We start from the raw sequence: 56,882 nt of genomic DNA on the forward strand, positions 1-56,882 counted from the left end.
GTCAGCCCAAGAATCGTCCGCGTCGAGGCGGTGCGCCAAGGGTCGCTGCAGCAAAGCGCGATGCAAGCGGGCGCGCCGACGCCGGCGATTCTCGATTTCATCCGCGCGCTCTCCTACGACGTCGACTTCCAGCGTGAACTGAAACAAGGCCAACGTTTCACCCTGCTGCTCGAACAGCAGGTCACAAGCGACGGTCGAGTCACCGATCCCGGCAGGCTGCTGGCCGGCGAGCTTCGGCTCACCGATCGCACGATCATCGTCGTTCGCTTCCGCCCTCAGAACGGTGCCGATGGTTTCTACAATCCGAAGGGTGAGAGCGTGGTGCGTTCCTTTTTGCGCACGCCCATGGACGCCTCGCACATCACCTCGCGCTTCGGCATGCGCGAGCATCCGATACTTGGCTTCAGCGCCATGCATACGGGCGTCGATTTCGGGGCTCCGACCGGCACGCCGATCTTCGCCGCCGGCGCGGGCAAGGTCGTGACGGCGGGGCCCAACGGAGGTTACGGCATCTTCGTGAAGCTTCAGCATACGACCCAGATCGGCACCGGCTACGGCCACATGTCGAGACTCGGGCCCGGCATCAAACCCGGCGTGCTGGTGCGCCAGGGCCAGGTGATCGGTTTCGTCGGCTCGACGGGCCTCTCGACCGGCCCACACTTGCATTACGAGTTCTACCGCGACGGGCATCCCGTCAATCCGCTGGCGCAGAAGTTCGCCATGCGCGCCGGCCTGTCCGGCAAGGACATGAACCGGTTCAAGGCGCTCTCGCGCGAGTATCTGAATCAGCTCAAGAATGCTCCTCATATCGCCGAGGCAAGTCCGCCCCCGGCCAGGCAGAAGGAAAGCGCGGCGGCGGACGGAGCACGAGGCGGGTAATCACCGGGTCAAGCACGCAACGCGAAAAGGCCGTCCATTTCCATGGACGGCCTTTCTCTTGTCGGTTGTATGCCCGGATCAGTCGGCGGCTTCGCTCAGGACCCGCTCGCCATCGACGGTGAGCTCGCCATTCTCGACGCCGATCTCGACGGTCTCGCCCTCGACGATCTTGCCCTCGAGGATCAGCGAGGCCAGCGGGTTCTGCAGGCTCCGCTGAATGACTCGCTTCAGCGGCCGCGCCCCATAGATCGGGTCGTAGCCACGGTTGGCCAGCCACTGCAGCGCCTTGCCGTCGACCTTGAGGTCGATCTTGCGATCGGCCAGCAGCTTGCGCAGCCGGTCGAGCTGGATCTCGACGATGTCCGCCATGTTGGCGCGGCTCAACCGGCTGAACAGCAGGATCTCGTCGAGGCGATTGAGGAACTCGGGCCGGAATGCCCTCCGGACCTCCTCCATCACCTGCTCGCGGACCGTGTCGGTCGGTTCACCATCCTTCAAGGAGGCGAGATACGAGCTGCCGAGGTTGGACGTCAGCACGATCAACGTGTTCTTGAAGTCGACCGTACGGCCCTGGCCGTCGGTCAGACGGCCGTCGTCCAGCACCTGCAACAGGACGTTGAACACGTCCGGATGCGCCTTCTCGACCTCGTCGAACAGGATGACCTGATATGGCCGGCGCCGCACCGCTTCGGTCAGCACACCGCCCTCGTCGTAGCCAACATAGCCCGGAGGCGCGCCGATCAGTCGGCTGACGGCGTGCTTCTCCATGAACTCGCTCATGTCGATGCGCACCATGGCCTGGTCGTCGTCGAACAGGAACTGGGCGATCGCCTTGGTCAGCTCGGTCTTGCCGACACCTGTGGGGCCCAGGAACAGGAACGAGCCGATCGGGCGGTTCGGATCCTGCAGGCCGGCCCGGGCACGCCGGACGGCATTGGACACGGCACGAACGGCCTCTTCCTGGCCGATGACGCGCTTGCCGAGCTCCTCCTCCATGCGCAGGAGCTTGGCCCGCTCGCCTTCGAGCATCTTGTCGACCGGCACGCCCGTCCACCGCGACACCACGGCCGCGATGTCCTCAGGCGTGACTTCCTCCTTCACGCCCTTGCCGCCCTGAACGTCCTGGCCTTCGGCATCCTTGAGCTTCTTCTCGAGCTCGGGGATGACGCCGTAAGCCAGTTCGCCGGCGCGGCCGAGTTCACCCTTGCGTTGGGCGATCTCCAGTTCGGAGCGCGCCTTGTCGAGCTGCTCCTTGATCTTCTGCGAGTCGGCCAGCTTGTCCTTGGCCGACTTCCACTGGGCCGTCAGCGCCGCGGACTTCTGCTCGAGCTCGGCCAGATCCTTCTCCAGCCGTTCCAGCCTGTCCCGTGACGCCTGGTCGCTCTCCTTCTTCAGCGCCTCCCGCTCGATCTTGAGCTGGATAATGCGCCGGTCGAGTTCATCCAGTTCCTCCGGCTTGCTGTCGACCTGCATGCGGATGCGGCTCGCCGCCTCGTCCATGAGGTCAATCGCCTTGTCCGGCAGGAAGCGGTCGGAGATATAGCGGTTCGACAGCGTCGCGGCGGCCACGATGGCCCCGTCGGCGATACGAACGCCGTGATGGAGTTCGTACTTCTCCTTGAGGCCGCGCAGGATCGAGATCGTGTCCTCGACCGTCGGTTCGGCGACAAACACCGGCTGGAAGCGCCGCGCCAGCGCCGCGTCCTTTTCGATGTGCTTGCGGTATTCGTCGAGGGTCGTGGCGCCCACGCAATGCAGTTCGCCACGCGCGAGGGCGGGCTTCAGCATGTTGGAGGCGTCCATCGCACCATCCGCCTTGCCGGCGCCGATCAAGGTGTGGAGTTCGTCGATGAAGACGATGATGTCGCCTTCAGCCGACGAAATTTCCGACAGAACGGCCTTCAGCCGCTCCTCGAACTCGCCGCGATATTTGGCACCCGCCACCATGGCGCCGAGGTCGAGCGCCAGAAGCTTCTTGCCCTTCAGGGATTCAGGGACGTCGTCGTTGACGATGCGCAACGCCAGTCCCTCGGCGATGGCGGTCTTGCCGACGCCGGGTTCGCCAATCAGGACAGGGTTGTTCTTGGTGCGGCGGCTCAGGACCTGGATGGTGCGGCGAATTTCGTCGTCGCGACCGATCACCGGGTCGAGCTTGCCGTCGCGCGCTGCCTGGGTCAGGTCGCGAGCGTACTTCTTCAGGGCGTCGTAGCTACCTTCGGCGGATGCCGAATCGGCCGTCCGGCCCTTGCGCAGTTCGGCAATCGCCTTTTCCAGCGCTTGCGGCTTCACACCGCCCTTGGCCAGCGCATCGGCTGCCTCGGTGCCCTTGGCAAGCACCAGCGCCATCAACATGCGCTCGACCGTCACGAACGAATCGCCGGCCTTTTCCGCAATCGACTCGGCCTGATCGAACAGGCGGGCGGTTTCCGGCGCCATATAGATCTGGCCGGCGCCCTGGCCTTCCACCTTCGGCTGCTTGCCGAGGGCGGTTTCGACCGCCTTGAGGACCACGCGGGAATCGCCGCCGGCGGAGTTGATCAGGTTGGCCGCCAGGCCTTCCGGATCATCAAGAAGCACCTTCAGCAGATGGTCTGGAAGGAAGCGCTGATGGCCGGACCGCAGAGCCAGCATCTGGGCACTCTGCAGGAAGCCGCGCATACGCTCGGTGTATTTCTCTTGGTTCATCTCACTCTACCCTTTCATTTCGCGCCCCCGTCCAGCGGCGGGCGAAAGAGTGGACCCCTTTCCGGGCATCCTGCGCTCGATATGGGAGGCGCCGGCGCCGGTACAAGACCAAGCCGTGTGTACGGCCTTTCGAAACTAGGCTAGCGGTCCATCGACCGGGATCGACACGATCCAGATCAATAACGAGGGAGAATTTGATGCCCGATCTCGACGTCGAGGATCGGGACGACCCGGCCATGGCCCTGCGCCAGACATCACGGCCGTCGATCGGCAGATCGGCGTCCCGAGGCTTCAGTCGATAGGGTCTTTTCCAGGTGAGAACGCGACGGCGCGTTCAGGGGCGCCATCCATGCGTGCGCCTCAGCTGCCCCCGGTGTTTGCACCGCGCCAAATGGGGACAGCGACGGCCGGCCTCCAGGGCCGACCTTGTCCGTTCCGGAAGAATGCCGCCGTGCGCCGTGAGCGCGCGGCGAACAGGCTAGCCGCGCCGGCCGGTCGCCGGGGTAAAGGCCGGGACGTCCGGCTGCTCTTCGACGGCCGGATCGCTGCTTGCGGCAGTACCGCGACCGTTTTGCAGAAAAGCGACGCCACCCAGTCCAGGTTCGGCTTCCGCCTGCTCCTCGCCGCGATTGCCCTGCCGGTCTTCCGGGCCGTAACCGGCACCGTTACCGTTGGTCGCCTGCGGCGGAGGATTGGGCTGGCCTTGAGGATTGGCCTGCTGGCCTTCCTCACCCTCGCCCCAACCCTGGTTGTTGCGATGGGTAAAGCCGCCCATGGTCTGGATGACGCGGAAATAATGATCCGCATACTGCCAGTAGGCTTCGGCCATGATGCGGTCGCCGGAGGCAGCCGCTTCCCGAGCCAACGCCTGGTACTTGTCGAATACCTGGTGCGCATTGCCGCGCACCCGTACATCCGGACCGCTGCTATCGAAAATCTGGTTTCGATTCGGCGGTCTGTTGGGATTGTGGCTGTGCTGCTGCTTGTGATGACCGTGGCCGCCGCCGCCACCACTGCGGCCGCCGCGCGACCGCTGACGATTGTTTGGTCTCATTAACCTAAGGCCAGTTGCATGCCGGACGGTGTTGTTGTTAGCGAGCCCTTTGCCCTTTCCGGGCGCCGTCGCAGCTCAATGTCTAGGGACCGATGCCCACCGACACCTGTCGGCTTGGGCCAAGCCTCCCTAAAGGGCAGAGGGAACGTAGTCGCAAAGCCTTGCCTTGCCAACCATTTAATGGTGGGCGCCCACCACTCTTTCAACGCCCCCGAGATCCTTCCAGAAGGGCATGACGCTCATACCGCATGACGAAAAGATGCCTGAAATATCAGGGGCTTGGCCGGCTCCGCCTTCAACGAGAAGGAATCCGCCCGGTGTGACCAATTTGCGCCCGGCCGCCGCGATAGCCCGGTAGGCCTCCAATCCGTCCGGTCCACCGTCGAGGGCCGCCCGGGGTTCGTAGCGCCCGACTTCCGGCATGAGGCGATCAATGGTCGAGGTTTCGATATAGGGGGGATTCGAAACGACCAGATCGAATGGCCCGGGCAAGCCTTGAGCCCATCCCTCTAGGCGCCAATCGCCCAATCGAAAGGTTGCCCGACCTGCCACCCCGAGAGCCTCCGCATTGGATTTGGCGACCGTCAATGCCTCGGCCGAGATATCGACGCCCCATCCGAGGGCGTTCGGATATTCGCGCAGCAGGGTCAGCAGCAGGCAGCCCGAGCCGACGCCGAGATCGAGGATACGCCACGCGCGCTGCCGGTCCGGCATCAGCCCGAGCGTCGCCTCGATCAGCGTCTCGCTATCGGGCCGCGGCACCAGCACGGCCGGGGAGACCTTGAACGGCAGGCCCCAGAACTCGCGCTCGCCGAGGATGTAGGCCATCGGCTCGCGCTGAACGCGCCGCGCCGTCAGCGTGCGCAATGCCGAGACGATGGCGGGCGGCGCCGCGTCCCGTCCATGGGCGATCAACTGTTCCACCGAAAGGCCGGCGGCGTAGCTCAGCAGCAGGCGCGCCTCGAAGCGGGCATTGTCGATACCCGCCGCGGTCAAGGCGACGGCGGTGTCCCGCAACAGCGAGTCGTAGGTCGCGGTCAGCTCGCCAGCTCCGCCAGCCGGCTCGCCTCGTCATCGGCGATCAGGGCGTCGATGATCTCGTCCAGGCCGCGCCCCTCCATCACCTCGTCGAGCTTGTAGAGCGTCAGGTTGATGCGGTGATCGGTGACGCGGCTCTGCGGAAAGTTGTAGGTGCGGATGCGTTCGCTGCGATCGCCGCTGCCGACCTGGCCCTTGCGATCCGCCGCGCGGGCATCGTCGCGGCGCTGGCGCTCGGCCTCGTAGAGGCGCGCGCGCAGGATCTTCATCGCCTTGGCCTTGTTCTTGTGCTGGCTCTTCTCGTCCTGCTGGCTGACCACCAGACCGGTCGGCAGATGGGTGATGCGCACGGCGGAGTCGGTCGTGTTCACCGACTGGCCGCCCGGGCCCGAGGCGCGAAACACATCGATCCGCAAATCCTTCTCGTCGATCTTGACGTCGAATTCCTCGGCTTCCGGCAGGACCGCCACGGTTGCGGCAGAGGTGTGGATGCGCCCCGAGGCTTCTGTTGCCGGCACGCGCTGCACGCGGTGGACGCCGGATTCGAACTTCAGGCGCGCGAACACCCCCTTGCCGCTGACGGTCGCGATCGCCTCCTTGTAGCCGCCGATGCCGGTATCGGAGAGCTCCATGATCTCGAACTTCCAGCCGTGCTCGGCAGCGTAGCGCTGGTACATGCGAAACAGGTCAGCGGCGAACAAGGCCGCCTCATCGCCTCCAGTGCCGGCGCGAATTTCCAGGATGGCGTTCTTCTCGTCGGCGGCATCCTTGGGCAGCAACATCCGCTTCACGTTGCGCTCGAGCTCGGGCAGGCGCTTCCTGAGTTCGGCGGCCTCTTCCTCGGCCATCGCCCTCATGTCGGGATCGGCCGCCAAGGCCTCGGCATCCTTGAGTTCCTGCTGCGCCTTCCGCCAAAGGTTCACCGCGTCGACCAGCGGCCCGAGATCGGCATATTCCTTCGACGCCGCGACGAACTTCTGGGAATCGAGGGTGCCCGCGGACAAGGCCGCCTGCAGTTCGGCATGCCTCGCCACCACCTGGTCGAGCTTGTGCAACAGAGACATGGATCAGCGACCCAGCGCCTGCGTCAGCGTGTCGAGCGCCACTTCCTGTTGCTCGCCAGTGTCGAGGTCCTTCACCTGCGCCACGCCCTTGGCGAGTTCGTCATCGCCGATGATGACGGCCGCGCGCGCGTTATGCTTGTTGGCGCGCTGCATGCGCCGTTTCATGTTGCCGCGATAATCCTGCTCGACCGCGATACCGACGCGACGCAGCGTTCGCGCGATGCCGATCGCCCTGGTTTCGGCAGCAGCTCCCAATGGAACCATCACCACGGGGCGTGGCAGCGGCGCAGGTTCGTTGGCGAGCATCATCAGACGCTCGATACCACCGGCCCAGCCGATGCCGGCGGTGGGCGGACCACCAAGCTCGGCAATCAGGCCGTCGTAGCGACCGCCGCCGAGCACGGTTCCCTGGGCGCCGATATGCGTGGTCACGAACTCGAAGGCGGTATGGGTGTAATAGTCGAGGCCACGCACCAGGCCGGGATCGACCTCGAACGCAATGCCCGCTGCCATGAGGCCATCCTTCACGGCCGCGAAAAAATCGCGACTGGTTTCGTTCAGATGATCGGCAAAGCTCGGTGCGCCGGCGTTGATCTCCTTGTCGCCCTCATCCTTGCTGTCGAGGATGCGTAACGGGTTGCGCACCAGCCGGTTGCGCGAATCCTCCGACAGCCGGCTTTCATGCGCCACGTAGTAGTCGTAGAGGACGCTGCGATAGGCAAGCCGGCTCTCGGGATCTCCAAGTGAATTGACCTTGAGGACGCAGCGGTCGAGGATTCCCAGCCGATCGAGGATGTCCGCCGCAAGCGAGATCACTTCGATGTCGGCAGCCGGTTCCGGCGCGCCCAGGACTTCGACATCGATCTGGTGGAATTGGCGCTGACGGCCCTTCTGCGGCCGCTCGTAACGGAACATGGGACCGGCGGCGAAGATCTTGAGCGGCAGTTGCTGCGCAAGTTCACCGTTGGAGATGAAGGCCCGACAGATGCCGGCGGTATATTCCGGCCGCAGGGTCAGCGACTCGTTGCCCCGATCCAGGAACGTGTACATCTCCTTGGACACGACATCGGTCGTCTCGCCGATGCCGCGCGCGAACAGCTCGGTGAACTCGAAGATCGGCGTCGCCATCTCCCGGTATCCGTACAGACGCGCCACATCGCGCGCCGACCCGACGACGTGGGCGAAACGACGGTATTCATCGGGAAGAAGATCGTGCGTGCCGCGTACCGGCTGAAGTTTGCTCACGGGGAATCGCCTCGGGAATCGTCCGAAATTTCAAGCGGCCGACGCTACTCGGCCGCAGCGCTATGGAGAGCGGCGGAGGGCGCCTTGGCGGCTTCGATCTCGGCCGCCTTCTTCTCGATCAACTGCGCCAGATGCTCGACGATGCTCTCGTCCTTCAGGCGATGGTGCGGCACACCGGCGATGTAGACCTGGTGTGTTCCATTGCCGCCGCCGGTGAAGCCGATGTCGGTCTCACGCGCCTCGCCGGGACCGTTCACGACGCAGCCGATCACCGACACCGTCATGGGAGTGGTGATGTGAGCCACCCGCTTTTCCAGCGCCTCGACCGTGCGGATCACGTCGTATTGCTGACGCGCGCAGGACGGGCAGGAAACGATGTTCACGCCGCGATGGCGCAGATTGAGCGCCTTCAGCATCTCGAAGCCGACGCGCACTTCCTCCTCGGGCTCCGCCGAGAGCGAGACGCGGATCGTGTCGCCGATGCCGGCCCACAGCAAGGCACCGAGCCCAATCGACGACTTCACGGTGCCGGTCCTCAGGCCCCCGGCTTCGGTGACGCCGATATGCAGGGGATAGTCGCAAGCGTCGGCCAGTTGCTGATAGGCCGCGACCGCCAGGAAGACGTCCGAGGCTTTCACGCTGATTTTGAAATTGTGGAAATCGTGATCCTGCAGGATGCGCGCATGATCGAGGGCGCTCTCGACCATCGCCTCCGGGCAGGGCTCGCCGTATTTCTCCAGCAGATCCTTCTCCAGCGAGCCGGCATTCACGCCGATCCGCATCGAGCAGCCGTGATCGCGGGCCGCCTTGACCACCTCGCGAACCCGATCGGCGCTGCCGATATTGCCCGGATTGATGCGTAGACAGGCCGCGCCGGCATCGGCCGCCTCGATCGCGCGCCGATAGTGGAAATGGATATCGGCGACGATCGGAACCCGCACCGCCTTGACGATGGCCGGCAGGGCCTTGGTCGAGTCCTCATCGGGACAGGAAACCCGAATGATATCGACCCCGGCCTCCTCGCAGCGCCGTATCTGCGCGATCGTCGCTTCGGCGTCAGCGGTCAACGTGTTGGTCATGGTCTGCACCGTGATCGGCGCTCCGCCCCCGACCGGCACGGACCCAACCATCACCTGCCGCGATTTGCGGCGCACGATATCGCGATAGGGCCTGATGCTCATGCCGGCAATGTAGCGATGGACGCCCGGCTTATCCAGCCGCAGCTAGCCCTGAAAATGCGCTTCCGGCAGCGCTCGCCGCTGCCGTTTCGATCCTAGTGGTTCGGTCCTAGTGGGCGTCGATGACGCGGTACGAAATACCGGCGGGCACGACGTAGCTCTCACCGGCACGAACATAGGTCTGCGCCAGAACGTCACCGTTTGGTGAACGCAGCTCGACCCAGCTGTTGGACCGCACCACCACCTTGGTATCGGACTTGGTGGGCGTCGCAACCACGACGGCGGTATCGGCATTGGCCGGCGGCGCCGGACGGGCCACCGCCTCCTGCGTCGCTGCGTCGGCTGGGGCCTCCCGCGGCGTATCGGCGCCGGGCGGTTGCGCCGCCAAAGCCTGACCGGCCGACGGGACCGACATCATCACCGGCGGTGGTGCGGCCGGAACCGCGATCACGGCCGGAGGAGGAGCAACCGGAGGAGGCGGCGCAGTGGCGACGTCCTGCCGCGGCGGCCGCGGCAAGCCTGGTCCCTGAGCCGGCTGCTGAGGTTGCACCGCCGGTGCAGTCGGCGCAGCGGCCGACTTCTGACTGTCCGTCTTGCTTGCCGCCGGACCGGGCGTGACGACAGCCGGAGCCGTCGCCAAGCGGGCCGTCTCACTGGTGGAGGGCTGAGACGCCAGGAGCCGATCCGGTACAGGAGGCACCTTCTCTACAACCACCGGCTGCTGCCGCGGCAAATAGTGCCACACGCCATAGCCGGCCGCGATCACGAGCAGGACCGTCAGCACAGCGAGGCCGATCGGCGCGCGCCTTTCCGGTTGCGGAAAATCGCCCGGCATGGAGACCGGACGCTCGATCGGCACCGATCCCGAAAGCTGATAGGCCGTCAGAACCTTTTGGGCATCGAGACCGAGATGGCGTGCATAAGCACGAAGGAAGGCCGGAACATAAGCAGCACCCGGCAACTTCTCGAACCGCCCCTGCTCGATCGCTTCCAGATAAGACGGCCGAATGCAAAGATTCTTGGCGACGTCTGCAATCGACAAACCACGCGCCTCGCGTTCGTCACGCAGCAGTCGACCGACAGCATGTCCCGTTGTGTCGTGCCCCATGGCCTGCCAATCGACTTGATCCGGCATGAATCGTCCCCGCCGCCCTGCCTTCGGCGGACTCTTAGCAGACGACCTTTACGAGGGCAAAAGCGATTCGCCCTGCGAGGTCAAATTTCGACAGCATGATCCGCGGCAAACAGACGAAGCGTCTCACGCAAGGGGCGATCCGGCTGCGTCAGCGCTGAAGATACAAAGGCACTCGCTTCAGTGAGATCGAGCGAACGAATCATCGCCTTCACTGGACCGATCGCTCCAGGCGACATCGACAAGGTCCGAACGCCAATGGCAAGCAAGGCAAGCGCCTCGACGGGCCGACCGGCCATCTCGCCGCAGACGGTGATCTCCACGCCGGCGGGCCGAACCTTTTCCACAACAAAATGTAGAAGCCGAAGCAGCGCCGGGGACAAGGTATCGTATCGGGCGGAGACACGCGCATTGCCGCGATCAGCTGCGAACAGGAATTGCATCAAATCGTTCGTACCGACCGAAACAAAATCGACATGAGGCAGAAGACTGTCGAGCTGCCATGCCAGCGCCGGCACTTCGAACATAATGCCAACACGCAGCCGCTCCGGTTCGGGAAGCCCACGCCGACGGGCACGGTCGAGTTCGAGTTCGAGCAGACGACGCGCGGCCAGCAATTCGGAAACGTCGGCGATCATCGGGAACATGATCGACAGAGGACGGCCATTGGCAGCCTGGAGCATGGCGCGCAACTGACGCCGCAGCATGGCCGGGCGATCGAGCCCGATCCGGATCGCGCGCCAGCCCATGGCTGGGTTTTCGTCGCCGAAGGCGTCGACATAGGGCAGCACCTTGTCGCCGCCGACATCGAGCGTCCGGAACGTCACCGGGCGGCCATCGGCAATGTCGAGCACCCGGCTGTAGAGCCACGCCTGCGCTTCGACATCCGGAAACTCCGAACGCACCATGAACGGAATTTCGGTTCGATAGAGACCAATGCCGTCGGCACCCGTCTCTTCGAGATGCTGCATGTCGATCAGCAAACCGGCGTTCATATACAGACCGACCCGCGCCTGATCGCGCGTCGCCGGTGGCAGGTCGCGTAGCGCCGCATATTTGCGCCGCCGCTCGGCGCGCGCATCGATCGCCGCGTAGATCGTCTGGACCACGTCCTCCGACGGCCGCACCAGGACCTGGGCGCTGTCGCCATCGACGACGATCGTGTCGCCCGGCTCGACACGAGACAGCACGCTGGGCGCGCGTCCGACGACCGGAATGTCGAGCGCCCGCGCCACGATGGCGACGTGGCTCAACGCCGATCCTTCCTCGAGAACGACGCCGCGCAGGCGTGAGCGGTCGTAGTCGAGCAACTCCGCCGGACCCATGTCGCGGGCGATCACCACCATATCCTCGGGCTGTCCGCCGGACTCGCCGTTCGTGCGCCCCGTAAGCCGCAGCAACAGTCGATTGGTCAGGTCCTGCAGGTCGCTCAGCCGTTCCCGGATGTAGGGATCCGTCGATTGTCCCAGGCGGGTTCGAACGTCGTCGAAGGCTCTCTGCACGCCGGCCTCGGCGGTGAGCCCCGATGCGATTGCCTCGCGCACGCGCTCCCGCCAGCCGCGATCGTCGACGAACATGCGGAAGGTTTCGAGCACCTCGCGATGCTCCCCCGACTGCATATCGTGGGCTTCCAGCATGCGATCGACGTCCTCGCGGACTGATGCCAGTGCTTCCTCGAAGCGCTCCTGCTCCGCACCGACATCCTCGGCGACGACGCGTTGGATGACGATTCGCGGTTCGTGCAGAACGGCACGGCCGATGGCCACGCCGGACGTGAGCTGGACACCATCGACGCGCAGCGGCAGCAGGCCGATGCCGTCGACCTGCTGCACCTCGTTGGGGCTGACGAGCCGGCCTGCCGCGACCATCTCCGCCAGAACCATGGCGATGGTCTGGAGGGTTTCGACTTCCTCCTCGTCGTACTGGCGGCGCGTACGGTTCTGAACAACGAGGACACCCAGCACGCGTCCGGCGCGCAGGATCGGCACGCCAGCCAGCGAGTGGAAGACCTCCTCGCCCGTTTCCGGGCGGTAGGCAAATTGAGGATGGCTCTGAGCGTCGGCGAGGGCCAGCGGTCGACCGTGGGCGGCGATGTCACCGACCAGACCTTCTCCCACCCGCAGCCGGGTACGGTGCACGGCCGATGGATTGAGGCCCTGGGTTGCAAAAAGCTCCAGAACCTCTCCCGCCCGCAGGATGTATATCGAGCAGACTTCGGCGACCATCTCGTTGGCCACCAGCCGCACGACTTCCGCGAGCGTTTCCTCGGCGGAAACACCACGCGCCATCGTGTCCCGGAGCCGCTTGAGGAGCATTCGCGGTCCGGCCAGGGGAGTCCCTCTCTCCATGGTCAGACCGCCAAATGCTTGAGTCGAGTGACAATAAAGCTGCGGTCGATGATACAGGCGCAAACGCGCCACGCCGCGGCCGACAGGGCCGAACGGCGGGCTTGGCAGGCCATATGGACACGTGCCGCGCGCATAGCTCGCTTATAGCAAGAGCCGCGCCGAAATGCCTACCGACTTATTGTCCCGCGCATGAGGCAACCTCATGCGTGAGGGACTAGTCTGCGTCCAGTTCGTAGGCGGTGTGCAGTGCCCGGACCGCGAGTTCGGTGTACTCGGCCGCGACCAGGACGCTCACTTTGATCTCGGAGGTCGAGATCACCTGAATATTTATGCCCTTGGCGGCCAGGGTCTCGAACATCTTGAGCGCCACGCCGGCATGGCTGCGCATGCCGACACCGATCACCGAGATCTTGGCGACATTGGTATCGGACTTCACCTCGGCGAACTTGAGGTCATTCCTGGCCTGCTGGAGCTGCTCGACGGCACGGGCGAGATCGGCTCGGGGCACCGTGAACGTGATATCGGTCGAGCTGCCATCGAGCGAGACGTTCTGCACGATCATGTCGACGTTGATGTTCGCAGCCGCCAGGGGGCCGAAGATGGCGGCGGCCACGCCCGGGCGATCGGCCACCCGCGTGACAGTGATCTTGGCTTCGTCCTTGGAGAAGGCGATGCCGCTCACGACGGATTTCTCGAGCCCTTGAGCCATGATTTCGTCCTCGTCGACAACCAGCGTTCCAGGGAGATCACTGCCGAGTGCCGCATCGAACGATGACAGCACCTGAACGCGCACATGATGATTCATCGCCAGCTCGACCGACCGCGTCTGCAGGACCTTGGAGCCCTGAGAGGCCATTTCGAGCATCTCTTCATAAGTGACCCGATCGATCTTGCGGGCCTTCTCGACGATGCGGGGATCGGTCGTATAGACCCCGTCCACATCGGTATAGATGTCGCATCGGTCGGCCTTCAGGGCCGCCGCCAGGGCAACCGCAGATGTATCCGATCCGCCGCGGCCGAGTGTCGTCACTCGTCCGTCGGGGGAGACGCCCTGGAATCCAGGCACCACCGGCACTTCACCGGCGGCCATGGTCGCGGCCATTTCCCCGGTGTCGATGTGCCGGATGCGTGCCTTGGCATAAGCATCATCCGTCTTGATCGGAATTTGCCAGGACATCCAGGAGCGCGATTTCACGCCTTCCTGCTGCAGGGCCAGCGCCAGGAGACCGATCGTCACCTGCTCGCCGGTCGCGACGACGACGTCGTATTCGCGCGGATCATGCAAAGGCGCGATCTCGTTCACCCATTTCACGAGCTGGTTGGTCGTACCCGACATTGCCGACACCACCACGGCAACCTCGTTGCCCCGTTGGACTTCGGCTTTGACCTTACGGGCGACATTCTTGATGCGATCAGTATCGCCGACCGAAGTTCCGCCAAATTTGAGAACGATGCGCGCCATGGACCTGCTCGAAAGCGCGGTATAGACACCGGCAACACCATATGGGTCAAGGGTAGCCATGGCCGGTTCAGCACAGTTCTCCGATGCCGCGACGGTCGATCCGGCCGAAGTCGAGCGCTTTGCCCGCATCGCCGAGGAATGGTGGGATCCCAAGGGCAAGTTCGCGCCGCTTCATCGCCTGAACCCGGTACGACTCGCCTATATCCGAGATCGCGCCGCCGCCCACTGGCACCGCGACGCCTTGTCAGGCCAGCCATTGCAGGGGCTGTCGCTGCTCGATATCGGCTGCGGTGGGGGCCTGATTGCCGAACCGATGGCGCGTTTGGGCGCCAATGTCACCGGCATCGACGCGGCCGATCGGAATATCGCCACGGCCAGCCTTCATGCCGAACGTCAAGGTCTCAGCATCGACTATCGCGCCACAACGGCCGAGGCCGTGGCCCGCTCGGGGCAGCGCTTCGACATCGTCCTCGCCCTCGAGATCGTCGAGCACGTGGCCGACGTCGATCTTTTTCTGCAGACCTGTGCCCAGTTGGTGAAACCTGGTGGATTGCTGTTCCTCTCCACCCTCAATCGCACCGCCAAGGCGTGGGCCATGGCGGTCGCGGGCGCCGAGTATGTTTTGCGCTGGTTGCCGCGCGGCACGCACGACTGGCGGAAATTCCTCAAGCCGTCCGAAGTCGTTCGAGGGTTGCGGTCCGGCGGCATCGATCCGCAGGAAATCGTCGGCGTGGTTTACAGCCCGCTCAGTCGGACCTGGTCGCTGAACAGGAACGACCTCGACGTGAATTACATGCTTTATGGCATCGCCCCCACTACTGGGAGCTGACGCAATCACCGGGCCCGCTGGCTAGACAGCCGGCGCTCCGTCCTTGCAGCCCCGGGATGGCGCTTCAGTTGCCCCGAGGCAGCCAGGGCAGTCGGCCGAACTCGATCCCTTCCTCGGCCAATGCCTCGGCTTCCTCTTCCGTCGTCTGGCCGTAGATGCCGCGCTTGTCGCTCTCGCCGTAGTGAATCTTGCGGGCTTCCTCGGCGAACTTGTCGCCAACGTGCTCGCAGTTCTTCTCGACTTCAGCGCGGACCTTCAGAAGCGCCTCGCGCAGTTCCTTCGGCATATGGCGGGCGAGCGCGGCCATCTTCTGCTGCTCGGCCGACGGCACTGGGGCGGGAGGAGCCTCGGCCGGGACCTCAACTTCGACGCCCTTGCCACCCTTGCCGATACGCGGCGCCATGATCGCCCGGGCGACCTTGGTGTCGCCGCAGTCCGGGCAGCCGATCAAGGCCTTCTTTTCCTGGCGTTCATAGGTCTTGCTGTCCTTGAACCAGCTCTCGAACTCATGGCCTTTGGAACAGCGCAGTCGATATAAGATCATGAAACAACGAATGATTTTGGTTTCTGGCACTCTCCGCAAGGGAGTGCCAACATGATGGGGTGCGAACGTGGCTGACGCAAGAGGGTCGACGCCTTCCCCCTGGATATTGCAGTGGGCGGGGCTAATCCCGGCTGAAGCGACGGTCCTCGACGTCGCCGCCGGCAGCGGGCGCCACGCCCTGTTCTTCGCCCAGCGTGGAAATCCGGTGGTCGCGGTGGACCGCGACATTAGCCGGCTTGCAGATCATCCGAACATCCAAGCCGTCGAAGCCGATCTCGAAAATGGCAGTCCATGGCCTCTGCCGAACCGCACTTTCGGCGCCGTGATCGTGACCAACTATCTCTATCGTCGCCTGATCCCGACGCTTGTGCAGACGGTCTCGCACGGTGGGATATTGCTCTACGAGACGTTCATGATCGGCAACGAACGTTTCGGCAAACCGAGTCGGCCGGACTTCCTGCTGAAGGATGGCGAACTGCTGGAGATCGTGCGGGGAGCCTTTTCGGTGATTGCCTACGAGGCGCGGATGATCAGCGAGCCCCGCATGGCGATGGTGCAGCGGATTGCGGCGCGCAAGACATAGCGGCGCAACCGGATATCGGGGCTATTCCGCCGCCTTGGCCGCCTCGGATTTGTAGAGGACCGGCGCCGCGTATTCGCGATCATGCGTCAGCGACGGCACCATGCTGCGGGCTTCGGCAACCTTGGCCAGGTCGATATCGGCGACGATGAACCCGGCTTTTTCCCCGCCGGCATCGGCCAGGACCTCGCCCCACGGGGCGACGACGATCGAATGGCCGTAGGTCTTACGATTCGATCCCTTGTGAGTGCCGACCTGCGCCGGCGCAAACACGAAGCAGCCGGTCTCCACGGCCCGCGCCCGAATCAGCGTATGCCAATGCGCCTGACCGGTCGGCACGGTGAAGGACGACGGGATGGCGATCATCGTCGCGCCGGCATGGGCGAGATCGCGGTAAAGATAGGGGAAGCGAAGGTCGTAGCAGATCGTCATGCCCAGCGTACCCCACGGAGTCTCGGCCAGGACCGACCTTTCGCCAGGCTTGAAGGTCGAGGATTCGCGATAGCTCTCGCCACCGGCGAGCTTGACGTCGAACATGTGAATCTTGTCGTAGCTGGCAACGACAGTGCCGGTGGCATCGATCAGGTAGGAGCGATTGCGGATCTGCTCCTCGCCGGGCTGCCGGACATGGATCGATCCGAGCAGGAACCAAGTGCCGGTCTCGCGCGCGGCCGCTCGAGCGGTAGCCAGCATGGCGTGGCTCTCTTCGGTTTCCGCCTTGGCCAGGGTCTCGTTGCGATTGGCGCCGATCAGGCCGGTATTCTCCGGCGTCATGATGAAATCGGCGCCGGCCTCGCGCGCCAATCGGGCCTGCTCACGCACAAAGGCCACGTTCTCGGCCATGTCGTTGCTGACGTTTGTCTGGATCAGACCGGCCTTGAACGTGCTGCTCACAGGAGTCTCTCCCTCAGGCGGCTGCGGTCAGCAGGGGATCGAGCTTGCCCTCGCGGTCGAGGGCGGCCAGCTCATCGGACCCACCGATATGCCGGCCATTGATGAAGATCTGCGGCACGGTCGAGCGCTTGGAACGCTCGCGCATCTCGGTCCGCTTGGCCGCGTCCTCCATGACGTCCATCTCCTCGTAGGAGACGCCCTTCCTGTCGAGCAGCGCCTTGGCCCGGGCGCAGTAGCCGCAAAAGGGCGTGGTGTAGATTTCGATCTTCGCCATCGGAAACTCCTTGCCCAAACTATAGCGCTGGCCGGACGACCCGCGCCAGCGTGAGCACATCGACCCGGCGCGCCCCCGCCGCGAGCAGCGGACGGGCGCAGGCCTCCGCCGTGGCTCCCGTCGTCAGGACATCGTCGACCAGCACCACGACTTTGCCCTTGAGCTTGCCGGTCCAGCGCGGATGAACCTCGAACGCCTTGCTAACGTTGTGGCGGCGCTCGCTGGCCGCAAGGCCCGCCTGCGACCCTGTCCATCGCCGCCGCCGGAGGAGGTCCGGCACCAGCTCGATCGGCCCCTCCGTCGCCCGCGTGACATGGCGGGCCAGCAGCAGGGCTTGGTTGTAACGCCGCATGAAAAGCCGCCGCCAATGAAGGGGTACCGGCGTCAGCAGATCGGCCTCGGCGAGCAAGTCGGCGCCGGCCCGGGCCATCCATTGGCCGCAGGCACGGGCCATGTCCGTGCGGTCGCCATGTTTGAAGGGCAGGACGAGGTGGCGGCTCTTGTCGTTATAGACCAGAGCGGAACGCGCCCGGCCGAATCTCGGAGGCCGCGCCAGACAGGCAGCACAGAGGCTCCCCGTCTCGATTTCTTCCGCGAAAGGCGTTCCGCAGCGTGCGCAATGCGGCGACGAGATGAACGAAAAGCTGGGCCAACACCGGGCGCATAGCGCGCCCGGCGTCTCCACGATCTCGCCGCATCCGAGGCACAGAGGCGGAAGTACGCTGTCGAGAAGCCGCCGTCCGGCGACCGCGCAGGCATGCAGCAGCATCCCCGATTAGATGCCGGCCAAATGTGCCTCCAAAAGGGCGACGCCCCTATTCGCCGCCAGCCTTTCGCCCTACATACAGCCCGTGCAGCCGCCCGACCCCTTGCTGGTCTTCGACCGTTCCGCGCTCCGCCAGCGGCGTGACCGCGCGGCCCGGCAATGGGACCGCATGTCGTTCCTGAAGCGCGAGATCGCCGAGCGGCTGGTGGAGCGGCTCGACGATGTGCGCCGGACCTTCAAGCGCGGGCTCGATCTCGGCTGCCATGGCGACGAGATCGCCGCGTCGCTCGACGGCCGGGCGACGGTTCGCGACCTGGTGCGATGCGATCTCGGTTTTGCATTCGCGCGCAGGATCCACGGACCTGCGGTCGTGGCGGACGAGGAAGCGTTGCCGTTCGCGCCGAACAGCTTCGATCTCGTGCTGAGCGCCATGACCCTGCACTGGGTCAACGATCTTCCCGGCACGCTGATCCAGATCAGGCGTTGCCTGGAACCTGACGGTCTCTTTCTGGGTGCCATGCTGGGGGGACGCACGCTCTGGCAGCTGCGCCAGGCGCTGGCGGAAGCCGAAAGCGAGATCGAAAGCGGTCTCAGCCCGAGGATCTCGCCATTCGCCGATCTGCGCGACGCCGCCGGCTTGCTGCAACGCGCCGGCTTCGCCTTGCCCGTCGCCGACAGCGAGAAGATCGACGTCGAATATGAGCACGCCCTCGCCCTGATGCGCGAGTTGAGCGCGATGGGCGAGGCGAACCTGGTCTCCGAACGCCGCCGCGGCTTCAGTCGGCGGACGACATTGCTGCGCGCGGCAGAGATCTATGCCGACCGTTTCACCGCGCCGTCAGGACGCGTCACGGCAAGCTTCGAAGTCCTCTTCCTTCATGGCTGGGCGCCGCATGACTCGCAGCCCAAACCGCTCAAGCCGGGCACGGCGCAGCATCGTCTTGCGGCTGCGCTCGGAACCGCCGAGATGAGCGCCGGCGAGAAAGCGAAACGGAACTGATCGTGCCAGCTGCCAAATTGTTGTCCGGTGAAGTGCTGTCGGAGAGCTTCGGCTTCTTCTTCAACAATCTTTCCGCTTTCTTCCACCTGGTCACGGTGCCCTGGATCCTGTCGCTGCTGCTGCGCGTGGCGTTCGATCTGATCGCCAGCGACTTGTTGATCATGGTGCTTCTCGAGAAGGCCGCAGACCTGATCCCGACCGTGATGTTCCTGGTGGGCTGGATGCGCTTCGTCCTGCTCGGGCCGTCGAGGATCGGCAACATACCCGGCCTTTCCTGGACGGGGCGAGAGACGGCATTCCTGATCCATCTCATCAAGGTCGCCGGCGTCACCTTCATCCTGCTGGCCGGCTTCACCTTCCTGGCCGGTGCCATCGATCCGGCGATGCTCGGCCAGCCGCTCGATCCCGAGTTGGCGCGCCGCGAGGCCCTGGCGGCCCCTCTCGGCGCCGGCTTCATCGTCTCCGCACTCCTCGCCCTGCGCGTCAGCTTCGGACTGGCGGGAACGGCCATCGACATTCCGTTCAATCCGCGTCAGGCCTGGGCGGCGAGTCGCGGCAGCGCCTGGGTCATCATTGGCGCCCTGTTCGTGATCTTCGTCTCCAGCGGAATAGCTACGATCGTCGCGGCCCTCGTGCCGCTGGCTCTGGTGCGCGGTGCACTGGACGCGACAATGGCGGCCGCGATCATCGCCTGGACGGTGGCGATCCTCGTGTCCTATGCCGGCGTCGCCGTGGTGGGAACCGCTCAGGCGATCATCTTCCGCCGCCTGACGGGCTGGCGCGACGTGCCCGCCCCGGTTGCCTAAAGGGCTCGCCTAAAGCAGGTCGCGCAACAATCCCACCAGCGGCAGATCCGCCGGCGGCATGGGATACTGCGAGAGTTCGGCCGGACGCACCCACTTCAGCACCTGCCCTTCCCGCGGTTGCGGCGTGCCCAACCACTTGCGACAGGCGAAGACCGGCATCAGCAGATGAAATTTCTCGTAGCCGTGGCTGGCGAAGGCGATCGGCGCCAGGCAACTGGTCGCGGTCTCGATGCCGAGTTCCTCGTGCAGTTCACGCACGAGCGCCTGCTCCGGCGTCTCGCCGGGATCGACCTTGCCGCCGGGGAACTCCCAGAGCCCGGCCATCGACTTGCCCGCCGGCCTCTGCGCGATCAGAAGGCGGCCGTCGGCATCCACCAGCGCCACCGCCGCGACCAGCACGAGCGGACGATCGCCGAGGGGCGGCGGACCTCCCGGACACTCCTGCTCGAAGGACAGGCTCAAGAACGATAGCTGCCGTTGATGTCGATGTAGCCGTGCGTCAGATCGCACGTCCAAACCGTGGCGCGACCGCGCCCGATGCCGAGATCGACGTCGATCACGATGTCGGTGCCCTTGATGTGCCGCACGACCGGCGCCTCGTCGTAATTCGGAACGACCTGGCCGCCGTCGGTGATCTTCACGCCGCCGATGGAGATGCGCAGCTTGTCCCGGTCGGCCCGTTCGCCGGACTTGCCGACCGCCATGACGATGCGGCCCCAATTGGCGTCTTCGCCGGCCATGGCCGTCTTGACCAGGGGCGAGTTGGCGATCGCGAGCCCGATCTTGCGGGCCGCGCCGTTGGACGACGCCCCACCGATATTGATGGTGATGAACTTGGTCGCGCCTTCGCCGTCCCGCGCCAGAAGCTGGGCGAGCTCGATCAGGATCTCGTCGAGCGCGCGCTTGAAATCGACGAGGACGGGGTCGTCGGACTCCTCGATCGGTGCGTGGCGCGCGGCTCCACTCGCCGCAAGCAGCAAGGTATCGCTGGTCGAGGTATCGCCATCGACCGTCACGCAATTGAGCGATTTGTCCGCCGCATCGGACAGTAGCTTCTGCAGCACGGCACCCGGGATCTTGGCATCAGTGAAGACGAACCCCAGCATGGTGGCCATGTCCGGCGCGATCATGCCCGACCCCTTGAGGAATCCGTTGAGGGTCACCGTGCGCTCGCCGATGCGCGCCTGACGCGTCGCCAGCTTGGGGAAGGTGTCGGTGGTCATGATCGCCCCTGCCGCCCCGGACCAGTTGTCCTCGCGGGCACCCTTGATCAGGGCCGGCACGACCGCGGCGATCTTCTCCCATTCGAGCGGCTGCCCGATGACGCCGGTGGACGCCATGAACACTTCGTTGCGAGGACAGCCGAGCGCCTGCGCGACGGCGCGCGTGCTCTCCTCGACCGCCTTGTCGCCGAGCTTGCCGGTGAAGGCATTCGCGTTTCCGGCATTCACCAGGATGGCGCGGGCCTTGCCCCGCGACAGGTTCTTGCGGCACCAGTCGACCGGTGCCGAGCAGGTCTTGGATTTGGTCAGAACGCCGGCGATCGTCGCCCCTGCCGGCAACACCGCCAGCATGACGTCATCTCGTCCCGTGTAGCGCACGCCGGATGCTGCAGAGGCGAGCTTGACGCCCGCGACTCGCGGCAGGGTCGGCGTCGTCTTGGGCGCGAGGGGCGATACAGCGTGCTTGACGGACATGTGTCTCCTCTTGCCGCCGGCTGGTATGCCGGACGGCCGAAGCGCGGAGACTACACCAGAAAATCCGAGAAAGGTGAGCCTTACTTGGCAGGGGCCGCCGGCGTCGACGGGTTACCGGCCGGAGCGGCAGGTGCCGGTGCAGGCGCAGGCTTGGTTCCGTCTATGTTGAACTTCTCGACCTTGGCGCCCGAGCGCAGCTGGTTCAGCATGGCCGTGACCGTCTCGCGGGCCAGGTCCTGCCGGATCTGGTCGGACATCTCCTCGAACGACGGGGGAGCCGCCTGCCGGCGGTCCTCGACCTGGATGACGTGGTAGCCGAACTGCGTCTTGACCGGATTGTCGGTCAGCTCGCCCTTCTTGAGGGCGAAGGCGGCATCGGCGAATTCCTTGACCATGTCCGTCTTCTTGAACCAGCCGAGATCGCCGCCCTCGGCGCCGGACGCCTTGTCGGTCGACTTCTCCTTGGCCAGCTTGTCGAAGGCCGCGCCCTTCTTCAGGTCGGCGATGATCGCCTTGGCCTCCGGCTCGGTCGCCACCAGGATATGGCGCGCGTGCACTTCTTCTTCGGCCGGAATGGTCTTCAGCCGCTCCTCATAGACCTGACGCATCTTCTCCGGCGTGACCTTGGCCGCGATCTGCTTCTGCAGCCAGAAATCCTGGATCACCTGCTCTTCGACGAAGGCGAGCCGCTTCTTGAAGTCAGGATCGTCGGTGACCTTGTTCTTGCGACCGTCCTGCTCGATCAGCGTGCTGTCGACGAGACGGTCGAGCAAGGCAGGGAACACCGCCGAGAGCGGCATGTTGCGGTATTGTTGCGGCAGCGACTGCTGCGCAATCTCAAGGTCGGACAGATGGATCTGCTGGCCATTGACGATTGCGACAACCGGATCCTTGGGCGCTTCCGCCGCCTTGGGCGCCGATGTGGCGGGTTTGGAGGCCGGGGGCGCGGCTTGGGGCTTGGCCGGCTGCTGGGCGAACGCGGGAACAGCGATCGCGGCAACTGCGCAACAAACGACGGCGACGCGCAGGGGGCGCAGGCCAAGGCTCATGTAGGGCTCCGGGATTGAAAGGAAGGAAGAGAGGATATTTCTGGCGACAATTGCCGGCGGCCCTCCGTTTACACAGGGCCACTTGCTTCAAGCAAGCGCCCGCATCGACCGCCGGGCGATTTAGTGGCAGGCGATTGCGGCACTTTTTCGTGATTTTTCGTGAGAAGTGAGGCAAGCCGAAGCAGCCGAGCCCACTTGCGTTGACACTCCGGGACCCGCTCTCTATCTGTGCTAGCAGCGGCGGGCCGGGTGCCCGCCTAAGTCTTTAGAATATCGAGGTTTTCCATGCTGGGAGCGCTTGCCCGAAGCCTGTTCGGGACAGCCAATGACCGCATCGTCAAAGGCTTCGACAAGTCGGTGGCGAAGATCAACGCGCTCGAGCCGGAAATCAGCAAGCTCTCCGACGACCAGCTGCGCGCCAAGACGACCGAATTTCGCGAACGCCTGGCCAAGGGCGAGACACTCGACGATCTGCTGATCGAAGCCTTCGCCACTGTACGCGAAGCGGCCAAGCGCGCCCTGGGGCAGCGGCACTTCGACGTGCAGCTCAAGGGCGGCATGGTCCTGCATGGCGGCAAGATCGCGGAGATGAAGACCGGCGAAGGCAAGACGCTGGTTGCCACGCTGCCGGTCTACCTCAACGCCCTCGAGGGCAAGGGCGTGCATGTCGTGACGGTGAACGACTACCTGGCTCGCCGCGACGCCGAATGGATGGGCAAGGTCTATACCTTCCTGGGTCTTACGGTCGGCGTGATCGTCCACGAACTCAGCGACGAGCAGCGCAAGGCGGCCTATGCCTGCGACGTCACCTACGGCACCAACAACGAGATCGGCTTCGACTATCTGCGCGACAACATGAAGTATCAGTTGTCGGCCATGGTCCAGCGGCCGTTCAACTTCGCGATCGTCGACGAGGTCGACTCGATCCTGATCGACGAGGCGCGCACGCCGCTCATCATTTCCGGTCCGGCCGAGGATTCCTCGGAACTCTATCGCCGTGCCGACACCGTCATTCCGCGCCTGAAGCCCGATGCATACGAAAAGGACGAGAAGAACCGCCAGGTGAGCTTCACCGAGGCCGGCATCGAGGCGGTGGAAGAAATCCTGCGCGGTGACGGCCTGCTGCCCGAAGGCCAGAGCCTTTACGCCCCGACCCAGGTGACTGTGCTCCATCACGTCACCCAGGCGCTCCGGGCGCACAAGCTGTTCACGCGCGACGTCGACTATATCGTCAAGGACGGCCAGGTCGTCATCATCGACGAATTCACCGGCCGCATGATGGCCGGCCGGCGCTATTCGGAAGGCCTGCATCAGGCGCTCGAAGCCAAGGAGAAGGTCGAGATCCAGCGCGAGAACCAGACGCTGGCCTCCATCACCTTCCAGAACCTGTTCCGCATGTACCCCAAGCTCGCCGGCATGACGGGCACGGCCATGACGGAAGCTGCCGAGTTCGCCGAGATCTACAAGCTCGAAGTGGTCGAAATCCCGACCAACGTTCCCGTCTCCCGCAAGGACTACGACGACGAGATCTATCGCACGATGGGCGACAAGACGCGGGCGATCGTCAAGCTGATCGACGAATGCCGCACGCGGAACCAGCCGATGCTGGTCGGTACGGTATCGATTGAGAAGTCGGAGGCTCTGTCCGAGGAGCTCAAGAAGGCGAAGATCCCGCACAGCGTGCTCAATGCCCGCTATCACGAACAGGAAGCAGAGATCGTGGCGCAGGCCGGCCGTCCCGGCGCGGTGACCATCGCGACCAACATGGCGGGCCGCGGCACCGACATCCAGCTGGGCGGCAATGCCGATATGCTGTTGCGCCAGGCCGAGGCCGAGCTTCGACTGAGGATTCCGGACGAGGCGCAGCGCGCCGCCGAACTCGAGCAGGTGGCGGCCAAGATCAAGGCCGATATCGAGCGCGATCGCGCGATCGTGCGCGCAGCGGGCGGCCTTTATGTAGTCGGCACCGAACGTCACGAAAGCCGTCGGATCGACAACCAGTTGCGCGGCCGCTCGGGCCGTCAGGGCGATCCCGGTGCATCCAAGTTCTTCCTGTCGCTGGAAGACGACCTGATGCGCATCTTCGGCAACAACAAGGTGCTGGACTGGGTGCAGAAGAAGGGCATGGCCGACGACGAGGCCCTGACCCACCGCTGGCTCAACAAGGCGCTCGAGACGGCCCAGAGCAAGGTCGAGGCGCGCAATTTCGAGATCCGCAAGAATCTCCTGCGCTTCGACGACGTGATGAACAGCCAGCGCAAGGAGATCTACAAGGAGCGGCTGGAGCTGATGGCCACGGAGGATGTGTCCGACGTGGTCGCGGAAATGCGCCGCGATGTCGTGGACGGCATGGTGACCCGCACCATTCCCCAGGACGCCTATGCCGAGCAGTGGAAGACCACTGAACTCAAGGACGACGTGCAGCGCGTCTTCGGCCTCGATCTGCCCGTCGACCAGTGGGCCAAGGAAGAAGGTATCGCCGAGGAGCAGATCAAGTCGCGCCTGATGGATGCAGTCGAGCGGCTGTTTGCGCAGAAGGCGGCGCAGTATGGACCGGATGTCTGGCGCCAGGTGGAGAAGAGCGTCCTGATGCAGCTCTTCGACCAGAGCTGGAAGGAGCACCTGCTCCATCTCGACCATCTGCGGCAGGGCATCGGATTGCGTGCTTATGGCCAGAAGGATCCGCTGAACGAATACAAGCGCGAGGCCTTCAACCTGTTCAACGATCTGCTGACCGGCCTGCGCGAACAGGTGGTGAATGTGCTCGCGACCCTGCAGCTTCGCATGGAGCCGCCGCCGATGCCGGAACCGCAGCAGATTCACGAGGTGCACGAGGATCCGGCGCTTGCGGCCGCAATGGCCGGCGATCCGGCCTTCGATCCGGCCGATCCGTCCGGCGGCGGTGTCGCAACGCTGCAGAGGCCCTTCGCCGGAGCGAAAGCGACGGTCGATGCCAACGATCCCAGCACCTGGGGCAAGGTCTCGCGTAACGCTCCCTGCCCCTGCGGATCCGGCAAGAAATTCAAGCATTGCCACGGACGGGTCTGATCCCGGCCATAGGCGCGGACCGCGGTTAGCGGGACTGCGCTATCGTTCTGGCAGCGCGAGCCTGTGCCTGTGGCGCCATCCGGCGCAGCGGGGCTGCCCTGGGTCTTGGGGCAGTGCCGGGAAGCAGGGCGATCCGAAAGGATCGCGGGCCCGGGTGCCGCATCAGCAGCCAGAACTGGAGCAGCTGCTCGGGTCGCCGGCGGAGCCGCCCGCCTCGCCAAGGCGCCTCGCCGGTCAAGCGTTCTCCCGTCGGTACGCCAGCGCACGGCCTCCCCCTTTGTACTGAATGAGTCCTGCCGCTGATAACGCACGGTCAATGTCAGCGGATCGAGCGGCGGCCGCGGCTGTGCAATCACGTTGCTGACCGCGCTGGCAACTGTATGCGGCGGCGGCCGGTGAACGGAGCTTGGATCGCCCATCATCAGCCGCGATTCTCGTCAGCCAGCCGCGCATCCTTTGAACCAGATCGGCCCTGTCCGGCTTGGTGCTTTTCCGTGATCAGTCAGGCACAATCCTGCGTCGGCCGCGATCATTATCAGGATTGCAATCAAGATTAATGCCGGATTGAAACGAATGACCGGCTTTTACCCGCTATATGCCCGCGGGATTGCAGCAATTAATGCGGAAATTTCTGGGAAATAACAGAGGCCGCAGCGACGGCGGCGGTGCGGAAACGCACGAGCGTTTCCACGCCTGGTCATGCCTTTAGAATTTATATGGCGAAGTCCTGGATCTTCTTGCCACTCTTCAGCGCCGCCACCAGCCATCTCGGCTGCTTGCCGCGACCGGCCCAAGTCTCGCTCTTGTTGGCGGGATTGCGGTACTTCGGCTTCACCTTCCGGCCAGCCAGCTTGCTGCGCTTATGCGATTTCACGCTGTCGCCAAGCGCGAGATCGACATCGGCCGCAGTCAGCCTGTATTTTTTCAGGACAGCCCTGAGTTGCTTGAATCCCGGCTTTTCAGCCGCCTTGAGAGATTCTGCCTTTGCCTGCAATTCACGGATTTTCGCTTCGATAGCGACAAGAGACGAAGAACGAGCCATTATTTAACACCCGGTTTCTGGACGCGTTTAATATGGATATTAATGCCATTGACGCAAGGCAAAACCTGTTTGCGTTGTATCAATCAACGTATGCAAGAAATCCGGGCCGTCAGAATCTTAATCATCTTCGGTGCGTCGGAAATAATCCAGCCAGGACGATTTGCCCCGTCTCGACATACAGCCTGTCAGCAAATAGCACAGAATACGCAGTCTGTTTTGGACGTATCACGCGTGCATTCCGTGTGCAAGTGCAACCACCGCCTGTACCGGCACCGTCACCGCAATAATGCACGTCACGACTTTGATATTATTGATATAATTCGTTGATTTTCGTCACCGCGACGAGGCCTAGATCGCCGGTTTTGCACATTCACGGGACGAGATATTCGGCCTCGCACTCAAACAAGCGCGACCAATTGCTCACCGGAAAAACACAGCGATGTTCGTCCCGGTATCGTCGCCCGGTCAGCCGCTGCATACCGCGACGGTTACTCCGCCCTGAAACCTGACGCGAGAATTACAGGACCCCATTTTTCATCGTCGGCCTTCATGATTGCCGCGAGTTGCGTCGGGCCCAGCCCGGTGGCTTCGAGCCCCAGCGGCTCGAGGCGCTGGCGCAGCTCGGGCTGATGCGCGGCATCGATCGCCGCGCGCGCCAAGATCTCAACCGTCTCGTTCGGCGTTCCGGCCGGAGCAAACAGCGCATACCAGGCCGAACCCTCGATGTCGTATCCACATTCCCGGAAGGTAGGAACACCGGGATATTGTGGCGATCGCGCTGCGCCCGACGAGGCGAGGATACGGCCCTTGCCCGATTGCACGAGCGTTCCGAGATCCGCGATCGGCAAAACTGCGGCCGGAATTTCCCCCGCCATCAATGCCTGCAGCACCTGGGCCGTCCCCTTGTACGGCACATGCGTCAACTGGATGCCGGCGCTCTTCGCGAACATCAGGCCGAAGAAATGCGGAAGGCTGCCGACGGCGGCAGAGGCAAAGTTGCCGAAGGAACCACCCTTCCGCGCCAGAGCGACGTATTCGGCGAGAGTTTGCACCGGGACCTGGGCGCCAACGCCAAAAGCGAGTTGGAACGAGGCAAGGTGCGCCACCGGCACATAATCCTTGAAGGGATCGTAATCGAGCTTCGCGTAGGAATGCGGGAACGCCACCATGTTCGCCAGCGGCGTCATGAGCAGCGTGTTTCCATCCGGTGCTGCCGTCTTCACGATCATATTGGCAACGATCCCGCTCGCGCCGGGCTTGTTCTCGACAAAAACGGGCCGGTTGAGGCTGACGCGCATCCTGTCGGCGATAAGACGAGCAACGGTATCGCTGCTGGCACCGGCCGGATAGCCGAGCACGATGCGCAAGGGACGTTCGTCCGCTTTCGCGCCGCTTGCGAAGAACGTCATGCCGCCCAGGACGGACCGTCGCGTCAGTTTCATTGACTCAATCCTCATGATCCACGCGACCCTAGGCATGCCCAATGGTGTTGTCACAGGCCGCGTCGGCGGAATGACGAGGTTGATCGACTCTTCACCGACCGGGTTCGATACGATTGACGATACGAAATGTTATACTATAACAATCATAGTGTAGGCGTAATTGGGGGAATGAGGCGATGCGGCGGTACCTGGGGCGCTCTTGGCGAGGCGGTGCGGCATTGGTGCTGGGAGCGGCATTGGTGCTGGGAGCGGCCGTGGCCACACCGGCGCTCGCGCAAACATCGCCTTCGACGACGCCTCCCGATGTGTCGCCCGCGCCGATGCCGGCTCCAGGTGCTGCGCCTGCTCCTGCCGCTGATGCGAGCGGGCTCGGCATCACTGTGACCGCGAAGCGACTCGACGAGGCACGCAGTTCGATCCAGCCCAGCCTTGGTGCGTCACGCTACGATTTCACGCCCGAATCCATCAAAGCCATTCCCCAGGGCGATCAGGCACCGCTGAACCAGGTGTTGCTGCGCGCTCCGGGCGTGGTGCAGGACAGCTTCGGCCAGATCCATGTGCGCGGCGATCATGGAAACGTGCAGTATCGGCTCGACGGTGTTCAGTTGCCGGAAGGTCTATCGCTGTTCAGCAACGCGCTGGCGACTCAATATGCCGACAAGATAGCGCTCATCACTGGTGCCTTGCCGGCCCAGTACGGTCTTCGCCAGGCCGGCGTGGTCGACATCACCCTCAAATCCGGCACGAGCGATCCCGGCGCCGAAAGCTCGATCATGATGGGCTCGCGCGATTATGTGCAGCCTTCTGGGACCTATGGCGGCCGCAGCGGCAACGTCGATTACTTCATCACCGGCCAGTTTCTCCATAACGCCATCGGCATCGAGAATCCGACCTCCTCCTACACCCCGATCCATGACGTCACGAACCAGTGGCATGCCCTGGGCAAGGTGACGGACATCATCGACGAGGGCACGCGGGTGAGCTTCATCGCCGGCGGATCGAGCGGGCAGTTTCAGATCCCGAACAACCCCGGACAGACGCCGCAGTTCACCGTCCAGGGGAATACGACCTTCAACAGCAGCCTGCTGAACCAGCTTCAGTGGGAAGATACCTATTACGGCATCCTGTCGCTGCAGAAGCACCACGGCGACCTCGACTTCCAGCTCTCGGGTTTCACCCGCTATTCCGCGCTCAGCTTCCAGCCAGACGCGCTGGGTGATCTCATGTTCAACGGCATCGCGCCGTGGGCCAAGCAGACGGATCTGGCTATTGGCATGCAGGGCGACGGGAGCTGGAAGGCAACGTCCACCCACACCGTGCGCGCCGGTTTCCTGGTCCAACGCGAACGCGCGACCAGCCTGACCAATGCCCAGGTCCTGCCGGTCGACGACACGGGCGCCGTCAGCAGCGATCAGCCGCTCGGCATCGCTTACGGTTCCGACAGGATCGGCTGGACCTACAGCGTCTACCTGCAGGACGAATGGAAGATCCTTCCCAAGGTGACCGTGAATTACGGCCTGCGCTTCGACGCGATCAACGCCGCCACCCAGGAGAACCAGCTCAGCCCGCGCATCAATGTGGTCTGGGAACCGAACGACATGCTGACGGTTCACGGTGGCTACGCGCGCTACTTCACGCCGCCACCGCTCAACCAGGTCAACAACGCCGCGATCGCCGCCACAGCCGGCACGACCGCCGCGCCGACCATTACCCAGAACACCCCGGCGATGGCAGAGCGCTCCAACTATTTCGACGCCGGCTTCGAGATCCGCCCCAAGGACAGCCTGAAGTTCGGCTTCGACGCCTACTACAAGATCGCGCAGAACCTGCTCGACGAAGGTCAGTTTGGGGCGCCGATCGTCCTGACGTCGTTCAACTATGCCAACGCGACCGTCAAAGGGTTCGAACTGACAGGCGCCTATGACAGGGGCCCCTGGTCGGTCTACGGCAATTTCGCCTGGTCCGATGCCCAGGGCACCAACATCAACTCGGCGCAATTCAACTTCGGCGCCGACGAACTCGCCTTCATCCAGCAGCACTACATCTACCTGGATCACAACCAGAGCTGGACCGGCTCCGGCGGCGTTGCCTACACGGTCAATCCCGACTCCGACTGGGCGACCCGTTTGTCGACCGACATCATCTTCGGCACCGGCCTGCGCAAGACCGTCCTGACGCCAAACGACACGTCCCTGCCGAGCTATGCGGTGTGGAACCTGTCGGCCGTCCAGAAACTGCCGATCAAGGGCATGCGCAGCGTCAATCTGCGCCTGGATGTTATCAACGTGCTCGACAGCGTTTACGAGTTACGCGACGGCACCGGAGTCGGCGTCGGCGCGCCTCAGTACGGCCTGCGGCGGACGTTTCTGGTCTCGCTGGCGCAGAAGTTCTGAGGCCCGGCACCAGCAGCTTCTACCGTCACCCGAGGGGAGCCGCCCGGAGGGCGGCGTAGCCGAGGGGCCCTCTTGGCTGCGCTGGATTCAGCGACGAGGCACAAAAAAGATCCCGAGGTTGCGCTCGGGACGACGAGGATTATTGCCAGAGGCGATTTCCCTTGGGCGCAAATCGCCAGACTCCAAACTGACAAGATTCCGACATCGCGGGCGTGCTAAGCAATCCGGCATGGATGCCATAACCCTTCCCCATGTCGTGCCGCTCGAAGGCGGCTCGAACTTCCGTGACCTCGGCGGTTATCGCACCGTCGATGGGCGTACCGTGCGCCGGGGCGTCGTATTCCGGTCGGCTCATCTCGGTGCGCTGACGGATGCCGACCGCGCCGCTCTCGGCCGGCTTGCCGTCCGCACCATCGTCGATCTGCGCGGCGTCAACGAGGCCGCGGAAACGCCGCACCGCATCGACGGCACGGGAGCGCGCATCGTTGGCGCCCACATCGAGCCCGGTGTCGGCGAGAAGATCAGGTTCGCGATCGAGGACGGAAGCGCGACGCCGTTCCTGATGATGCAGTACCTGACCGATCACTATCGCGACTATCCACGCCGCTGCACGCCCGGGTTCCGCACCTTGTTCGCCACCCTGAGCGACGGGACGCACCGCCCGCTGGTCTTCCATTGCACCGCCGGCAAGGACCGCACCGGCTTCGCGTCAGCGCTTCTGCTGACGCTACTCGGCGTGTCCTGGGACGATGTCATGGAGGATTATCTCCGCACCAACGATCTGTGGACCGGCCATATCGGGCGCTATCCTGAACTCGATATCGATACGCGGGCGGCAATCATCGAGGCGCGTCGTCCCTATCTCGAAGCGGCGTTCGAGGTCGTGACAGCGGAATTCGGCGGGCCGGAAGCCTTCGCCGAAAAAGCCCTCGGCCTGGATGCCGACGCCCACCAGCGGCTGAAGGAAGAATTGCTGGAGGCGTAAAGACGAGGCCGCGCCTCGCGATCCACTGACGCTGGGCCAGGACGCCGCTCGGCCCCTATTATAGGTCATGGCCACCATGCGCTATGACACCCCCGAGCCTTTCAAGGTCGAGATCCCCGAGCGAGCGCTGATCGATCTCGACGAGCGCCTGCGCCGCTGGCGTCCACCGACTGCCATTGCCGACAATGGCAGCTGGGCCTCCGGCACCGCGCCGGAGTTCCTGGCTGAACTGGTCGATCATTGGCGTCACGCCTACGACTGGCAGCGCTGCCAGGAAGCCATCAACCGCTGGCCCAACTATCTGGTCGATATCGATGGCCAGCGCCTGCATTTCATCCGCGAGCCGGGAACCGAGCTGGACGGCGCGCCGCGACCGTTTCCGCTGGTGATCACGCACGGATGGCCGGGTTCGATCGTCGAATTCCTGCATGTCATCGATGTGCTGGCACACCCCGAAGCGCATGGCGGCGATCCGCTCGATGCCTTCGATGTGATCGTGCCGTCCCTGCCCGGCTACGGCTTTTCGGGACCGCCGGTACGGCCCGACGGCAGTCTCGGGCCGATCGGTCCGCGCGCCATCGGCAGCCTGTGGCACCGGCTGGTTCACGACAAGCTGAACTATCGGCGGCCCTACGGTGTGCAGGGAGGCGACTGGGGCGCGGTCGTCTCGTCCTGGACCGCGTTCGATCATCCGGTGACGGAAGAGAAGGAGGGCTGGAAATCCGGTGTGCTCGGCCTCCATCTCAACATGATGGGCCTGCGCCCGGGCATCGATCTCAAGACAGCCGCGCTCAGTGCGGCCGAGAAGGACTGGCTCGACGTGGTGCTGACCGGGCTCGATGACAGAACCGCCTATCAGCGCATCCAGGCGACGCGTCCGCAGACGCTGGGCGTGGCGCTGGCCGATTCACCCGTCGGGCTGGCGGCGTGGATCGTCGAGAAGTTTCGCGACTGGAGCGATTGCGGCGGCGATCCGCGGAGCCGCTTCTCGCTGGATCTGCTGCTGGACAACATCATGGTTTATTGGCTGACCGGGACGGCCGGTACCGCCACCTGGCTTTATCGCGGGGTCACCGAACAGAAGCCGCGCGCGCTGCCGGCCGGCGCCCGTGTCGAAACGCCGACCGCGCTTGCCGCCTTTCCCGCCGATCTCGCTCCCGCGCCCCCGAAGGAATGGATCGAGCGTGCCTATAACCTGCGTCAGCACACGGTCATGCCGCGGGGAGGTCACTTCGCCGCGCTCGAAGAGCCCACGTTGCTGGTCGAGGATATCCGCAGCTTCTTCCGTCCTCTCCGTTTCGGCGCGGCGAACGACTGAGCGGCAGAAGCGATGGGACAGTCGGGACGGGCGGGACAGCGGGGACAGACCGGGACACCGGGGACGGCGGGACGAAGGACCTCAAGCCCTTGGCATCCTTGAGGAAAATCGTCCCCGGAGCCTGGGACGCGGCCCGGGATCAGGCCAGGGCCGCCGTCGCCTGTGCTGCAATCGTGCCTTGCGGCGTCACCGTCCAGAGCTCGGCGCCATTGCCGTCGCTCGTCGGTCGCCCGATCACCTCGAAGGGGCCTGTGTCGAACAGGGGCGCCCGGGCTCGCACGGCGAGGCTCCTGATCGTCCGCCCCGGCATCGAATCACGCAGCAGGTCGAAGATGCATTGCTGGGCAAACGGTCCGTGCACGACCAGCCCGGGATAGCCCTCGGCCTCGATGCAATAGGTGCGGTCGTAGTGGATGCGATGCGGATTGAAGGTCAGCGCCGAATACCGGAACAGGGTCACCGCGTCGGGCTTGATGGTGCGGCGCCAGGGCACGTCCGTCGGCGCCGGATCGCGCACCGGCACGCCGCTCTTGCTGCCGGCCTTCACCTCTTCCCGGAACACCGTGCTGGCCGTCTCGGTCAGCGCCAGGCCGCGCGGCGTAAAGATGCGTCGCGTCTGCGTGGTCACGATCAGGGTGCCGGTGCTGCCGGAGCGCAGCTGCACGTCGGTGAATTCGGTCTCCCGCCGCAGCGCGTCGCCGACGCGGATATCGCCGCTGAAGGTGAAGGTCGAACCGGCATACATGCGGCGCGGCAACGGCATGCGCGGCAGCACGTCGCTCTCCATCGGCAGACCGTCCTCGCCCAGCTTGGCGCGGCGCGCGTAGGAATGCAGGAAGCATAGATGCCAGCCCGGTGCGATCGGCTCGCCGGCCTTCGGCACCGGCTCGTTGCGGTCGAACGTGGCGATCATGCCCTTGAGCGGGGCCTCGGTGACCGTGTCGTGGTCCTCGACCTTGCGTCCCAGTTGCTTCTTCAGCGGCTCGATATCGATCGTCATCTCTCTTCCCTATGCCTTGCAGACGGCCCGACGGCCGTCATTCCGCCGCGACGGCCAGCCCCATCTGCTCGCAGGTCGGTGCCACGTCCGAGACGGTGGCGCGGCGCATGTCGCGACGCCAGCGTTGGTCGTCGAAGTCGGTGCCGCGATGCATCGTGCAGCGATCGTCCCACATCACCAGGTCGTTCACCCGCCAGCGATGGATGTAGACGAACTGGCGCTGCGTCGCATGCGCGGTCAATTCCTTGAGAAGAGCCTCGGCCTCGGCTTTCGGCATGCCGCGGATCGCGCCGGCATGGCTGGCGAGATAGAGGCTCATGCGGCCACTGTCCTGCAGGCGCCGCACCAGCACCTGGGGCACCGGCTCGAAAGCCTTGCGTTCGGCCTCGTCGAAGTCCGTGAAGCCGAGCCGCGCCCGCGATGTCATCAGCGAATGCTCGGCGACGAGGCCGACGAGTCGGCGCTTCATGTCTTCGGACAGCGCGTCGTAGGCCGCCCGCATGTCGGCGAACTCGGTGTGGCCGCCGATCGACGGGATGGCGCGGCCATGCAGCAGGGAGCAATAGGCCGGCACACGCTTGAAGGAAGAATCCGTGTGCCAGAGACGGTTGCCGAGCTGATAGAGGCGCACCCGATCGTTGGACGGCAGGATGCGGTCCTCGGCGTCGAGATTGCCGACATCGGCGAGGTTCTCGTGCAGCCGCATCTTGTGATCGGCGCGCAACTTGAAGACGCTGGTCTCCAACGGGCCGAAATGCCGGGCGAACTCGAGGTGGCTCTGATCGTCGAAGGTCTGGTCAGGAAAGACCAGCACCGCATACTTGGTGAACGCGCTGCGAATGGCGGCGAGATCGTCCGCGGCGAGCGGCTGGCCGAGATCGACGTCTCCCACTTCGGCTGCGAAATCAGGCGTGATGGGCTGGATGGTGACGGTCATGCTGTTCCTCCCGACCGTATGTCTTGTCCGGATTGGATCACTGAAGGGCGCGGGTCGCAAATGCGTTTCATCCTTCTCGGCCATCGACTTTCAGGATGCGGCTTTTCCGCCCGCGGGACACGCCGCATGATGGTGGCACACCATTACCGGGCGATTTCGCTATACTGAACCATGATCGAAAAGCAGGAAGTCCAGGAACTCTTTCCGACCACCATCTGGATCGTCGACCTGAAGGCGTCGGAAGCCGTGCCTTTCAACGCGCATCTCAAGACGGAAATCGAGAAGATCATCTCGCCACGCCCGAAGGTGCCGGCCGGAAGCAATTGGCAGACGCCGCAGGACCTGCATACGCGGCCGGCCTTCGCCGACTTCGTCAAGCTGGTTGAGATGGCGGCGCGCGGCGTCGCGCGGTTCCTGCAGGTCGATCAGCATGCGATGATGATCACGGGCTGCTGGGCCAACATCAATCCGCCCGGCGCCTATCATCCGACGCACAATCACCCCAACAATTACCTGAGTGGCGTCTATTACGTCGCAGTGCCCGAGGTCGGCTCGCATATCCTGTTCCAGGATCCTCGCCCGGCCATGATCATGCCGCGGCCGCGTCAGTTCACGCGCGTCACCGTCAATGCCGCCGATGCGCAGAGCAAGCCAGGACGCATGGTCCTGTTCCCCTCGTGGCTCCGGCACAACGTGCCGGCCAATGATGGCCAAAGCGAGCGCATCAGCATCGCGTTCAATCTGATGTTCAAGAACTTTGCCGAGACGCTGGCTGCCCCGATGTGGGATCCGACAGCCGGCAAGGAAAAGGGCTAGGACGCGGTCAGGCCGAACTCGCTCGTGAGAAGCTCGTAGGAGCGTTTGCGCTTGGCGAAGTCGTAGCAGATCGTGACCGCCATGATCTCGTCGACCTGATAGTTCGCGGCCTGCTGCTCGAGCCCCGCACGCACCGTCTTGGGCGATCCGACGACGGAGCGGCGGCGCAAGCGCGTCAGCCAGCGATCGGCTCCAGGCGCCTTCGCCTCGACCAGGGCCTCTTCGATCGAAGGCACCGGGCCTGCTTCGCCGCGGCTGAGGAGACGCATGGCCCAGACTTCGCGGCTGATCGCGAGAAGCTGCGCTTCCTCGTCGGTGTCGGCGCACAGCACGGTGATCGCCATCATGGCCATCGGTTCACGATGGAGCGCGGACGGCTTGAAGTGCGCGCGGTAGGCACGCGTGGCGGCGTCGCCGCCATCGGGATTGATGAAATGGGCAAAACAGAAAGGCAGGCCGAAATGCGCAGCCAGCGCCGCGCTCTCGTCGCTCGAGCCCAGGAGCCAGACATCCGGCGCCGTGGGACCGGCAGGCTGCGCCACCACGCCCTGTCCCGGATGGTTGTCCGGCAAGGCATCGTGCAGCCAGGCCATGAGATCGCGCACCTGATAGGGGTAGTTGTCCGGATTGCTCCAGTTGGGCTTGCCGTCGGCGAGGGCGCGCATGGTGCGCTGGTCGCTGCCCGGCGCGCGGCCGACGCCCAGGTCGATCCGGCCCGGGAACAGCGTTTCGAGCATCCGGAAGTTTTCCGCCACCTTGTAGGCGCTGTAATGCGGCAGCATCACGCCGCCGGAGCCGATCCGCATGTGCTGCGTCAGGGCGGCGACCCGCGTGACCAGTATTTCCGGCGTCGAGCCGGCAAGCGCATCGCTGCTGTGATGCTCCGCCAGCCAGTAGCGGTGATAACCCAGCCGATCGCAGAGCTGGGCCAGTTCGAGCGTTTCGGCCACCGCCTCGGCGGCGGTCCCGCCCTTGCGGATCGGCGACTGGTCGAGAACGCTGAGACGCAGGCCGGCCATCGCGAGCGGCCGCTACAAGCCCTTCTTGCCCATGGCGAGGAACTTCTCCTCGCGTCGGCGGCGCAATGTCTCCGGATCGAGCTGCGACAGCTCCGCCAGCGCATCGGAGATCGTCTTGCCGACCGCATCGATCGCCTCGTCGGGGGCACGGTGCGCGCCGCCCATGGGCTCGGGAATTACGTCGTCGATGACTTCGAGCCGCCTGAGGTCCCCTGCGGTGACCTTCATCGCCTCGGCTGCGTCCTGCGCATTGGCGTTCGACCGCCACAGGATGGAGGCGCAGCCTTCGGGCGAGATCACCGAATAGACCGAATTCTCCAGCATGTAGACGCGATCCGCCGACGCGATCGCCAGCGCGCCGCCCGAACCGCCTTCGCCGATCACGACGCTCACCAGCGGCACACCGATGGCGAGGCAGGTGTCGATCGAACTCGCTACCGCCTCCGCCTGCCCGCGCGCTTCGGCGTCGATGCCGGGATAGGCGCCGGAAGTATCGACCAGGGTCACGACCGGAACCTTGAATCGATCGGCAAGCCGCATCAGGCGCTGCGCCTTGCGGTAGCCCTCGGGCCGCGCCATGCCGAAATTGTGCTTGAGGCGCGACTCGGTATCGTCTCCCTTCTCCTGGCCGAGCACCATGACGCTGCGCCCATACAGCCGACCGATGCCGCCGACGATGGCGGCGTCCTCGCCAAAGGTACGATCACCGGCGAGCGGTATGTAATCCGTCACAAGCCGGTCGATATAGCGCTGCGCATGCGGACGGTCCGCATGACGCGCAACCTGCACGCGCTGCCACGGCGTGAGCTTGGCGTACAGAGTGCGCAACAGCTTCTGCACCTTGTCCTGCAGGCGCATGACTTCGTCGGCGATATCGACGTCACCTGAGTTGGGCAGATGCCTGAGCTCGGCGATCTTGCTTTCAAGCTCCGCGATCGGCTTCTCGAATTCGAGATATGTCGTCATTGCGGTCAGGTGTCGCCCGGAGGCCGAGTCCTGTCAACCGGACGTCTGCCGCGGCTGCGCCGGGCCAGCGGATGCTTCTCCTGCACCAGGGCGCGCAGCTTCTCGTCGAGCACATGCGTATAGATCTGCGTCGTGGCGATATCGGCATGACCCAGCATCAATTGCACGCTGCGCAGATCGGCGCCCCCTTCCAGCAGGTGGCTGGCGAAGGCGTGCCGCAGCACGTGCGGCGAGACCCGCGCCGGATCGATGCCGGCGGCAAGCGCCGCTTCCTTCAGGAGTTGTGCGAAACGTTGGCGCGTGAGATGGCCGGTCCGTCCACGCGACGGAAACAGGTAGCGAGAGGTTTCACCCTCGGCCAGCGCGCCGGCACGCACCGGCAACCACGCCGCGATCGCAGCGCGCGCCGGATCGGACAAGGGCACCAGCCGCTCCTTGTCGCCCTTGCCGCGCACGACCAGCACTGTCGGATCGCGCTCCACGGCCGACAGAGGCAAGGTCACGAGTTCGGAAACGCGCAGGCCGGTTGCATAGAGGATCTCGAGCAGTGTGGCCATGCGACCGCCATCGGCGCCGTCGCGGTCCTTGGTGGCATCGATCAGGCGGTCGACCTCGGCCCGCGACAGCACTTTGGGAAGCGGTCGGCCGAGGCGCGGCGAATCGAGTGCGCTTGCAGGATCGTCACTGCGCAGGCCTTCGGCGACGAGGAAACGGAAGAGCTGCCGCATCACCGAAAGGCGCCGCGCCACGGTGCGCGGCGTCATGCCGACATAATCGAGCGACTTCAAGTAAGCGCGCAGCGCCTCCGCATCGGCCGTTGCCGGCTTCTGCTTGCGCCGGCCGAGAAAGACCTCGAGGTCGGCCAGGTCGGCCCCGTAGGCCGCCTGCGTGTTGCGGGATGCCCCGCGCTCGGCCGTCATCATTTCGAGGAAGAGCTCGGCCTCGCGCGACAGAGAGGGAGAAGCTTTCCGTCTCGCCACGGCTCACAGTCCGTGCGCGATGGCCGTCTCGATCGCGAACAGCCGCGCGGCCGTCGCCTCGCCGGCTTGCCGCAAGGAGCGGACGATGATGCCGACGGCGGCGGGATGGAGTTCCGTCAGCGGCGTGTCGCCAATGGCGTCGGAGGCAAGCAGCGCCGCCTCCGCCTGTCGATGCGCAGCGCCAGCGGCCTGAAGCGCCTGCAGCGTTGCGGCAGGCGGCATCACCAGACGGACACCGGGCGGCGGCGCTTCCGGCAGCTCGGTCGACTTGGGCGGCACCTCGAAGCCGACCGCTCGAAACAGCTCCAGCAACAGGTACCCACGCATCGGCGCGGCCCGCGGATCATCCTGCCGGATGACGCCGTACCAGCGATTGACGTCTTCCGGCACGAGGTTCCTGCCGTTGTCGATGCCGGCGATCTCGATCAACGGCATCAGATGATCGAGGGCGTTCATCGCCCCGGCATTGTTGTAGGCCGCCTGGAGAGCGAGCTGCGTCCACGCCCTGGTGAGCTTCTTGTCGCCCAGCAACAGGAAACCGCGGATCGCCTCCTGCGCCACGCCGGCATATTCCGGCTTGGCCGGAAGGTTGAGCAGCGCCGAGGCGCTGGCGCGGGCGATGGTCGGGAACAAGGGGCTGCCGTTGGTCTCGGTATAGACCGCGCGCACCGCATTCATGATCTCGGTCGGATTGGCGGCATTGCGGGCTGCCGCGACGAGTTGCGCGCGTCGCGCCATCGCCGGAGGCAGCGCCGCCCCCTCGCGCAGCGCGTCCATATAGAGATCGGCAAGCCGCGTCGCCTCGATGACCGCCAGCGCTTCGCCGCGTTCGGCGATCTCGATCCGGCTCGCCATCGGGAGCGCCGGCTGGCCGACCAGCGCGCGGATCAAGGGCGGCTGGGTGGTCGACAGCGCCGACGCCGGGGGAACCAGATGGGCCATGTAGATCAGGACCATCGCCGGCCCGTCGAGCGTCCCCGCCGGTGCAACGGTCTGTCCGGATCCTTCCGCCACGATCTTTACCAGAGCGGCAAAAGACGGATCGGTGCTTCGCAAGGCGCTGAGCGCGCCGAGGGCACCGCCCGTATCGCCACGCGCCAGCATGCAGGCGATCTCGGCCCGCTGCCCGAACGGCTGGGCCAGGGCATTGTTCTCGGCGACGGCGCACGCGCCCGCGCGCTCGCCCGCCATCATCATCGCATTGGTCACCGTCGCGGCGATCGACGGATCGACATAGCCGCCGGCGCTGCGCACCATCTCGTTCAGGCTTTCGCCCTCGCCCATCGCCGCGAGACGATCGACCTTGCGCGCGAACAGGGTGGGCGGGGGGCTCGCGTCCGCCACCGGCGGGGTGAGCAGGCTCACCATGACCTCGAACTGCAGGTCGCGCAGCGCACGACTGCGAGGGGCGGCCGGCAGCGCCGAGACCAGTCGCTTGGCGGTGCCGAGTCGGGTATCGCCCCAGGCATCGGCCGGCATGCCACCAGTCTTCTCGGTCAGGAAGCCGGTGGGCCGGTCGTCGAAACTGGGACTCTGCGCGAAGGCGCCATGGGCGCCGAAGGCCAGGGTGACCGCTACGGCAAGACTAATGCGCAAGTCGGTCATTGGGCACGGTCACCTCGAAGTGCTGCACAGGCGGAGTGGGCTGGAAAAGAGCCAGGAACAGTCCGCCGGCAATCAGCAGCACGACGATGACACCGACAATCATAGGCCACACCCTTGTCGGGGCGACGCGGAAATGAGTCTTGGACCGGATCGAAGCCACGGCGCGGAAACTACCCGTCTGCCGCCGAACGGGCAATCGCCGGTCGCTTGAAAGATCGCCTCGGATGCGCGACATCCATGCATGAAGTGATCGAGTCTCCTCCTGTCCTGTCCCTCCCGCGCACCGTAGCCCTTGTCGGGCTCATGGGTGCCGGCAAAACCGCCATCGGCAAGCGCCTTGCCGTGCGTCTGGGGTTGCCGTTCGTCGACGCCGACGAGGAGATTGAACGCGCCGCCGGCTGCACGGTGGCGGAATTTTTCGAGCGCTACGGCGAGGCCGAGTTCCGGGCCGGCGAACGGCGCGTGATTGCCCGTCTGCTGGAAGGCCCTCCGCTCGTCCTGTCGACTGGCGGCGGCGCCTACATGGATCCGGAAACGCGTGCCCTGATGCGGCAGAAGGCGCTGACGGTGTGGCTGCGTGCCGATCTCGAGGTGCTGTTCGACCGCGTCAAGCGTCGCGGCCATCGGCCGCTGCTGCGCCAGGGCGACCCACGGGAGATTCTCGCCCGGCTGATGGCGCTGCGCTATCCCGTCTACGCCGAGGCGGATCTGGTGGTCGATTCGACGGCGCAGCCCGTCGACGTGACCACCGAGCAGGTCGTCGAGGCACTGCGCCGCCATCTCGAATCGCAGACCGTGGGAGTGGCGGTATGACGATGCGGACGCTTGCCCCTCGCACGGTGCGTGTCGATCTTGCCGGCCGCGGCTACGACATCGCCATCGGCCCCGGATTGATCGATCGCGTCGGCACGCTCGCGGCACCGCTTCTTGCAGCGCCGCGCGTGATCGTTGTCAGCGACGAAACGGTCGAGCCTCTCTATGGCCGCCGCGTTGCCGCCTCGTTCGAGAAGGCCGGCGTCAAGGTTGGCAGCGTTGTCGTGCCGGCCGGGGAAAGCAGCAAGGAATTCGGCGCCTTCGGCCGCCTGATGAACACGCTGCTCGATGCGCGGCCCGATCGCAAGACCACGCTGGTCGCTCTCGGCGGCGGAGTCGTCGGCGATCTCACCGGCTTTGCCGCCGCGGTATTGCTGCGCGGCGTCGACTTCATCCAGGTGCCGACGACCCTGTTGGCCCAGGTCGATTCCTCCGTCGGCGGCAAAACCGGCATCAATACCCGGCACGGCAAGAACCTGATCGGCGCCTTCTACCAGCCCCGCCTGGTGGTGGCCGACACCGACGTCCTCGACACGCTGCCGCGGCGCGAACTGCTGGCCGGCTATGCCGAGGTGGCGAAGTACGGTCTGATCGACGATCCGGCTTTCTGGGACTGGTGCGAAGCGAACGGTGCGGCGGTCCTCGCCGGCGATGCCGCCAAGCGCAGCTACGCCATCGAGCAGAGCTGCCGCGCCAAGGCGCGCATCGTCGCCGCCGACGAGCGCGAGACCACCGACCTGCGCGCGCTCCTGAACCTCGGCCATACGTTCGGCCATGCCCTCGAAGCTGAAACCGGCTTCGGGCCGGACCTGCTGCACGGAGAAGCGGTGGGCGCCGGCATGACGATGGCGTTCGACCTCTCTGCCAAGCTGGGCTTGTGCCCGGCCGCGGACGCCCGACGCGTGCGCGAGCATCTCGGGGCGGTGGGGCTGCCGGTGCGGCTGCGCAGCATCGGCGGAAGCAACCGCCGAAACTGGGACGCCGACAAGCTCATCGAGCATATGCGCGGCGACAAGAAGGCCGAAGCCGGCCGCCTCACCTTCGTTCTGGCTCGCGGCATCGGCAAGACCTTCGTGACCCGCGATATCGACGAGCCGGCAGTACGCGAGCTGCTCGACGCGGCCATCGCCGCCTGACGAGACGATGGACCACGAGATCGCCCTGCATCTTCCGCCGTGGCTCGCCGGCCCGCTCGTCGTGCTCTGCATCGCCCTCAGCGGCTACATGTCGGCGGCCGAGACGGCAGTGACCGGCGCGTCGCGCCCGCGCATGCATCGCCTCGCCCAGCAGGGCAACAAGCGGGCGACCCTGGTCAACCGGCTGCTCGATCGCAAGGATGAAGCGGTAAGCGCGGTGCTGCTGGGCAACAGCGTGCTGAACATCCTGTCCGCCTCGCTGACGACCGCGGTGCTCACAGAGCTCTTCGGAGCAGCGGGCGTGGTCTACGCCACGGGCATCATCGGCGTTCTGGTCGTGGTCTTCGCCGAGGTGATGCCGAAGACCTGGGCCCTGCTGCGGGCCGACCGGGTGGCCCTCACGCTGGCGCCGTCGATCCTCGTGACCCTGACGGTGCTCGGGCCGATGGCGCGGGGCTTCGCCTGGATATCCCGCATCTTCCTTGCCCTGTTGCGGGTCCGCACGACGCCCGACGAGCAGGAGCATACGGAGTTGCTGCGCGGCGCCATCGAGATGCATGGCGCGGGACATGCCGACGAAGACGCGCCGGAAGAAAAGGCGATGCTGCGCTCGGTGCTCGATCTCGGCGATCGCACGGTGAGCGACGTCATGGTCCATCGCGGCAGCGTGGTGCAGATCGATGCCGACGAGCCGATCGAATCGATCGTGACGCAGGTGCTGGCCGCGCCCTATACGCGCTTGCCCGTCTATCGTGGCCAGTCCGACAATATCGTCGGGGTGGTGCACGCCAAGGATCTGTTCCGGGCGGTCAAGGCGGCTGGCGGTCCGGAGACCGTGCGCATCGCCGACGTCATGACGCCGCCCTGGTTCATTCCCGAATCGACGATCCTGTTCGACCAGCTGAAGGCCTTCCAGGCACGCCACGAGCATTTCGCCATCGTGGTCGACGAATACGGCGTCATGCTGGGCATCGTCACCCTCGAGGACATCATCGAGGAGATCGTGGGCGACATCGAGGACGAGCACGACGCCATCAAGCGCGGCCTGGTGGAACGCGAGGATGGCAGCGTGCTCTGCCAGGGCAGCGCCCCGATCCGCGATCTCAATCGCGCGTTCGGCTGGCAACTGCCGGAGGATGTCGCCACGACCATCGCCGGGCTGGTCCTGTACGAGGCGCGGCGCATTCCGGAGGTCGGCCAGACCTATGCCTTCTATGGCTTCAGGTTCGAGATTTTGAAGCGCGAGGGCACGCGGATCGCCGAGTTGCGGATCGTGCCGCCGGCGGCCATACAAGCAGCCAATATCTGAGGATCAGCAAGAGGATTTGCCATGCCGCTTTCGCCGCCGGTCGGGCGACAGCACCTGCATACGCGTCGGGTTACCTGCCAGGGCTTTTTCCGCGAGGACGGGCTCTGGGACATCGAAGGCCGCATCACCGACGAGAAGGCGTACGATCATCCCAACGAGTGGCGCGGCACGCTGAAGGCGGGCGACTATGTGCATGACATGTCGATCCGCCTCACCCTCGATCACAAGTTCACGATCGTCGATGTCGAGGCCGTGACCGACAAGTCGCCCTATCAGGTCTGCGGCAATATCACGCCCGATTTCAAGAAGCTGATCGGGCTCCGGATCGGCGGTGGGTTTCACCGCGAGGTCCGCGCGCGGCTTGGCGGCGTGCATGGCTGCACCCACATCGTCGAACTCCTCGGGCCCGTAGCGACGACGGCCTTCCAGACCGTGGCGTCGGGCAAGGCGCGCGAGCTCAATCGCCGGCATCGGGAGAAGAACGGCACGCTTCCGAAAGCGGAGACATCCCCGTCCGCCAAGCCGCCGCGCAAGCCCTATGTGATCGATACCTGCCACGCCTGGTCGTCGGAGGGCGACGTGGTGAAGCGCTGGGCGCCGCACTTCTATACGGGCCCCGATGCCGAGGCGGTTCGCACCGCCGCCGAAGGCAAGGAGATCGAACTGGACGGTTGATCCCCAGGACCCGGATCGGGGGCGTTCACGGCGCGGACAGGCGTGGCGTCAGGCTTTCGTGTCTTCCTCGGGCGTGAGCGTCGTCAAGGCAAGCGCGTGCAGGCCGGCCGAGAACTCGTCCTTGAGCACAGCGTACACCAGGCGCTGCCGGGCCACGCGGCTCTGTCCGGCGAAGGCCGCCGACACGATCTCCACCCGAAAATGTGACTCGCCGCCTTCGCGATAGCCGGCATGCCCCCGATGCCGCGACGACTCGTCCTCGATGCTGAGGCGCATCGGCGCAAAATGCTGTCGAAGCTTGCTGTCAATCGCCGTCGCCATCATACCCATCTCGCCAACGCCTCTCTTGCCCGTCAAATCGCTCGCTCACATATTACCTCGATGCCGAAACGGCGCACAAAACCCCTGACGGCCACCGATGCCGCAGCCCCGTTCCAGCGGGTCTGCGAAGCACCGGGCTGTCGACTGCAGGGCGAGTATCGCGCCCCCCGCTCCCGCGACCGGCTGAACGAGTATCGCTGGTTCTGCCTGGAGCATGTGCGCGACTACAACAAGAAATGGGACTACTTCGCGGGCCTTGACGCCGAGCAGATCGAGCAACACATCCGCGCCGATACGACGTGGCGGCGGCCGGTATGGCCGCTCGGCACTCGCGGCGGCGGCGGCCCCCGGATCAACGACCCTTTCGGGTTGAGCGACGATGCCGGTCTCGGCGAACGCCCCGCCCCTCGTATGGATGGCAGCGAACAACTGACCCCGGCCGAACGCAGTGCGATCGAGGTGCTTGAACTTTCATGGCCGCTAACCCAGGCCGATGTGAAATCTCGTTACAAAGAACTGGTGAAACTGCACCATCCCGATGCCAATGGCGGCGCCCGGGAGGCAGAGGAAAAGCTGAAGGAAATCAACGCCGCCTATTCCACTCTGCGGGCGTGCGACCATCTTCCCGCAGACTGACAGCCGGCGCGACGCAGACCTGCCAATTGGCCGCTTGCAGCGCACCATGGGGCCTGCGACTATTAACTTTAGGCCCGCAATCTGGCGGGTTTTGTTTTGTTAGGAATTCGTGTGATGGCTTCTACGACGACCGCCGCCCGTCCCAACATTTCGGGCATGCCGGACATCAAAGTTTCCGCTCGCCAGGTCTTCGGCATCGACACAGACATGGAAGTGCCCGCTTTCAGCACGGCCACCGAACATGTGCCGGCCGTCGACGATGCTTACCTCTTCGACCATGACACCACGATGGCGATCCTCGCCGGTTTCGCCTTCAACCGACGCGTCATGGTTCAGGGTTACCACGGCACCGGCAAGTCGACCCACATCGAGCAGGTCGCAGCCCGGCTGAACTGGCCCTGCATCCGCATCAACCTCGACAGCCACATCAGCCGTATCGACCTGATCGGCAAGGACGCGATCGTCCTCCGTGACGGCAAGCAGGTGACGGAGTTCCGCGAAGGCATCCTGCCCTGGGCGCTGCAGAACCCGACCGCCCTGGTGTTCGACGAATACGATGCCGGCCGCGCCGACGTCATGTTCGTGATCCAGCGCGTGCTCGAGGTCGAAGGCAAGCTGACCCTGCTGGACCAGAACAAGGTCATTCATCCGCATCCGGCCTTCCGCCTGTTCGCCACGGCCAACACGGTCGGCCTGGGCGATACGACCGGCCTCTATCATGGCACGCAGCAGATCAATCAGGGCCAGATGGACCGCTGGTCGATCGTCACCACCCTGAACTATCTGCCGCACGACCAGGAAGTGAACATCGTCGCTGCCAAGGCGCCGCAGTACGACAACGACGAAGGCCGCAAGATCATCTCGGCGATGGTCGCGCTTGCCGACCTCACCCGCGCCGGCTTCATCGCTGGCGATATCTCGACGGTGATGTCGCCGCGTACCGTGATCACCTGGGCCGAGAATGCGCGCATCTTCGGCGGCGACGTGGGCTTTGCCTTCCGTCTCACCTTCCTCAACAAGTGCGACGAGGTCGAGCGCAGCACGCTGGCCGAGTATTATCAGCGCTGCTTCGGCAAGGAATTGCCGAGCGGCAGCTCCAAGGGTGGCAAGCTGCATTAAGGCGCCCCAATGGCCAAAGACACGACTCCAATCGAGGAGTTCCGCCGGGTCACAGCGACCACGATGCGGGCGATCTCGCGCAAGGACGTGAACGTCTCGTTCGTGCCCGATGGCGGCTCGCTCCTGGGCCAGGAAGCCCGCATCACGGTACCGGCGCGGGACCTGCCCGTCGAAGACGTGAGCCGCGTGCGCGGCGAAGCGGATGCGATGGCGCTCAAGCTGCGCCATCACGATCGCAAGATGCATCTGCGCCGGGTTCCCCGTGGCGAGACCGCGCGGGCGATCTTCGAGGCGGTGGAGCAGGTTCGTGTCGAGGCGCTGGGCGCCCGCAAGATGGCGGGTGTGGCGGACAACCTGGCCGCCCTATGGCGCCAGCGCTCCGACCAGCGCGGCCACGCCCGTATCAAGAGCAAGGAAGACGCCCCGATCGCCGACGTGATCGGCCTGATCGCACGCGAGCAGCTGCTGGGTGCGTCGCCGCCGGAGTCGGCCAAGGCGATGGTCGATATGTGGCGCGCCGACGTCGAGGCCGCCGCCGGCCGTGATTTCCAGAAGCTCAAGGATTCGCTCGCCAACCAGGAGGCCTTTGCCAAGGCGGCGCGACAACTGATCCGCGACCTCAAGCTGGGCGACGAATCGGCCGACCTCCAGGACGAGGACCAGGAAGAGTCGCAGGACCAGGACAACGCCGACGGCCAGTCCAACGAGACCGGCGAGGATCAAAGCGATTCGAGCGAGAGCCAGGGCTACGGCGCTCAAGGCGAGGAGAGCGAGGACGCCTCCGAGCAGGAAGACGCCTCCGAGACCGCCGCCGATCAGGCCCAGACCGAGATGCAGATGGGCTCTGGCGACGAGGAGGAGCCGGGCCGCGCCGAGCGTCCGTGGCTGCCGCCGGGCGCGCTCAGCAACGAACCGCCGGGCCAGCAGTACCATCCCTATACGGTCAAGTTCGACGAGATCGTCGAGGCTGATCAGCTGTGCGACGCCGAGGAACTCGGACGGCTGCGCAATCACCTCGACCAGCAGCTCAGCCATCTGCAGGGCGTCATCGGCAAGCTCGCCAACCGCCTGCAGCGCCGCCTGATGGCGCAGCAGAACCGCTCGTGGGATTTCGACCTCGACGAAGGCACGCTCGATGCGGCACGTCTCACGCGCGTCATCACCAATCCCATGCATGCCCTCTCCTTCAAGAAGGAGAAGGACACGAACTTCCGCGATACGGTCGTGTCGCTGCTGATCGACAATTCAGGCTCCATGCGCGGCCGGCCCATCACGGTGGCAGCGATGAGCGCCGACATCCTTGCCCGCACGCTCGAGCGCTGCGGCGTGAAGGTCGAGATCCTGGGCTTCACGACCCGCGCCTGGAAGGGTGGCCAAAGCCGCGAGCAGTGGCTGGCCGCCGGCAAGCCGGCCAATCCCGGCCGCCTCAACGATCTGCGGCACATCATCTACAAGCCGGCGGATGCGCCTTGGCGTCGGGCCCGCAAGAATCTCGGCCTGATGCTGCGCGAGGGCATTCTCAAGGAGAATATCGACGGCGAGGCGCTGCTGTGGGCGCATAACCGCCTGCTGCCGCGGCCCGAAGAGCGCAAGATCATGATGGTGATCTCCGACGGCGCGCCGGTCGACGATTCGACGCTGTCGGTGAATCCCGGCAACTACCTCGAACGGCATCTACGCGACGTCATCGACTGGATCGAGACGCGCTCTCCGGTGGAGCTGATTGCCATCGGCATCGGCCACGACGTCACGCGCTACTATCGTCGCGCCGTGACCATCGTGGATGCCGATCAGCTCGGCGGCACCATGATGGAGCAGCTGGCCTCGTTGTTCGACGAAGAGGATACGCGGGACGTGCGGGCAGCTCATCAGGGCAGGCCTGGCAGCAAACCCGGCGGCCGACGGGCGGCCTGACCGGACGCGCGGTGGCGACCACGAGGGGCAGCGCCTTCCGGCTGGTTGCCCGGCCCCTTGTCTTCTTCAGCCTCCTTCTCGCAGCGGCCTGCATCGCCACGCCGCCCTCGGCGCCTGTCGAGGCGCAGGTATTGCCGCTCGAGATCCACGCGCGGGCGGTCCCGTTCAAGCTCGACGAATCGGCCGCGCACCGGGTCGGCCGCCTCATCTGGCGCGGCGGCCTGGTGCTGACGGCGAACTCGGCCAATTTCGGCGGATGGTCCGATCTCTATGTGACGCCGGACGGCCGCCACCTCAGCTCCATCTCCGACGTCGGCGGCTGGTTCACGGCCACCATCGACTACGACAAGGACGGCAATCTCGGTGGCCTGACGGACGCGCATATCGGCCCATTGCATGGGCTCGACGGCAAGCCGCTGGTCGCGAAGGCCTGGTCCGATTCGGAAGGCATGGCCCATCTGCGCGATGGCTCGTGGCTGGTATCCTTCGAGCGCCACCATCGGATCTGGCACTACCCCACGCTCGACGGCGTTCCGGTCCCGGTGGACGGCCCGGCGGAGATCGGGCGGCAGCCCGACAATGGCGGCATCGAGACCCTGACCGCGCTCGATGACGGCACGGTGATCGCGATCAGCGAGGAATATCGCGAACAACCCGGCAGCGTCGTGGGATGGATCGGCAAGCCGTCAGTGGGAGGCGGCTATGCGTGGGAGAAGTTTCGGTACGCGACTGTGCCGGACTTCCATCCGACGGCGATCGTCCGCTTGCCGGATGGCGCCTTCGCCACGCTCGAACGCGCCTTCGATGTCGTGCGCGGCGTGCGCGTGCGGGTCATGCGTTTTGCCGCCAATCAGCTTCAGGCCGGCGCGACGGTACATCCGGAGGAGCTGGCGTTCCTCGCCTCACCTTATGCGGTCGACAATCTCGAAGGTATTTCCGCCGCCAGGGGACCTCGCGGCGAGACGCTGCTCTGGCTGATCTCGGACGACAACTTCAATCCGATGCAGCAGAACCTGCTGCTGATGTTCGAACTGGCCCCATGAAAAAGGCCGCTTACGCGGCCTTTTTTGCGTCCTTCTTGGCCTTGGCCAAGGAAACCCGGCGCTTCAGGGTCAGCATCTCGGGGCTGAGCTTGCTGTTGTTGGTCCCGAGCAGATAGGCGTCGATACCGCCATTGTGCTCGATGGTCTTGATGCCGCGCGGCGTCAGCCGCAGGCGCACGGTATGACCCAGCGCGTCGGACAGGACCGAAGCGACCTGCAGGTTCGACATGAACCGGCGCTTGGACTTGTTGTTCGCGTGGCTCACATTGTGGCCGTACTGCACGGACTTGCCCGACAGGGCGCAACGACGAGGCATGACGGTTTCCGCTTAAAAAACGATCCCGCCAGAGGGCGGGAAGGCCGGCTTTTTAAGGGCCTCGGGGCGGGTCGTCAAGCGAACCAATCCACGACTCTTTCGCTGATATCCTCGACCTGGTCCTCGGGGATGACCCGGCCCCGGGCGGAAATTCCCGCCTGATGCACGGTTTCCGGGTCGCCGGACAGCAGCGGATGCCACCAATAGAGGTCCTGTTTGAAGTGCACCAGGCGATAGGCACAAGTCTTGGGGAGCCAATCCATCTTGGCCACCACCTTTGGGGTCAGCTGGATGCAGTCCGGCACGATCTTCTTGCGGTTCTTGTAGTCCCGACAGCGTGCCGTCTTGGGATCGAGCAACCGGCAGCAGGTGTCGGTCTGCGCCAGTTCTCCGGTACCCTCGTATTCGAGCTTGTTGACGCAGCACATGCCGCAGCCGTCGCACAGCGACTCCCACTCGGCCTTGGTCATCTGCGCCAGCGTCTTGCGCTTCCAGAATGGCTCTTCGACCGCCGCCGCAGCGCGGCGGGCCCTTCCGACGAAAGATTTATCGACCATAGAAGGCTTGTAGCATACGCCGGGCGGCGGCCGCTGGGGTGATGCGTCCATTTTCCACGTCGTTCTCCAGTCCACCCACCAGCCGTTTGACCTCAGGGTGCCTGCGCAATTCCCCCAACAGGGTTTCGCCGACCTCGTTCCACATCCAGGCGCGGGCCTGCTCGGCACGGCGGTGAGCGATCCCCATCTCGCCGACGGCCTTGTAGAAACGGTCGACGATCGTCCACAGCTCCGTGACGCCCTTTCCGGTCTGGGCCGAACAGGTGACGACTTCAGGGATCCAGCCCGGCGTGGGCGAGCGCAGCATGCGCAGCGCATGCTGATAGTCGGCAGCCGAGCGCTTGGCCGTCGCCTCGAGATCGCCGTCGGCCTTGTTGACCACGATCAGATCGGCGAGCTCGATCACGCCGCGCTTGATGCCCTGCAGGTCGTCGCCACCGGCCGGCAGCAGCAGGACGATGAACATGTCCACCATGTCCGCGACGGCCGTCTCGGACTGGCCGACGCCGACTGTTTCGACGATCACAGTGTCGAAGCCCGAGGCCTCGCTCAACAGCATCGCTTCCCGCGTGCGGCGCGCCACGCCGCCCAGCGTCGTGCCTGCGGGAGAGGGACGGATGAAGGCCGCCTTCTGCCGCGACAGCTCCTCCATGCGCGTCTTGTCGCCCAGGATCGAGCCGCCGCCACGCTTGGAGGACGGATCGATCGCCAGCACGGCCAGGGACCGGCCCTGCCCGATCAGGGACAGGCCGAAGCGTTCGATCAGGGTCGATTTGCCGACACCCGGGACGCCGGTGATGCCGAGCCGCACCGACTTGCCGGTATGCGGCAGCACGGCCGCCAGCAAGGCGTCTGCCCGCTGGCGATGGTCGGCGCGGGTCGACTCGATCAGGGTGATGGATTGGGCAAGCGCACGACGGTCGCCGGCGAGCAAGGGCTCGAGCAAGGGATCGGTCATCGACGGCAGACTTATCAGCCGGGCCGGCGCGATGCCAGCAAGGCGGCAAATCCCACCGCCGCGTAGAACAGCGCCAAAGTCCAGCCCAGGCCGGGCTCGCCCACCGCATCCATCGCCGCGCCGGTCAGCGGCCGGCCGATCAGCCCGCCCAGGATATAGAGCATGCTGTAGGCGGTATTGGCGCGCGCGATGTCGCCGCCGTTGAACCGTCGGCCGAGGAGCGCCAGGCCGACCGGATAGATCGAGAAGGAAATGCCGCCCCACAGCATGACGACCGCGATCACGCTCGCCGAATAGGCCGGCACCAGCGGCAGCAGCAACATCAAGCCCATGCTGAGGAGCGCACAGGCAGCGAGCACGATCCGGCGATCGGCATGATCGGCCAGCCAGCCGATCGGCCACTGCAGGACGATGTTGCCGATCACGAAGGCCGACAGCCACAGAGTCCCGATCTCCGCCGTGACACCCGCGTTCACGGCGTATACGGGCAGGAAGCTGAAGGCGACCTGCTCGCCGGTTCCCGCCGCGAAAGCCGCGAACATGGCCAGGGGCGCCGCCGCAATGACAAGGCCAAAGCCGCTGTCACGCGCATGGGCGATGCGCGGCGAGGTGTTCCAGAACGGCAACAACGGCACCGCCACCAGCAGGGCGAGCGCGGCGCAGGTGAGAAAGGGCCGTGGCCCGTAAACGCCCACGATCTGCAGAACGAACGGCCCCAGCGCCATGCCGAGCGCGAACATCGCCGCATAGACGGCCATGGCGCGGCCGCGCCGGCGCTCCTCGACCACGACGTTCATCCAGATCTCGCTGACCACCCACGGCACGCCACCGACGACGCCATGCAGGAAGGAGAGCACGAACCAGGCGACCGGCCCCGACGTGACCGTGAAGGCCACCATGATCAGCGATCCGACGGCCACGGCGAAGACGATGCTGGGCGCGGCGCCGAATCGTGCCGCCAGGCGAGGAATGCGCGTGCCGAACGACAGCATACCCAACGCCCAGCCCGCCGAGACGAGGCCGATGGTGAACTTGTCGACCCCTTGCCTCTGCAGCGCCAGCGGCACCAATGGCAGGGCGACGCCCGCCTGCAGGCCGATGGCGGCACAGGCCGCGAAGACCGGCAGGAGCGTCTTCCAGGGACTGGCCGCCGTGCTAGTCGGCGACACGGAGATGCCCTTCGGCGCGCAACGAGGGCGGCTCCTCGAGCTTGCGCTCGGCCTCGGCCGCCGCTTCCTGCTGGCGGCGCCACATGTCGGCATAGAGGCCGTTGCGCGCCAGCAAATCGACGTGGCGCCCGCGCTCGACCACCCGTCCTCGATCGAGCACGATGATCTCGTCGGCATTGATGATCGTCGACAGGCGGTGCGCGATGACCAGCGTGGTGCGGCCGCGGCTCACCTCTTCGAGAGAGCGCTGGATCTCCTGCTCGGTGCGCGTATCGAGCGCGCTGGTGGCCTCGTCGAACAGCAGGATGCGCGGGTTCTTCAGAATCGTGCGCGCGATCGCCACACGCTGCTTCTCGCCGCCGGACAGCTTCAGTCCGCGCTCGCCGACGGTCGCGTCGTAGCGCTGCGGCAACGCCATGATGAAGTCGTGGATGCGCGCGAGCTTGGCCGCCTGTTCCACTTCTTCCCGGCTGGCGCCCGGCCGGCCATAGGCGATGTTGTAGTAGATGGTGTCGTTGAACAGCACCGTATCCTGCGGCACCACGCCGATCGACGCCCGCAAGCTGCCCTGTTGCACGTCGCGGATGTCCTGGCCATCGATCAGAACGCAACCGGCAGCCACGTCGTAGAAGCGGAACAGGATGCGCGACACGGTGGACTTGCCGGCGCCGCTCGAGCCGACGATGGCGACCGTGTTCCCCGGAGCGACATGGAAGCTCACGTCATGCAGGATCGGCCGCGACTTCTCGTAGTGGAAGTCGACATGGTCGAACACGATCTCGCCGCCGCCCACCTTCAGGGGCGGTGCGCCCGGCTTGTCCGCGATCTCCGGCGGGACGTCGAGCAGCCCGAACATCTTCTCCATGTTGACCAGGGCGCCGCGGATCTCGCGATAGGCGAAGCCCAGCATGTTGAGCGGCTGATAGAGCTGCAGCAGGAAGGCGTTGACGGCCACGAAGTCGCCCACCGTCATGCTGTGCTCGACCACGCCGCGGCCAGCCATGACCATGACCGCCGCAAGGCCGACCGCGATGATGGCGCCCTGCCCGACATTGAGCATGGACAGGGTACGGCTCGACCGGATTGCCGCAATTTCGTAGCGACGTCGACCGACATCGTAGCGTCGGGATTCGTGCGCCTCGTTGCCGAAATACTTCACCGTCTCGTAGTTCAGCAGACTGTCGATGGCCTTGGCGTTCGCGTCGGTGTCGGCGTCGTTCATGAGCCGCACGAACTGGATGCGCCATTCCGATATCGAGATCGTGAAGACGATATAGGCGCCGATCACGCCCAGCGTGACGACCGTGAAGCGCCAGTCATAGAGGCGCCACAGGATCGCCCCCACCATCAGGATCTCGAGCAGAGTCGGGAGGATGTTGAAGGTCGTGAAGCGGATCAGGAATTCCATGCCCTGCGTGCCGCGTTCGATGACGCGACTGAGGCCGCCGGTCTGGCGTTCCAGATGGTAGCGAAGCGACAGGCCGTGCAGATGGCCGAACACCTGCAGGGCCAGGGTGCGGATCGCGCGCTGGGCAACCGGCGCGAAGATCGCGTCACGGATCTCGCCCAGCGCCTGGGCCAGGACCCGGGCCACCCCGTAGGCGATGATGAGCGCCACCGGCACGGCCATCGCCTGCACCTCGGGCTTGCCCAAGGCATCCACCGCCTGCTTGTAGAGGATGGGGACATAGACATTCGCCACCTTGGCGAGGACGAGAAGGGCCATCGCGACTGCGACGCGCGTACGAAGGCCCCATTCTCCCTTTGGCCACAAATGGTGCCCAAGTATGGACAGCACGGCCCAGGAACGACCGGGGCCGATGGCAGGAGGGCGATGGTTTCCAGGAGGCGACATGGCAGGTTGGCCGGTTCGGGCGCTTAGGTCTGGTGGCGTGGGGGGCGATGGCCTTCTATCGTGCCTGAGGGGCAGGCGTAAGCCCCTTGAGGATGGACGATTCATGACTTTTCGTAACGCGGCCGCAGCATTCGCCTTGTGCAGCGCCCTGCCGGCAGCCGCGATGGCGGCGGAGCCTCGCCAGGTCGAGGTGGGCTATGCCATTACCTATCTTGGCTTCACCGGCTTTCGCATCGACTTCAAGGCCCGTTTCGACGGCGATGCCTATGACGTCGAAAGCCACACCTTCAAGGAAGGGCTGATCAAGGCCGTCACGATCAACTATGACGGCCGCAATCGGGCCTGGGGCGGCTTCGACAAGCAGGGCGCCAGACCGTCGGGCGGATCGCTGTCGATCATCGTCGGCGACAAGCCGCGGACCTGGCTTGCCCAGTACGGGCCCGGCGGGACGCTGAGCGAAAAGAGCCAGCCGGAATGGAAGCCCTCGCCCGACCAGGCGATCCCGGAGGATAAGCGCATCGGCTCCCTCGATCCCCTGTCGGCGGCGCTCAGCGTCGGCCTGTCCGGCGATGCCGCCTGTGACCGCACCGTGCCCTCCAACGACGGCAAGCGCCGCATCGACGTGATCCTGAAGAAGATCGGCACCGAGCCGGCGGCGAACTCGGGCGTTCCCGGCGCGCGCGGCGATCTGCTGGTATGCGAAGTCTATACGCGACGGGTCGCGGGCGAATTCTACGACGCACCGCAGGAGGCCGAGAGCAAGAAGGAACAGCCGATGAAGCTGTGGTTCGCGCGGCTCGACGACACGCCGTTCCGCTATCCCGCCAAGCTCGAGGCCCAGACGGGATTCGGTACGGTGCACGGCAAGCTGCTCTTCTTCCACGAGCGCCCATTGAGGGACGACGAGAAGACAGCGATGCAGCGCTGATCGCCTGAGCAACTCCCTGAACTGCAAATATCTAATCGCACTTGCGCACGCGATGAACTGAGACGGCGATTAGTCCCGATGCCTCACACTCTTCTCGCCAAGCGAGCATCTATTGGATACAGACTCCAATAGGGCGAGGCGATGCGGTCGCGATAGCGGCCGCATGGGAGACGCGACGTGGGGGCTATTTCGATCCGGATCTGGCTGGGGGGCATGCTCGCCTGCTCCAGCCTCGCCGTTGCACAGGCGCAGGTCGCGTCGCCAGTCGACATTCCATTGCAGCTTCTTTACGTGCCGACGCCGAGCAGCGGTCCGCCGTTCCCGCCGCAATGGCGGCTCGGCATCAATGTCGGCATCAACGGCGGGCAATCACACATCTATCTCTTCGACACCGGGTCGAGCCTGTTCAATGCGCAGTACAACCAGTCGTGGTGGCCGGGCTTCACGCCCAGCAGCGATCCCACGACTGGCTACACGCCGCTCTCGACGGTGACGGGCGGATCCGGCATCCAGTACTGCTACGGCAACGGCTTGACTGGCTGCCGCGGCTACAAAGGCAACATCGTCCAGGCGGGGACGCTCGACCTCTATACGCCGACGACCTCACCGGGCGGGCAAACTCTTGTTACGAGCCTGAACGCGGCACCCGGCTACCAGATCAACGCGGTCTACGAATCGAGCTTCGACGGCACCTCCACACTGGTAGCAGGAACTACTGCGCCGGTGCTCGAGAACCAGTTCTATGGCGTCTTCGGCGCCGGCGACTTCACGACCCCGCTGCACACCTACACGACCAGCGGTGTATTGGGGCAAACGACGGTGACCGGGGCGATCCAGGGCTACATGGTCGCTGCAAACGGACAGACCAATCCGGTGCCGAGCAGCGGCAATCAGCCGACTCAGATCAACGGCCAAAACGTCTTGCTGGGAGGCGTGCGCCAGGCCGTGACGAGTTGCAGCCCCTGCGTGAAGCTCGGCCTGACACCTGAAGTCATCGGCCAGTTCGCGCCCGTTGGCCTACCTGGAGCGACGGGTGGAACGGGCCTGATCCGATGGGCAGAGACGGGCGCGGCTTTCATCAATCCCTACGGTGGCGCGACGGGTAACAACGCCTCGACCCAGTTCGGCATCAACTTCAACGTCACTCTAACAGCGGGTGGCACAACGGTTACGTCCACAAGTGGCGGCCTGCTCGATACCGGCACCGGTGGCCTCACCCTCAGCACCGTGCTCAAGAACCAGCCTGGCATCAGCACCAACACGAGCGTCCTGGGTGGCGTTACCTTCACCGCGACGGGACTGGCGCCAGACGGTTCCTCCATCAGCGGGCTGTCGTCCTCGTCGTCCGTGCTCCAGGCCCAGGGCAGCGATCCCATCACCTACGTCGCCCTGTTCGACCAAAATGCGCCTGGCCTGACCAACACGATCGGACTGTCCTTCTTCCTGCAGAACTCGGTTCTCTACGATCTGAGCGACAATGTGATCGCCTACACGCCGTACTTTGTCACCGATGCCAATCTGGTGACGACAGCCGGCGGTCCGCTGATCGTCGAGAGTACCAACGTGCCGCTGGGCCTGGCGGGCGTGATCTCGGGACCGGGCGGGGTGCAGATCGGCAATGGCGGCGACGTGCAGCTGAGCGCCACCAACACCTACACCGGGGCGACGCAGATCGCCTCGGGCGGCCGGCTGCTGGTGTCGGGCCCGGGCAGCATCGCCGCCTCGAGTGGCGTCACCAATGACGGCACGTTCGACATCTCGCGGGCCTGGGCACCGATCTCCATCGCCGCCCTGACGGGAGCGGGCACGACCTATCTCGGCGCCAACACCCTGGTCCTCACCAACGCCAGCGGCACCTTCTCCGGCAGCATCGCCGATGGCGGCTCCTATCCGGTCGGCGGCGGCAGCCTCACCATCGCCGGCGGCACGCAGGGCCTGAGCGGTGCCAACAGCTATAGCGGCGCGACCACGGTCCAGGCCGGGGCGCAGCTCAATCTTTTAGGCACGGGCAATATCGTCAGCTCGAGCGGTCTCGCCAACAACGGCACCTTCGACATC

The 56,882-nt window shown here is 65.1% G+C and carries 50 protein-coding genes and 2 pseudogenes (1 of these 52 running past the window's edge); 20 read left to right on the forward strand and 32 right to left on the reverse strand.

What is annotated here, in order from left to right:
* On the forward strand, positions 1 to 879 hold the 3' portion of the coding sequence (locus B5D62_RS27925; protein ID WP_170921175.1) for a M23 family metallopeptidase. 396 nt of this gene lie to the left of the window's left edge; only the last 879 of its 1,275 coding nucleotides appear in the window; its start codon lies off the left edge, out of view; its stop codon occupies positions 877 to 879.
* A gap of 78 nt (positions 880 to 957) precedes the next feature.
* Here B5D62_RS27925 and clpB read toward each other — a convergent pair whose 3' ends face one another.
* The 9 genes from clpB to B5D62_RS27970 form a co-directional block, all read right to left on the reverse strand.
* A complete protein-coding gene (gene clpB / locus B5D62_RS27930) occupies positions 958 to 3,564 on the reverse strand; it encodes an ATP-dependent chaperone ClpB (protein WP_085937344.1) in 2,607 nt (868 codons plus the stop codon).
* Between the two features lie 478 nt (positions 3,565 to 4,042).
* Positions 4,043 to 4,618, reverse strand: a complete 576-nt coding sequence (locus tag B5D62_RS27935; protein ID WP_085937346.1) for a DUF4167 domain-containing protein — start codon at positions 4,616 to 4,618, stop codon at positions 4,043 to 4,045.
* Positions 4,619 to 4,795: 177 nt separating this feature from the next.
* The gene (gene prmC, locus B5D62_RS27940; RefSeq protein WP_231714964.1) at positions 4,796 to 5,635 is read right to left on the reverse strand and encodes a peptide chain release factor N(5)-glutamine methyltransferase; all 840 of its coding nucleotides are present in this window, start codon (positions 5,633 to 5,635) and stop codon (positions 4,796 to 4,798) included.
* A 20-nt stretch (positions 5,636 to 5,655) separates the two neighbouring features.
* A complete protein-coding gene (prfA, locus tag B5D62_RS27945; RefSeq protein ID WP_085937348.1) occupies positions 5,656 to 6,720 on the reverse strand; it encodes a peptide chain release factor 1 in 1,065 nt (354 codons plus the stop codon).
* Between the two features lie 3 nt (positions 6,721 to 6,723).
* A complete protein-coding gene (gene hisS / locus B5D62_RS27950) occupies positions 6,724 to 7,965 on the reverse strand; it encodes a histidine--tRNA ligase (RefSeq protein WP_085937349.1) in 1,242 nt (413 codons plus the stop codon).
* A 44-nt stretch (positions 7,966 to 8,009) separates the two neighbouring features.
* A complete protein-coding gene (ispG, locus tag B5D62_RS27955) occupies positions 8,010 to 9,146 on the reverse strand; it encodes a flavodoxin-dependent (E)-4-hydroxy-3-methylbut-2-enyl-diphosphate synthase (RefSeq protein ID WP_085937350.1) in 1,137 nt (378 codons plus the stop codon).
* A gap of 106 nt (positions 9,147 to 9,252) precedes the next feature.
* Complete coding sequence (locus tag B5D62_RS27960; RefSeq protein ID WP_085937351.1) at positions 9,253 to 10,278, reverse strand: helix-turn-helix domain-containing protein; 1,026 nt, start codon at positions 10,276 to 10,278, stop codon at positions 9,253 to 9,255.
* An 80-nt stretch (positions 10,279 to 10,358) separates the two neighbouring features.
* Positions 10,359 to 12,590: a phosphoenolpyruvate--protein phosphotransferase gene (gene ptsP / locus B5D62_RS27965; RefSeq protein WP_231714965.1), complete on the reverse strand. Its 2,232-nt coding sequence runs from the start codon at positions 12,588 to 12,590 to the stop codon at positions 10,359 to 10,361.
* A 247-nt stretch (positions 12,591 to 12,837) separates the two neighbouring features.
* Positions 12,838 to 14,085 (reverse strand): aspartate kinase, encoded by a 1,248-nt coding sequence (locus tag B5D62_RS27970; protein ID WP_085937352.1) that lies wholly within the window; start codon positions 14,083 to 14,085, stop codon positions 12,838 to 12,840.
* 58 nt (positions 14,086 to 14,143) lie between these two features.
* Here B5D62_RS27970 and ubiG point away from each other — a divergent pair, with 58 nt between their 5' ends.
* On the forward strand, positions 14,144 to 14,914 hold the full coding sequence (gene ubiG, locus B5D62_RS27975) for a bifunctional 2-polyprenyl-6-hydroxyphenol methylase/3-demethylubiquinol 3-O-methyltransferase UbiG (protein ID WP_085937353.1): 771 nt from the start codon (positions 14,144 to 14,146) through the stop codon (positions 14,912 to 14,914).
* A 64-nt stretch (positions 14,915 to 14,978) separates the two neighbouring features.
* On the opposite strand, the gene B5D62_RS27980 is transcribed toward ubiG, so the two are convergent.
* Complete coding sequence (locus tag B5D62_RS27980) at positions 14,979 to 15,458, reverse strand: DUF1178 family protein (protein ID WP_085937354.1); 480 nt, start codon at positions 15,456 to 15,458, stop codon at positions 14,979 to 14,981.
* 67 nt (positions 15,459 to 15,525) lie between these two features.
* Here B5D62_RS27980 and B5D62_RS27985 point away from each other — a divergent pair, with 67 nt between their 5' ends.
* The gene (locus B5D62_RS27985) at positions 15,526 to 16,041 is read left to right on the forward strand and encodes a class I SAM-dependent methyltransferase (protein ID WP_085937355.1); all 516 of its coding nucleotides are present in this window, start codon (positions 15,526 to 15,528) and stop codon (positions 16,039 to 16,041) included.
* Positions 16,042 to 16,062: 21 nt separating this feature from the next.
* Here B5D62_RS27985 and B5D62_RS27990 read toward each other — a convergent pair whose 3' ends face one another.
* From B5D62_RS27990 to B5D62_RS34120, 4 genes and pseudogenes are all read right to left on the reverse strand, one after another.
* The gene (locus B5D62_RS27990; protein ID WP_085937356.1) at positions 16,063 to 16,932 is read right to left on the reverse strand and encodes a carbon-nitrogen hydrolase family protein; all 870 of its coding nucleotides are present in this window, start codon (positions 16,930 to 16,932) and stop codon (positions 16,063 to 16,065) included.
* A 13-nt stretch (positions 16,933 to 16,945) separates the two neighbouring features.
* Positions 16,946 to 17,206 carry a glutaredoxin 3 gene (gene grxC, locus B5D62_RS27995; RefSeq protein WP_085937407.1) on the reverse strand — a complete coding sequence of 87 codons (261 nt, stop codon included), beginning with the start codon at positions 17,204 to 17,206 and terminating at the stop codon, positions 16,946 to 16,948.
* A gap of 19 nt (positions 17,207 to 17,225) precedes the next feature.
* The gene (locus B5D62_RS34115) at positions 17,226 to 17,660 is read right to left on the reverse strand and encodes a ComF family protein (RefSeq protein ID WP_231714969.1); all 435 of its coding nucleotides are present in this window, start codon (positions 17,658 to 17,660) and stop codon (positions 17,226 to 17,228) included.
* 111 nt (positions 17,661 to 17,771) lie between these two features.
* Positions 17,772 to 17,975 (reverse strand): annotated as a pseudogene (locus B5D62_RS34120) (double zinc ribbon domain-containing protein); the annotation flags it as partial.
* A gap of 82 nt (positions 17,976 to 18,057) precedes the next feature.
* Between B5D62_RS34120 and B5D62_RS28005 the strand changes: the two are divergent.
* Both B5D62_RS28005 and B5D62_RS28010 read left to right on the forward strand, forming a co-directional pair.
* Entirely contained in the window at positions 18,058 to 18,972 is a 915-nt protein-coding gene (locus B5D62_RS28005) for a methyltransferase domain-containing protein (protein WP_218191357.1), read from the forward strand.
* Between the two features lie 2 nt (positions 18,973 to 18,974).
* Entirely contained in the window at positions 18,975 to 19,778 is an 804-nt protein-coding gene (locus B5D62_RS28010; protein ID WP_085937359.1) for a hypothetical protein, read from the forward strand.
* Between the two features lie 9 nt (positions 19,779 to 19,787).
* On the opposite strand, the gene mutT is transcribed toward B5D62_RS28010, so the two are convergent.
* From mutT to B5D62_RS28025, 3 genes are all read right to left on the reverse strand, one after another.
* Entirely contained in the window at positions 19,788 to 20,234 is a 447-nt protein-coding gene (gene mutT, locus B5D62_RS28015) for an 8-oxo-dGTP diphosphatase MutT (RefSeq protein WP_085937408.1), read from the reverse strand.
* Between the two features lie 2 nt (positions 20,235 to 20,236).
* Positions 20,237 to 21,475, reverse strand: a complete 1,239-nt coding sequence (gene argJ / locus B5D62_RS28020; protein WP_085937360.1) for a bifunctional glutamate N-acetyltransferase/amino-acid acetyltransferase ArgJ — start codon at positions 21,473 to 21,475, stop codon at positions 20,237 to 20,239.
* Between the two features lie 80 nt (positions 21,476 to 21,555).
* Positions 21,556 to 22,524, reverse strand: a complete 969-nt coding sequence (locus tag B5D62_RS28025; protein ID WP_085937361.1) for a peptidylprolyl isomerase — start codon at positions 22,522 to 22,524, stop codon at positions 21,556 to 21,558.
* 285 nt (positions 22,525 to 22,809) lie between these two features.
* Between B5D62_RS28025 and secA the strand changes: the two genes are divergently transcribed.
* The gene (secA, locus tag B5D62_RS28030) at positions 22,810 to 25,572 is read left to right on the forward strand and encodes a preprotein translocase subunit SecA (RefSeq protein ID WP_085937362.1); all 2,763 of its coding nucleotides are present in this window, start codon (positions 22,810 to 22,812) and stop codon (positions 25,570 to 25,572) included.
* Between the two features lie 712 nt (positions 25,573 to 26,284).
* Here the strand turns inward: secA and B5D62_RS28035 are convergent.
* Positions 26,285 to 26,614, reverse strand: coding sequence for an H-NS histone family protein (locus B5D62_RS28035; RefSeq protein ID WP_085937363.1), 330 nt, complete (start codon positions 26,612 to 26,614; stop codon positions 26,285 to 26,287).
* 488 nt (positions 26,615 to 27,102) lie between these two features.
* Positions 27,103 to 27,972, reverse strand: a complete 870-nt coding sequence (locus tag B5D62_RS28040; RefSeq protein ID WP_231714970.1) for a Bug family tripartite tricarboxylate transporter substrate binding protein — start codon at positions 27,970 to 27,972, stop codon at positions 27,103 to 27,105.
* A gap of 260 nt (positions 27,973 to 28,232) precedes the next feature.
* Here B5D62_RS28040 and B5D62_RS33545 point away from each other — a divergent pair, with 260 nt between their 5' ends.
* From B5D62_RS33545 to B5D62_RS28055, 3 genes are all read left to right on the forward strand, one after another.
* Positions 28,233 to 30,449, forward strand: coding sequence for a TonB-dependent receptor (locus B5D62_RS33545; RefSeq protein WP_085937365.1), 2,217 nt, complete (start codon positions 28,233 to 28,235; stop codon positions 30,447 to 30,449).
* Between the two features lie 229 nt (positions 30,450 to 30,678).
* Positions 30,679 to 31,434 (forward strand): tyrosine-protein phosphatase, encoded by a 756-nt coding sequence (locus B5D62_RS33550; RefSeq protein ID WP_085937366.1) that lies wholly within the window; start codon positions 30,679 to 30,681, stop codon positions 31,432 to 31,434.
* Positions 31,435 to 31,510: 76 nt separating this feature from the next.
* Entirely contained in the window at positions 31,511 to 32,752 is a 1,242-nt protein-coding gene (locus tag B5D62_RS28055; protein WP_170921177.1) for an epoxide hydrolase family protein, read from the forward strand.
* A gap of 139 nt (positions 32,753 to 32,891) precedes the next feature.
* Here the strand turns inward: B5D62_RS28055 and B5D62_RS28060 are convergent, their stop codons facing one another.
* Together B5D62_RS28060 and B5D62_RS28065 are read right to left on the reverse strand one after the other, a co-directional pair.
* The gene (locus B5D62_RS28060) at positions 32,892 to 33,752 is read right to left on the reverse strand and encodes an HTD2 family dehydratase (protein ID WP_085937368.1); all 861 of its coding nucleotides are present in this window, start codon (positions 33,750 to 33,752) and stop codon (positions 32,892 to 32,894) included.
* A gap of 37 nt (positions 33,753 to 33,789) precedes the next feature.
* Positions 33,790 to 34,689, reverse strand: coding sequence for a TauD/TfdA dioxygenase family protein (locus tag B5D62_RS28065; protein WP_085937369.1), 900 nt, complete (start codon positions 34,687 to 34,689; stop codon positions 33,790 to 33,792).
* Between the two features lie 171 nt (positions 34,690 to 34,860).
* Between B5D62_RS28065 and B5D62_RS28070 the strand changes: the two genes are divergently transcribed.
* Positions 34,861 to 35,505 carry a TIGR02466 family protein gene (locus B5D62_RS28070; RefSeq protein WP_085937370.1) on the forward strand — a complete coding sequence of 215 codons (645 nt, stop codon included), beginning with the start codon at positions 34,861 to 34,863 and terminating at the stop codon, positions 35,503 to 35,505.
* Here B5D62_RS28070 and B5D62_RS28075 read toward each other — a convergent pair.
* Genes B5D62_RS28075 through B5D62_RS34230 form a run of 5 tightly spaced genes read right to left on the reverse strand, consistent with a single transcriptional unit; the run spans position 35,502 to position 40,178 of the window.
* Positions 35,502 to 36,524 (reverse strand): LLM class flavin-dependent oxidoreductase, encoded by a 1,023-nt coding sequence (locus B5D62_RS28075; protein ID WP_085937371.1) that lies wholly within the window; start codon positions 36,522 to 36,524, stop codon positions 35,502 to 35,504. The genes B5D62_RS28070 and B5D62_RS28075 overlap by 4 nt on opposite strands.
* Positions 36,525 to 36,536: 12 nt before the next feature.
* The gene (locus B5D62_RS28080; protein WP_085937372.1) at positions 36,537 to 37,490 is read right to left on the reverse strand and encodes an acetyl-CoA carboxylase carboxyltransferase subunit alpha; all 954 of its coding nucleotides are present in this window, start codon (positions 37,488 to 37,490) and stop codon (positions 36,537 to 36,539) included.
* A 5-nt stretch (positions 37,491 to 37,495) separates the two neighbouring features.
* Positions 37,496 to 38,470, reverse strand: a complete 975-nt coding sequence (locus B5D62_RS28085) for a site-specific tyrosine recombinase XerD (RefSeq protein ID WP_085937373.1) — start codon at positions 38,468 to 38,470, stop codon at positions 37,496 to 37,498.
* A gap of 3 nt (positions 38,471 to 38,473) precedes the next feature.
* A complete protein-coding gene (locus tag B5D62_RS28090) occupies positions 38,474 to 40,075 on the reverse strand; it encodes a hypothetical protein (protein WP_085937374.1) in 1,602 nt (533 codons plus the stop codon).
* Positions 40,056 to 40,178, reverse strand: coding sequence for a hypothetical protein (locus B5D62_RS34230; RefSeq protein WP_269435137.1), 123 nt, complete (start codon positions 40,176 to 40,178; stop codon positions 40,056 to 40,058). The genes B5D62_RS28090 and B5D62_RS34230 overlap by 20 nt, the downstream gene beginning before the upstream one ends.
* A 134-nt stretch (positions 40,179 to 40,312) precedes the next feature.
* Here B5D62_RS34230 and B5D62_RS28100 point away from each other — a divergent pair, with 134 nt between their 5' ends.
* Genes B5D62_RS28100 through B5D62_RS28115 form a run of 4 tightly spaced genes read left to right on the forward strand, consistent with a single transcriptional unit; the run spans position 40,313 to position 44,008 of the window.
* Entirely contained in the window at positions 40,313 to 40,888 is a 576-nt protein-coding gene (locus B5D62_RS28100; RefSeq protein ID WP_085937377.1) for a shikimate kinase, read from the forward strand.
* Positions 40,885 to 42,024 (forward strand): 3-dehydroquinate synthase, encoded by a 1,140-nt coding sequence (aroB, locus tag B5D62_RS28105; protein ID WP_085937378.1) that lies wholly within the window; start codon positions 40,885 to 40,887, stop codon positions 42,022 to 42,024. Before B5D62_RS28100 ends, aroB begins: the two co-directional genes overlap by 4 nt.
* Positions 42,025 to 42,031: 7 nt before the next feature.
* Positions 42,032 to 43,333, forward strand: a complete 1,302-nt coding sequence (locus tag B5D62_RS28110; protein ID WP_085937379.1) for an HlyC/CorC family transporter — start codon at positions 42,032 to 42,034, stop codon at positions 43,331 to 43,333.
* Between the two features lie 21 nt (positions 43,334 to 43,354).
* Positions 43,355 to 44,008, forward strand: coding sequence for a DUF2889 domain-containing protein (locus tag B5D62_RS28115; protein WP_085937380.1), 654 nt, complete (start codon positions 43,355 to 43,357; stop codon positions 44,006 to 44,008).
* 48 nt (positions 44,009 to 44,056) lie between these two features.
* Here B5D62_RS28115 and B5D62_RS28120 read toward each other — a convergent pair whose 3' ends face one another.
* Positions 44,057 to 44,332, reverse strand: coding sequence for a BolA family protein (locus tag B5D62_RS28120; protein ID WP_231714966.1), 276 nt, complete (start codon positions 44,330 to 44,332; stop codon positions 44,057 to 44,059).
* A 57-nt stretch (positions 44,333 to 44,389) separates the two neighbouring features.
* Between B5D62_RS28120 and B5D62_RS28125 the strand changes: the two genes are divergently transcribed.
* The 4 genes from B5D62_RS28125 to B5D62_RS28140 all read left to right on the forward strand — a co-directional run bounded on the left by B5D62_RS28125 (position 44,390) and on the right by B5D62_RS28140 (position 49,041).
* Positions 44,390 to 44,965, forward strand: a complete 576-nt coding sequence (locus B5D62_RS28125; RefSeq protein WP_085937383.1) for a J domain-containing protein — start codon at positions 44,390 to 44,392, stop codon at positions 44,963 to 44,965.
* 114 nt (positions 44,966 to 45,079) lie between these two features.
* Positions 45,080 to 46,084, forward strand: a complete 1,005-nt coding sequence (cobS, locus tag B5D62_RS28130) for a cobaltochelatase subunit CobS (protein WP_085937384.1) — start codon at positions 45,080 to 45,082, stop codon at positions 46,082 to 46,084.
* 9 nt (positions 46,085 to 46,093) lie between these two features.
* The gene (gene cobT / locus B5D62_RS28135) at positions 46,094 to 47,998 is read left to right on the forward strand and encodes a cobaltochelatase subunit CobT (RefSeq protein WP_085937386.1); all 1,905 of its coding nucleotides are present in this window, start codon (positions 46,094 to 46,096) and stop codon (positions 47,996 to 47,998) included.
* Positions 47,999 to 48,009: 11 nt separating this feature from the next.
* Positions 48,010 to 49,041: an esterase-like activity of phytase family protein gene (locus B5D62_RS28140; protein WP_170921178.1), complete on the forward strand. Its 1,032-nt coding sequence runs from the start codon at positions 48,010 to 48,012 to the stop codon at positions 49,039 to 49,041.
* 10 nt (positions 49,042 to 49,051) lie between these two features.
* Here B5D62_RS28140 and rpmB read toward each other — a convergent pair whose 3' ends face one another.
* From rpmB to B5D62_RS28165, 5 genes are all read right to left on the reverse strand, one after another.
* Complete coding sequence (rpmB, locus tag B5D62_RS28145) at positions 49,052 to 49,357, reverse strand: 50S ribosomal protein L28 (protein ID WP_085937388.1); 306 nt, start codon at positions 49,355 to 49,357, stop codon at positions 49,052 to 49,054.
* 74 nt (positions 49,358 to 49,431) lie between these two features.
* A complete protein-coding gene (locus tag B5D62_RS28150; protein ID WP_085937389.1) occupies positions 49,432 to 49,914 on the reverse strand; it encodes a YcgN family cysteine cluster protein in 483 nt (160 codons plus the stop codon).
* Entirely contained in the window at positions 49,904 to 50,872 is a 969-nt protein-coding gene (gene meaB, locus B5D62_RS28155; protein WP_085937390.1) for a methylmalonyl Co-A mutase-associated GTPase MeaB, read from the reverse strand. Before meaB ends, B5D62_RS28150 begins: the two co-directional genes overlap by 11 nt.
* A gap of 14 nt (positions 50,873 to 50,886) precedes the next feature.
* A complete protein-coding gene (locus B5D62_RS28160; protein WP_170921179.1) occupies positions 50,887 to 52,041 on the reverse strand; it encodes an MFS transporter in 1,155 nt (384 codons plus the stop codon).
* Positions 52,028 to 53,767 carry an ABCB family ABC transporter ATP-binding protein/permease gene (locus B5D62_RS28165; RefSeq protein WP_231714967.1) on the reverse strand — a complete coding sequence of 580 codons (1,740 nt, stop codon included), beginning with the start codon at positions 53,765 to 53,767 and terminating at the stop codon, positions 52,028 to 52,030. Before B5D62_RS28165 ends, B5D62_RS28160 begins: the two co-directional genes overlap by 14 nt.
* Positions 53,768 to 53,999: 232 nt before the next feature.
* Between B5D62_RS28165 and B5D62_RS28170 the strand changes: the two genes are divergently transcribed.
* Together B5D62_RS28170 and B5D62_RS28175 are read left to right on the forward strand one after the other, a co-directional pair.
* Complete coding sequence (locus B5D62_RS28170) at positions 54,000 to 54,824, forward strand: DUF3108 domain-containing protein (RefSeq protein WP_170921180.1); 825 nt, start codon at positions 54,000 to 54,002, stop codon at positions 54,822 to 54,824.
* A gap of 177 nt (positions 54,825 to 55,001) precedes the next feature.
* Positions 55,002 to 56,882, forward strand: a pseudogene (locus B5D62_RS28175) (hypothetical protein); the annotation flags it as partial.

The sequence above is a fragment of the Enhydrobacter aerosaccus genome, from assembly GCF_900167455.1.
Classification (GTDB): Bacteria; Pseudomonadota; Alphaproteobacteria; order Reyranellales; family Reyranellaceae; genus Reyranella; species Reyranella aerosaccus.

Bases quoted from the DNA above. Each gene is read 5' to 3' on its own strand.
- clpB (WP_085937344.1), bottom strand. From the start codon at position 3,564: ATGAACCAAGAGAAATACACCGAGCGTATGCGCGGCTTCCTGCAGAGT.
- B5D62_RS27935 (WP_085937346.1), bottom strand. From the start codon at position 4,618: ATGAGACCAAACAATCGTCAGCGGTCGCGCGGCGGCCGCAGTGGTGGC.
- prfA (WP_085937348.1), bottom strand. From the start codon at position 6,720: ATGTCTCTGTTGCACAAGCTCGACCAGGTGGTGGCGAGGCATGCCGAA.
- ispG (WP_085937350.1), bottom strand. From the start codon at position 9,146: ATGAGCATCAGGCCCTATCGCGATATCGTGCGCCGCAAATCGCGGCAG.
- B5D62_RS27960 (WP_085937351.1), bottom strand. From the start codon at position 10,278: ATGCCGGATCAAGTCGATTGGCAGGCCATGGGGCACGACACAACGGGA.
- ptsP (WP_231714965.1), bottom strand. From the start codon at position 12,590: ATGCTCCTCAAGCGGCTCCGGGACACGATGGCGCGTGGTGTTTCCGCC.
- B5D62_RS27970 (WP_085937352.1), bottom strand. From the start codon at position 14,085: ATGGCGCGCATCGTTCTCAAATTTGGCGGAACTTCGGTCGGCGATACT.
- ubiG (WP_085937353.1), top strand. From the start codon at position 14,144: ATGGCCGGTTCAGCACAGTTCTCCGATGCCGCGACGGTCGATCCGGCC.
- B5D62_RS27980 (WP_085937354.1), bottom strand. From the start codon at position 15,458: ATGATCTTATATCGACTGCGCTGTTCCAAAGGCCATGAGTTCGAGAGC.
- grxC (WP_085937407.1), bottom strand. From the start codon at position 17,206: ATGGCGAAGATCGAAATCTACACCACGCCCTTTTGCGGCTACTGCGCC.
- B5D62_RS34115 (WP_231714969.1), bottom strand. From the start codon at position 17,660: ATGGCCCGTGCCTGCGGCCAATGGATGGCCCGGGCCGGCGCCGACTTG.
- argJ (WP_085937360.1), bottom strand. From the start codon at position 21,475: ATGTCCGTCAAGCACGCTGTATCGCCCCTCGCGCCCAAGACGACGCCG.
- B5D62_RS28025 (WP_085937361.1), bottom strand. From the start codon at position 22,524: ATGAGCCTTGGCCTGCGCCCCCTGCGCGTCGCCGTCGTTTGTTGCGCA.
- secA (WP_085937362.1), top strand. From the start codon at position 22,810: ATGCTGGGAGCGCTTGCCCGAAGCCTGTTCGGGACAGCCAATGACCGC.
- B5D62_RS28035 (WP_085937363.1), bottom strand. From the start codon at position 26,614: ATGGCTCGTTCTTCGTCTCTTGTCGCTATCGAAGCGAAAATCCGTGAA.
- B5D62_RS33545 (WP_085937365.1), top strand. From the start codon at position 28,233: ATGCGGCGGTACCTGGGGCGCTCTTGGCGAGGCGGTGCGGCATTGGTG.
- B5D62_RS33550 (WP_085937366.1), top strand. From the start codon at position 30,679: ATGGATGCCATAACCCTTCCCCATGTCGTGCCGCTCGAAGGCGGCTCG.
- B5D62_RS28055 (WP_170921177.1), top strand. From the start codon at position 31,511: ATGCGCTATGACACCCCCGAGCCTTTCAAGGTCGAGATCCCCGAGCGA.
- B5D62_RS28060 (WP_085937368.1), bottom strand. From the start codon at position 33,752: ATGACGATCGATATCGAGCCGCTGAAGAAGCAACTGGGACGCAAGGTC.
- B5D62_RS28065 (WP_085937369.1), bottom strand. From the start codon at position 34,689: ATGACCGTCACCATCCAGCCCATCACGCCTGATTTCGCAGCCGAAGTG.
- B5D62_RS28070 (WP_085937370.1), top strand. From the start codon at position 34,861: ATGATCGAAAAGCAGGAAGTCCAGGAACTCTTTCCGACCACCATCTGG.
- B5D62_RS28075 (WP_085937371.1), bottom strand. From the start codon at position 36,524: ATGGCCGGCCTGCGTCTCAGCGTTCTCGACCAGTCGCCGATCCGCAAG.
- B5D62_RS28080 (WP_085937372.1), bottom strand. From the start codon at position 37,490: ATGACGACATATCTCGAATTCGAGAAGCCGATCGCGGAGCTTGAAAGC.
- B5D62_RS28090 (WP_085937374.1), bottom strand. From the start codon at position 40,075: ATGACCGACTTGCGCATTAGTCTTGCCGTAGCGGTCACCCTGGCCTTC.
- B5D62_RS34230 (WP_269435137.1), bottom strand. From the start codon at position 40,178: ATGATTGTCGGTGTCATCGTCGTGCTGCTGATTGCCGGCGGACTGTTC.
- B5D62_RS28100 (WP_085937377.1), top strand. From the start codon at position 40,313: ATGCATGAAGTGATCGAGTCTCCTCCTGTCCTGTCCCTCCCGCGCACC.
- aroB (WP_085937378.1), top strand. From the start codon at position 40,885: ATGACGATGCGGACGCTTGCCCCTCGCACGGTGCGTGTCGATCTTGCC.
- B5D62_RS28110 (WP_085937379.1), top strand. From the start codon at position 42,032: ATGGACCACGAGATCGCCCTGCATCTTCCGCCGTGGCTCGCCGGCCCG.
- B5D62_RS28115 (WP_085937380.1), top strand. From the start codon at position 43,355: ATGCCGCTTTCGCCGCCGGTCGGGCGACAGCACCTGCATACGCGTCGG.
- B5D62_RS28120 (WP_231714966.1), bottom strand. From the start codon at position 44,332: ATGATGGCGACGGCGATTGACAGCAAGCTTCGACAGCATTTTGCGCCG.
- B5D62_RS28125 (WP_085937383.1), top strand. From the start codon at position 44,390: ATGCCGAAACGGCGCACAAAACCCCTGACGGCCACCGATGCCGCAGCC.
- cobS (WP_085937384.1), top strand. From the start codon at position 45,080: ATGGCTTCTACGACGACCGCCGCCCGTCCCAACATTTCGGGCATGCCG.
- cobT (WP_085937386.1), top strand. From the start codon at position 46,094: ATGGCCAAAGACACGACTCCAATCGAGGAGTTCCGCCGGGTCACAGCG.
- rpmB (WP_085937388.1), bottom strand. From the start codon at position 49,357: ATGCCTCGTCGTTGCGCCCTGTCGGGCAAGTCCGTGCAGTACGGCCAC.
- B5D62_RS28150 (WP_085937389.1), bottom strand. From the start codon at position 49,914: ATGGTCGATAAATCTTTCGTCGGAAGGGCCCGCCGCGCTGCGGCGGCG.
- meaB (WP_085937390.1), bottom strand. From the start codon at position 50,872: ATGACCGATCCCTTGCTCGAGCCCTTGCTCGCCGGCGACCGTCGTGCG.
- B5D62_RS28165 (WP_231714967.1), bottom strand. From the start codon at position 53,767: ATGGCCCTTCTCGTCCTCGCCAAGGTGGCGAATGTCTATGTCCCCATC.
- B5D62_RS28170 (WP_170921180.1), top strand. From the start codon at position 54,000: ATGACTTTTCGTAACGCGGCCGCAGCATTCGCCTTGTGCAGCGCCCTG.